50 protein-coding genes and 8 pseudogenes (1 of these 58 running past the window's edge) are annotated in these 57,671 nt (G+C 59.1%); 26 read left to right on the top strand and 32 right to left on the bottom strand.

Features of this window, described 5'->3' with window-relative positions:
* Positions 1–186: the start of a prolyl oligopeptidase family serine peptidase gene (locus tag XI08_RS07810; RefSeq protein WP_271573998.1), read on the bottom strand. The gene continues 1,938 nt to the left of window position 1, outside the view; only the first 186 of its 2,124 coding nucleotides appear in the window; it begins with the start codon at positions 184–186; its stop codon lies beyond the left edge, outside the window.
* Between the two features lie 136 nt (positions 187–322).
* Positions 323–745 carry a hypothetical protein gene (locus XI08_RS07805; RefSeq protein WP_271573997.1) on the bottom strand — a complete coding sequence of 141 codons (423 nt, stop codon included), beginning with the start codon at positions 743–745 and terminating at the stop codon, positions 323–325.
* 879 nt (positions 746–1,624) lie between these two features.
* Here XI08_RS07805 and XI08_RS07800 point away from each other — a divergent pair.
* The 5 genes and pseudogenes from XI08_RS07800 (at position 1,625) to XI08_RS07780 (ending at position 6,377) form a co-directional block, all read left to right on the top strand.
* Positions 1,625–1,936, top strand: coding sequence for a hypothetical protein (locus tag XI08_RS07800; protein ID WP_271573996.1), 312 nt, complete (start codon positions 1,625–1,627; stop codon positions 1,934–1,936).
* 143 nt (positions 1,937–2,079) lie between these two features.
* Positions 2,080–2,505 (top strand): avidin/streptavidin family protein, encoded by a 426-nt coding sequence (locus XI08_RS07795; protein WP_333927147.1) that lies wholly within the window; start codon positions 2,080–2,082, stop codon positions 2,503–2,505.
* 581 nt (positions 2,506–3,086) lie between these two features.
* Positions 3,087–3,638, top strand: a complete 552-nt coding sequence (locus XI08_RS07790; protein ID WP_271573995.1) for a hypothetical protein — start codon at positions 3,087–3,089, stop codon at positions 3,636–3,638.
* Between the two features lie 1,361 nt (positions 3,639–4,999).
* Positions 5,000–5,197, top strand: a complete 198-nt coding sequence (locus XI08_RS07785) for a hypothetical protein (protein ID WP_271553179.1) — start codon at positions 5,000–5,002, stop codon at positions 5,195–5,197.
* A 554-nt stretch (positions 5,198–5,751) separates the two neighbouring features.
* Positions 5,752–6,377: pseudogene (locus XI08_RS07780) on the top strand (NUDIX hydrolase).
* Positions 6,378–6,537: 160 nt separating this feature from the next.
* On the opposite strand, the gene XI08_RS07775 reads toward XI08_RS07780, so the two are convergent.
* Positions 6,538–7,899: an alpha,alpha-trehalose-phosphate synthase (UDP-forming) gene (locus tag XI08_RS07775; RefSeq protein WP_271573994.1), complete on the bottom strand. Its 1,362-nt coding sequence runs from the start codon at positions 7,897–7,899 to the stop codon at positions 6,538–6,540.
* 531 nt (positions 7,900–8,430) lie between these two features.
* Here XI08_RS07775 and XI08_RS07770 point away from each other — a divergent pair.
* Both XI08_RS07770 and XI08_RS07765 read left to right on the top strand, forming a co-directional pair.
* Complete coding sequence (locus tag XI08_RS07770; RefSeq protein ID WP_271573993.1) at positions 8,431–8,907, top strand: Lrp/AsnC family transcriptional regulator; 477 nt, start codon at positions 8,431–8,433, stop codon at positions 8,905–8,907.
* Positions 8,908–9,292: 385 nt separating this feature from the next.
* Positions 9,293–10,129, top strand: coding sequence for a Crp/Fnr family transcriptional regulator (locus tag XI08_RS07765; protein WP_271573992.1), 837 nt, complete (start codon positions 9,293–9,295; stop codon positions 10,127–10,129).
* 1,160 nt (positions 10,130–11,289) lie between these two features.
* On the opposite strand, the gene XI08_RS07760 is transcribed toward XI08_RS07765, so the two are convergent.
* The 3 genes from XI08_RS07760 to XI08_RS07750 form a co-directional block, all read right to left on the bottom strand.
* Complete coding sequence (locus XI08_RS07760; protein ID WP_271573991.1) at positions 11,290–12,276, bottom strand: ThiF family adenylyltransferase; 987 nt, start codon at positions 12,274–12,276, stop codon at positions 11,290–11,292.
* Complete coding sequence (locus XI08_RS07755) at positions 12,273–12,566, bottom strand: E2/UBC family protein (RefSeq protein WP_271573990.1); 294 nt, start codon at positions 12,564–12,566, stop codon at positions 12,273–12,275. Before XI08_RS07755 ends, XI08_RS07760 begins: the two co-directional genes overlap by 4 nt.
* Positions 12,567–12,653: 87 nt before the next feature.
* The gene (locus XI08_RS07750) at positions 12,654–12,962 is read right to left on the bottom strand and encodes a hypothetical protein (protein WP_271573989.1); all 309 of its coding nucleotides are present in this window, start codon (positions 12,960–12,962) and stop codon (positions 12,654–12,656) included.
* Positions 12,963–13,036: 74 nt separating this feature from the next.
* Between XI08_RS07750 and XI08_RS07745 the strand changes: the two genes are divergently transcribed.
* Both XI08_RS07745 and XI08_RS07740 read left to right on the top strand, forming a co-directional pair.
* Positions 13,037–13,258, top strand: coding sequence for a hypothetical protein (locus tag XI08_RS07745; protein WP_271573988.1), 222 nt, complete (start codon positions 13,037–13,039; stop codon positions 13,256–13,258).
* Between the two features lie 2,008 nt (positions 13,259–15,266).
* Positions 15,267–15,497 carry a hypothetical protein gene (locus XI08_RS07740; RefSeq protein ID WP_271573987.1) on the top strand — a complete coding sequence of 77 codons (231 nt, stop codon included), beginning with the start codon at positions 15,267–15,269 and terminating at the stop codon, positions 15,495–15,497.
* Between the two features lie 708 nt (positions 15,498–16,205).
* On the opposite strand, the pseudogene XI08_RS07735 reads toward XI08_RS07740, so the two are convergent.
* Positions 16,206–16,400, bottom strand: a pseudogene (locus XI08_RS07735) (response regulator transcription factor); the annotation flags it as partial.
* Between the two features lie 657 nt (positions 16,401–17,057).
* Between XI08_RS07735 and XI08_RS07730 the strand changes: the two are divergent.
* Positions 17,058–17,291 (top strand): annotated as a pseudogene (locus tag XI08_RS07730) (isocitrate lyase/phosphoenolpyruvate mutase family protein); the annotation flags it as partial.
* Here XI08_RS07730 and XI08_RS07725 read toward each other — a convergent pair.
* On the bottom strand, positions 17,175–17,537 hold the full coding sequence (locus XI08_RS07725) for a hypothetical protein (RefSeq protein WP_271574005.1): 363 nt from the start codon (positions 17,535–17,537) through the stop codon (positions 17,175–17,177). The pseudogene XI08_RS07730 and the gene XI08_RS07725 sit on opposite strands and share 117 nt — an antisense overlap.
* 28 nt (positions 17,538–17,565) lie before the next feature.
* Positions 17,566–17,874, bottom strand: a complete 309-nt coding sequence (locus XI08_RS07720) for a YhjD/YihY/BrkB family envelope integrity protein (protein WP_271573986.1) — start codon at positions 17,872–17,874, stop codon at positions 17,566–17,568.
* A 1,066-nt stretch (positions 17,875–18,940) separates the two neighbouring features.
* Between XI08_RS07720 and XI08_RS07710 the strand changes: the two are divergent.
* The 3 genes and pseudogenes from XI08_RS07710 to XI08_RS07700 form a co-directional block, all read left to right on the top strand.
* Positions 18,941–19,141 (top strand): annotated as a pseudogene (locus tag XI08_RS07710) (isocitrate lyase/phosphoenolpyruvate mutase family protein); the annotation flags it as partial.
* 2 nt (positions 19,142–19,143) lie between these two features.
* On the top strand, positions 19,144–19,479 hold the full coding sequence (locus tag XI08_RS07705; protein ID WP_271573985.1) for a CDP-alcohol phosphatidyltransferase family protein: 336 nt from the start codon (positions 19,144–19,146) through the stop codon (positions 19,477–19,479).
* Positions 19,480–19,979: 500 nt separating this feature from the next.
* Positions 19,980–21,089, top strand: a complete 1,110-nt coding sequence (locus XI08_RS07700; protein ID WP_271573984.1) for a pyridoxal phosphate-dependent aminotransferase — start codon at positions 19,980–19,982, stop codon at positions 21,087–21,089.
* 658 nt (positions 21,090–21,747) lie between these two features.
* Here XI08_RS07700 and XI08_RS07695 read toward each other — a convergent pair.
* Both XI08_RS07695 and XI08_RS07690 read right to left on the bottom strand, forming a co-directional pair.
* Positions 21,748–22,181: pseudogene (locus XI08_RS07695) on the bottom strand (PIN domain-containing protein).
* Positions 22,178–22,474, bottom strand: a complete 297-nt coding sequence (locus XI08_RS07690; RefSeq protein WP_271573983.1) for a hypothetical protein — start codon at positions 22,472–22,474, stop codon at positions 22,178–22,180. The pseudogene XI08_RS07695 and the gene XI08_RS07690 overlap by 4 nt, the downstream one beginning before the upstream one ends.
* A gap of 87 nt (positions 22,475–22,561) precedes the next feature.
* On the opposite strand from XI08_RS07690, the pseudogene XI08_RS07685 reads away from it, so the two are divergent.
* From XI08_RS07685 to XI08_RS07675, 3 genes and pseudogenes are all read left to right on the top strand, one after another.
* A pseudogene (locus XI08_RS07685) lies at positions 22,562–23,387 on the top strand (tyrosine-type recombinase/integrase); the annotation flags it as partial.
* 72 nt (positions 23,388–23,459) lie between these two features.
* Positions 23,460–23,708: pseudogene (locus XI08_RS07680) on the top strand (type II toxin-antitoxin system Phd/YefM family antitoxin); the annotation flags it as partial.
* A 5-nt stretch (positions 23,709–23,713) separates the two neighbouring features.
* Complete coding sequence (locus XI08_RS07675) at positions 23,714–24,121, top strand: type II toxin-antitoxin system VapC family toxin (RefSeq protein WP_271573982.1); 408 nt, start codon at positions 23,714–23,716, stop codon at positions 24,119–24,121.
* A gap of 184 nt (positions 24,122–24,305) precedes the next feature.
* On the opposite strand, the gene XI08_RS07670 is transcribed toward XI08_RS07675, so the two are convergent.
* Entirely contained in the window at positions 24,306–24,623 is a 318-nt protein-coding gene (locus tag XI08_RS07670; protein ID WP_271573981.1) for a hypothetical protein, read from the bottom strand.
* A 319-nt stretch (positions 24,624–24,942) separates the two neighbouring features.
* Here XI08_RS07670 and XI08_RS07665 point away from each other — a divergent pair, with 319 nt between their 5' ends.
* The 4 genes from XI08_RS07665 (at position 24,943) to XI08_RS07650 (ending at position 27,887) form a co-directional block, all read left to right on the top strand.
* Positions 24,943–26,277 (top strand): type II toxin-antitoxin system HipA family toxin, encoded by a 1,335-nt coding sequence (locus XI08_RS07665; protein ID WP_271573980.1) that lies wholly within the window; start codon positions 24,943–24,945, stop codon positions 26,275–26,277.
* Between the two features lie 5 nt (positions 26,278–26,282).
* Positions 26,283–26,588, top strand: a complete 306-nt coding sequence (locus XI08_RS07660; protein WP_271573979.1) for a helix-turn-helix domain-containing protein — start codon at positions 26,283–26,285, stop codon at positions 26,586–26,588.
* Positions 26,589–27,259: 671 nt separating this feature from the next.
* The gene (locus tag XI08_RS07655; RefSeq protein ID WP_271573978.1) at positions 27,260–27,448 is read left to right on the top strand and encodes a type II toxin-antitoxin system HicA family toxin; all 189 of its coding nucleotides are present in this window, start codon (positions 27,260–27,262) and stop codon (positions 27,446–27,448) included.
* Between the two features lie 46 nt (positions 27,449–27,494).
* On the top strand, positions 27,495–27,887 hold the full coding sequence (locus XI08_RS07650) for a type II toxin-antitoxin system HicB family antitoxin (protein WP_271573977.1): 393 nt from the start codon (positions 27,495–27,497) through the stop codon (positions 27,885–27,887).
* Positions 27,888–28,305: 418 nt separating this feature from the next.
* On the opposite strand, the gene XI08_RS07645 is transcribed toward XI08_RS07650, so the two are convergent.
* From XI08_RS07645 to XI08_RS07615, 7 genes are all read right to left on the bottom strand, one after another.
* Entirely contained in the window at positions 28,306–29,472 is a 1,167-nt protein-coding gene (locus XI08_RS07645) for a Wadjet anti-phage system protein JetD domain-containing protein (protein ID WP_271573976.1), read from the bottom strand.
* The gene (locus XI08_RS07640; RefSeq protein WP_271573975.1) at positions 29,469–33,092 is read right to left on the bottom strand and encodes an SbcC/MukB-like Walker B domain-containing protein; all 3,624 of its coding nucleotides are present in this window, start codon (positions 33,090–33,092) and stop codon (positions 29,469–29,471) included. Before XI08_RS07640 ends, XI08_RS07645 begins: the two co-directional genes overlap by 4 nt.
* Complete coding sequence (locus XI08_RS07635) at positions 33,089–33,856, bottom strand: DUF4194 domain-containing protein (RefSeq protein ID WP_271573974.1); 768 nt, start codon at positions 33,854–33,856, stop codon at positions 33,089–33,091. Before XI08_RS07635 ends, XI08_RS07640 begins: the two co-directional genes overlap by 4 nt.
* Positions 33,795–35,228 carry a Wadjet anti-phage system protein JetA family protein gene (locus XI08_RS07630; protein WP_271573973.1) on the bottom strand — a complete coding sequence of 478 codons (1,434 nt, stop codon included), beginning with the start codon at positions 35,226–35,228 and terminating at the stop codon, positions 33,795–33,797. Before XI08_RS07630 ends, XI08_RS07635 begins: the two co-directional genes overlap by 62 nt.
* Before the next feature lie 589 nt (positions 35,229–35,817).
* Positions 35,818–37,317, bottom strand: coding sequence for an alkaline phosphatase family protein (locus XI08_RS07625; RefSeq protein ID WP_271573972.1), 1,500 nt, complete (start codon positions 37,315–37,317; stop codon positions 35,818–35,820).
* Between the two features lie 1,004 nt (positions 37,318–38,321).
* Positions 38,322–39,734 (bottom strand): MATE family efflux transporter, encoded by a 1,413-nt coding sequence (locus XI08_RS07620; protein WP_271573971.1) that lies wholly within the window; start codon positions 39,732–39,734, stop codon positions 38,322–38,324.
* A 45-nt stretch (positions 39,735–39,779) separates the two neighbouring features.
* Positions 39,780–40,178 (bottom strand): hypothetical protein, encoded by a 399-nt coding sequence (locus tag XI08_RS07615; RefSeq protein WP_271573970.1) that lies wholly within the window; start codon positions 40,176–40,178, stop codon positions 39,780–39,782.
* Between the two features lie 1,193 nt (positions 40,179–41,371).
* On the opposite strand from XI08_RS07615, the gene XI08_RS07610 reads away from it, so the two are divergent.
* Positions 41,372–41,578: a cold-shock protein gene (locus XI08_RS07610; protein WP_271573969.1), complete on the top strand. Its 207-nt coding sequence runs from the start codon at positions 41,372–41,374 to the stop codon at positions 41,576–41,578.
* Positions 41,579–41,763: 185 nt separating this feature from the next.
* Here XI08_RS07610 and XI08_RS07605 read toward each other — a convergent pair whose 3' ends face one another.
* The 9 genes from XI08_RS07605 to XI08_RS07565 form a co-directional block, all read right to left on the bottom strand.
* On the bottom strand, positions 41,764–42,864 hold the full coding sequence (locus XI08_RS07605) for a DUF4236 domain-containing protein (protein WP_271573968.1): 1,101 nt from the start codon (positions 42,862–42,864) through the stop codon (positions 41,764–41,766).
* 124 nt (positions 42,865–42,988) lie between these two features.
* Positions 42,989–43,150, bottom strand: a complete 162-nt coding sequence (locus tag XI08_RS07600; RefSeq protein ID WP_271573967.1) for a hypothetical protein — start codon at positions 43,148–43,150, stop codon at positions 42,989–42,991.
* A gap of 317 nt (positions 43,151–43,467) precedes the next feature.
* Positions 43,468–44,304: an ABC transporter permease gene (locus XI08_RS07595; protein WP_271574004.1), complete on the bottom strand. Its 837-nt coding sequence runs from the start codon at positions 44,302–44,304 to the stop codon at positions 43,468–43,470.
* A gap of 42 nt (positions 44,305–44,346) precedes the next feature.
* The gene (locus XI08_RS07590) at positions 44,347–45,279 is read right to left on the bottom strand and encodes an ABC transporter permease (protein WP_271573966.1); all 933 of its coding nucleotides are present in this window, start codon (positions 45,277–45,279) and stop codon (positions 44,347–44,349) included.
* A complete protein-coding gene (locus tag XI08_RS07585; protein WP_271573965.1) occupies positions 45,264–46,277 on the bottom strand; it encodes an ABC transporter ATP-binding protein in 1,014 nt (337 codons plus the stop codon). The genes XI08_RS07590 and XI08_RS07585 overlap by 16 nt, the downstream gene beginning before the upstream one ends.
* A complete protein-coding gene (locus XI08_RS07580; RefSeq protein WP_271574003.1) occupies positions 46,274–47,284 on the bottom strand; it encodes an ABC transporter ATP-binding protein in 1,011 nt (336 codons plus the stop codon). The genes XI08_RS07585 and XI08_RS07580 overlap by 4 nt, the downstream gene beginning before the upstream one ends.
* The gene (locus XI08_RS07575) at positions 47,284–47,784 is read right to left on the bottom strand and encodes a hypothetical protein (protein WP_271573964.1); all 501 of its coding nucleotides are present in this window, start codon (positions 47,782–47,784) and stop codon (positions 47,284–47,286) included. The genes XI08_RS07580 and XI08_RS07575 overlap by 1 nt, the downstream gene beginning before the upstream one ends.
* Positions 47,785–47,861: 77 nt before the next feature.
* A complete protein-coding gene (locus tag XI08_RS07570) occupies positions 47,862–49,460 on the bottom strand; it encodes an ABC transporter substrate-binding protein (RefSeq protein WP_271573963.1) in 1,599 nt (532 codons plus the stop codon).
* Between the two features lie 128 nt (positions 49,461–49,588).
* Positions 49,589–49,831, bottom strand: coding sequence for a hypothetical protein (locus tag XI08_RS07565; protein WP_271573962.1), 243 nt, complete (start codon positions 49,829–49,831; stop codon positions 49,589–49,591).
* 23 nt (positions 49,832–49,854) lie between these two features.
* Between XI08_RS07565 and XI08_RS07560 the strand changes: the two genes are divergently transcribed.
* From XI08_RS07560 to XI08_RS07550, 3 genes are all read left to right on the top strand, one after another.
* Positions 49,855–51,054 carry a pyridoxal phosphate-dependent aminotransferase gene (locus XI08_RS07560; protein ID WP_271573961.1) on the top strand — a complete coding sequence of 400 codons (1,200 nt, stop codon included), beginning with the start codon at positions 49,855–49,857 and terminating at the stop codon, positions 51,052–51,054.
* An 11-nt stretch (positions 51,055–51,065) separates the two neighbouring features.
* A complete protein-coding gene (locus XI08_RS07555) occupies positions 51,066–51,938 on the top strand; it encodes an isocitrate lyase/phosphoenolpyruvate mutase family protein (protein ID WP_271573960.1) in 873 nt (290 codons plus the stop codon).
* 376 nt (positions 51,939–52,314) lie between these two features.
* Positions 52,315–53,223 carry a LysR family transcriptional regulator gene (locus XI08_RS07550; RefSeq protein ID WP_271573959.1) on the top strand — a complete coding sequence of 303 codons (909 nt, stop codon included), beginning with the start codon at positions 52,315–52,317 and terminating at the stop codon, positions 53,221–53,223.
* Between the two features lie 235 nt (positions 53,224–53,458).
* Here the strand turns inward: XI08_RS07550 and XI08_RS07545 are convergent, their stop codons facing one another.
* The 3 genes from XI08_RS07545 to XI08_RS07540 all read right to left on the bottom strand — a co-directional run bounded on the left by XI08_RS07545 (position 53,459) and on the right by XI08_RS07540 (position 54,696).
* Entirely contained in the window at positions 53,459–54,004 is a 546-nt protein-coding gene (locus XI08_RS07545; protein WP_333927146.1) for a DUF2285 domain-containing protein, read from the bottom strand.
* 46 nt (positions 54,005–54,050) lie between these two features.
* Positions 54,051–54,245: a transcriptional regulator domain-containing protein gene (locus XI08_RS46175; RefSeq protein ID WP_442869775.1), complete on the bottom strand. Its 195-nt coding sequence runs from the start codon at positions 54,243–54,245 to the stop codon at positions 54,051–54,053.
* 172 nt (positions 54,246–54,417) lie between these two features.
* Positions 54,418–54,696, bottom strand: a complete 279-nt coding sequence (locus tag XI08_RS07540; protein ID WP_271573958.1) for a DNA -binding domain-containing protein — start codon at positions 54,694–54,696, stop codon at positions 54,418–54,420.
* Between the two features lie 456 nt (positions 54,697–55,152).
* On the opposite strand from XI08_RS07540, the gene XI08_RS07535 reads away from it, so the two are divergent.
* Entirely contained in the window at positions 55,153–55,434 is a 282-nt protein-coding gene (locus tag XI08_RS07535) for a helix-turn-helix domain-containing protein (protein ID WP_271573957.1), read from the top strand.
* Positions 55,435–55,601: 167 nt separating this feature from the next.
* The gene (locus XI08_RS07530) at positions 55,602–56,519 is read left to right on the top strand and encodes an IS110 family transposase (protein WP_442869774.1); all 918 of its coding nucleotides are present in this window, start codon (positions 55,602–55,604) and stop codon (positions 56,517–56,519) included.
* Positions 56,520–56,650: 131 nt separating this feature from the next.
* On the opposite strand, the pseudogene XI08_RS07525 reads toward XI08_RS07530, so the two are convergent.
* A pseudogene (locus tag XI08_RS07525) lies at positions 56,651–57,238 on the bottom strand (DDE-type integrase/transposase/recombinase); the annotation flags it as partial.
* Positions 57,239–57,671: the final 433 nt, after the last annotated feature.

The raw sequence follows: 57,671 nt of genomic DNA, 5'->3' as shown, positions 1-57,671 counted from the left end.
CTGCAGCACCCCGAGCGTCTTCCCGTTCTCGGCGCGAGCCCAAGCCAATGCGCCTTGTCCTTCGATGTCCTCGAGCCAGAGGAATGGATCATTCGTCGATGCCAAGGTCGTTCGCTCCTGTGAAAGCGCCGCCGTGGCGCTGGCAATCGAAGGCAACACTGCGGAGGAGAGTGGTGATGTGTTCATGGACTTTCTCCCGATGGATCCGCGGGCCACGCTCGCACGCCTGGCGCGTCAAGCAGAAGCGGCGGAAGGCATGCAACGTATGACATAGCCCAGCTTGCGCCATGTTGTGGACCACTCACTGCAAACAGCGTGCCGGCTAAAGAGCCGCAAGTTTCAGCAGCTCCGGCTGCAGCACCATGTCCGCTTTCCGACACTGGTTGCCAAGCAGACACCGACAGCGTGGGGAAGGACCAAAAGCTCGCTGGTGTCGACGCCACTTGCAGAAGCTTTTGAGATGCGGTTCTGCAACGCGAAAGGCCGGTGGTGCGAAGCTCGAAAAATTACGCACCGACTTCATCGCCACTAGACGGTACGGTGAAGTTGTGCCGTATCTGGCACCTCCCGAACCGCCTTTTGCCCACTTGAACGCCGTGCCGCCCATATCAAGCATGCACTCATCGTGCATCATGCCGTCGGCTGACGGATATAGTCTTGGCAAGTCCTTATCGACCATGGGGCGGCTTGCATCCAGACTCTTCTCGGTGATGAGTTCCATCGTCCAGGCCAGCGTGATGTCCAATCGGGCCCGGCGGGCGCCGCAACGTTGGCGCCGGCCGCAGTTAATTCCGGCATGACAAGAGCTCGGATCAATGCTGCGCATCCCGTTTGATAACAATCTGACTGAAATGGACCCGCGGAGCGAGACCGCTTGAACGGGTTTATTAGTTGGAAACTGACCGCTCCTGATCCCTTTCTATCACGCTGCCAGAGTCTCTGTCTGCTGCAGTTGCTGTGGGCATGTGGTCAACGCGTCAGCGTTGTCCACCATGTCCACAGCCCTCGCGGCCTGCATCCGTTCGCGCCAAACCGCCATCGGCGTGCGATAGCCGTGCGCCTGATGAAGGCGACGATCGTTGTAGAAGGCGATCCAGCTCGCGACCCTGCCTTGGCCTCGCGGCCGTCGGCATAGCCCTTGAGATGTCCTCATGCTTGAGCGACCGCCACAGCCGCTCGATGAAGACGTTGCAGCTGCACCCGGGGCCGGGAGCGACATTGAATGATCTCTTACCTATCCTTCTCGCCCGAGCCGATGGGGCCGCTGGAGGGACTGCATTGTGCGAGATTGTCGACCCGATCCCGGTAGGACGATTTCTCATGACGAAAAAAACAACAGCATCGGCTCTCAATGTTGTTGATTCTCGCCGCAATAGCGGTTTTCCGGAAGTGCGCGGCGCATGCGCAAGGGCGCCGCGCAAGGTAAACAATTGTGCTTGCTCCGGACCGTAGCGATATAGGTCTTATCACCGGAAGAGCACGATCCTTGTGCGCTCAAAAATTGAATGGAAAGTAAGACCATGACCACCTACCGCATTGATTGCGTCTAACCGGATGAGCGGCATGAGCACATCATGGAGGTCGGCGGCCCCAAGCCCGAAGGAGGAAAGATGGCGGGGACAAGGTGGAAAACGTTGTCCGCGATATCGAGAACGAGCAGCACCGGTTCTACACGCAAAATGGCAATTCGACCGCTTGGGTTGCCGTGCGAAAAAGCTCGTCCGGACGCAAATTCATTCAGACCACGCAGATGGTCTCTGGAATGACAACTTGCTCGCCCTCGACGCGTGCTCGACCTACTTCAACAGCATACGCCCGCGAGCGGTTTCTCATCGAGAAGCGCGTGGCAAAGCAATTCTCCAGCGCCGATCGCAAAGATAGTTGCGCAGATGCCAGCAAGATAACCGAGCAGCGGTCTCGGCGCGCGGTCAGCTAGGAATTGATGCGCGGGTAACGGCATCGGGGCAAGAGAGGGTGCGAGGCGCCGCAATCCAACGCGACTTGGCGGATAGGCGCCGGATTCCGTTGACGAATGCGAGATAAGAGCCGCGAACGTCACCTCAAGTTGTACACAATTACATGATCTTTAAGCGACTCTTTTGGGGCTTCGATATGAAGAGACTTCTGGGACTTTTGCTGCTCGTCCAATCCCTGTTGTTTTCCGCTGAGGCCATGGCCCAAGGGCTTCCTGCTCCCTCATACTGGAAAAATGAACGAGGTTCGGAACTGTATATTTGGTCCGCCAATAGCGGGACAATACAAGGGATTTTCACAAACCATGCTCAAGGATTTGCGTGCCAGGGCATCCCGTATCCTGCATCGGGATCCCTTAGCCCGACCGGCTTGTATTTTGTTGTTACTTTTTCCCAGTGCAATTCCTTTACCCGCTGGGTTGGAAAAATTAAGGGGTCTCAGATCCCAACGTCTTGGACGCTGCTCTATGTTGATAAGAAAGGTAAGCTTAGCAGGCTAAAGGGCGCGGATATATTCACGCGTATATGGTAGTTTTCGATCTTCTCGCAATGCAGCTACTTAGATTTCAAAATCGCTCTCGCGAGGTTTGCATCCCAAATGGCGCGACTTGCTGAGCCGCGCCGGCGCCCGGATTTCGGCCTATTCTCCGGCCTCCTAGAAGAGCTGGAGCGGCAGGCCGACCAGCGCCTTTACCGATCCAGTTCCCGAGCAATAGCTTTCGGCGATTCCGTGGCGACGGTTGCAGACACTTGGCTAATGCTTCGGTTCGAAGCGCGCTACTCTGCGCTGGCTATCTCAGAGCTCTACAGGGTCGTCTTCGGGGAGATCCTCAGCGCGTGCCTTGGCGTCGTCCTCGGTGGCGCAAATTAGACCTATCGTCAGAAGATTTCGCCCTCGGAGGACAACCGCTCGAAATGTTTTCATCCGTCGGACATACCACCTCTTTCCCGCCTTCATCTTTTCTGTTCAGAGCCTGTTGCTTTGCAGCGACAAACGAGGCGCGATCGGGTTGCGGAGACACCACCATCGATGCAGCACAGCAAAGACGGAGCGGTGCGTCAGGCACGGATCTCACGAGACCATGCAAGCTGCATTGAGAGCCGTGGTAGTACGTGAACAAGAATACGACATCGCGCACCCGCTATCTCCTAGGCTTTCTCGAGATCATTTTCATGTCACCTATTCAGGCGATCAAAGATTGGTATGTGTCCCTGGACAAAGAACTTCAATCGGACATCGCGTACATGTTCGTATCTCTGACCCTCGGTGATCGCCAGGTTGCTCCCGCTGCCGCTGTTCGAAGGCTGCTGCAATGGTTTGACGTGCGTAGTGCAGGCACGGAACACGAGGATGCTTTAGCTGCCGTCACGTTTCGGGCCTCATTCGAATACCTGTTTGCCGACCGCTTCACGAGCGCCGGCTGGATTTTTCCGGAGCAGATGTTCAAGGACGTGATCCGCGAGGCTGCTGAAGGTAAAGAGGCAAGCAAGATTGCAACGAGCGCATTCCGGCTACTGCGGGACCTTCCGGACCGGAAAACGAAATGGAAAGAGGCAGGTAACAAGTGGAATGCCCTAATCAACTCGACACTCAACGATGATGCGCTGAGGCAGTGGACACAAGATCAGTTCCTGGCGAGCGACTTCGGGCTGACGCAAGACTGAAAAAGCTCCTGCCCCATCACCTCCCGCCATCCTCGCGACGCTGCGCGTGCCAGCTCTGTCCGCGCCTTGCGCGAGGCGTCGGCATGACGCTGCTTGCAGTCGATAACTGCAAGGTGCGGTTGACGCAATTGAGGTGGCTTGTTGACATGACCAACGGAGCCGCAATCACTGAAGACAAGACGGCCAATCATTGAAACTCGCCTGAACGGAAGCACGTAGAGTAATCCGTCCGATGGCTCGGGGGCTCGAGAGACCAGAACAGGCAGTGCCGCCGAGCCAGCCGTCCCATGCAGAAACCAACAACTAACGTCCGCCATCGCAGACCGTGGCTATGATCATGCGGACTCGTGCTATGCCTCGGAGTTTCGCTGGCATGGCCCTGAAGACGGCTAAAGCCACTATGGCGGTCATTATGGAAATGGATACGATCACGCCATGCGCTCTGCTCTTGCGCCGCTGTAAACGTTCGGAGCGGGCAAATGCCCTACTTTGAGTGCGTCTGTCCCAACCGAGAACAGTTCCTAGTCACACCTCCTGCTGAATTTACGTCGGTCCCGAGACAAGCGGCATGCGCGCGTAACTATCACGGGTCGGGGCGCATACTGCTCGTCGGCGCAACTTCCTGCCACCTGACCACCTGTTCGCAAGTGGACCTTCGCTCACCATAAAGCCGATTGAACAGAAAGACGGCAGGAGACAGCTGCTTTGCGCCGATAATCGCCGTGACTGTAATGCTAAAGTTGGGCCTGCTAATTACACAGGACCAACATGGTCAGAAGCATTCGCAATACTGTCATGGTAGGAACTTTCCTCGCAGTCACAGCCGGCAGCGCTAGCTGGGATTTCCTGAATACTTATTTCGCCTGCATCCTCGCGCTCGCCGCGTCATTCGGTGCTGGCCTTTGGTTCGAGCGCGCCTTTATCAAACGCGCTCATCGCGAGATGACGCGCCTTCACGGCGCGGATTGGCGCGTCGGAGACCGCTAATCTAGCTGGCTCGCGTTTACAAAAGGATCCGCCAACCGCTAAGGCAAACGAATGATAGTCGATCACATCAGCGCGAGCCTAGCCAGGCTCGAGGGGTCCATCCAGAAGTGTTCGATTTGCCCGGTCTGCTGCGGGCCGTCCGCTTGTGATCTTGGCCATCACAGGGACGTGGCGCCCTTCTTTGGGAGGAGTGCGAAAGCTTCGGGATGGTGATCGCCACCAGGCCTGCAGCTCACAGCAGGAGGTGACGAACATCTCGAACGGCGCAATTTAGGGCGAACGATACCACGGAAGACCAACAAAGCCTGGCTGCGAGACATTCCTGGCTTGGAACAGGCGCCAGAATCTCACCTCGAAACGCACGAAATCCGCCTATGGACTTCTTCTATAAGCTAAAAAACGGATCGCCTCTTCATAAGATTCGGGACAACGGTACCGAGTGCTTCAGCATCATGCCGATAGCAGAAGGGGTCGATGCAATCCGCCGATTCCAACGCGTTGCTCACGATGCGATCGCCTACGCCAACGACGAGTACAAGGCAATCCCACACGAAACACACGGTTCGGCGTGAGGATGTTTGATGTCGTGGTAATCCAGAAAGTTTCGCCTTAAGAGCGCTGCCCCCGGTTGGCAAAGCTGGTTCCACAGATAGCTATTTGACTGAAGTATGCTCAGGAACCGATCCCGACCATGGAGCAAAGAAGACGACAAACGCCTTCTCAAGCTCGCTTCGAATCGTGAAACCGCAAAGCGGATTTCCATTCTACTCGAGAGAAGCGAAAATGCCGTCGCCCGACGGCTCAGTATATTGCGAGAGCGGTACGCAAAGTCGAAGGCGATGAGCACGCCGCGGAGTCCTACGCTGAGCAGCGATTGCGGACTAGGTCCGCGTCACTTAGCGCAACGCAAGACAAGACCGTGATTGCGTGTGAAAGGTCCGTCGATGCACCGATGAAGCGAGAGTCGCAGCCGCTGCTCAGGCTTACCATTCAAATTCGCTGCACTATTCCTGACGGTCATGCGAGAAATCGTTTGTTTTCAGCGCGCTCACGACGCGGTTCGCCGTCTCTCGGCAAGAACAAAAGATATCGAATTTGCGCTCTTGATTGGAAAGCGCAGTGCAATATGAAATCGTTCGACGATGTTACCAGACGGAATATCGCGGCGGCGTGCGCGAGCTTCAGGCGCCTGCCGCAGAGTGCAGGACCGGACCGACTCACGCGTACAGCGGTGGCAATCGTGCTGACCGCCTCTGGCGAGGGCCACGACATCGCCTTTCTCCTCACATTGCGCGCGTCAAGATTGCGCTCGCATCGCGGCCAGTGAGCTCTGCCCGGCGGACGCTGCGACGAAGGCGAGACGCCGGTCGAGGCGGCACGGCGAGAACTTGAGGAGGAGCTCGGGTTGGGGCTTGCGGGTGATGCAGTGCTCGGCATGCTCGACGATTATCCGACACGCTCCGGCTATCTGATCACGCCCGTTGTCGTATGGGTTGCTGATAGCGCCGCTATGGCGCCGAACCCGCATGAGGTCGCCTCCGTCTTCCACATTGCGCTTCATACAATCGAACGTGAGGACGCCTTCGACTTCGTCACCATTCCCGAAAGCGAGCGGCGCGTGATCCCCTTTCATCATCGGGGGAGCCTGATCTACGCCCGACAGCGGCCCTAATCTGTCAGTTCCGCGAGATTCTGGCTGGGCGCGCCACCCGCGTTAGCGATTTGGAACAACCGATCTTCGCCTGGGAGTAAACGGCACTTTGCGCTGACACTTGGCATGGCGGATCTCCGATCGTGCCGCGCACAGTGTCCGCCCTAGAGCTTGCCGCAACCGAGCCGTTGAGAATGTGGCGAATGCCCGGGGCGATGAGGGCGCTGCTCGCAGCGTCGCGCAAGAGTTGACTGATCTCACCTACTCCGTTGCGCCGGCGTTCATCGTGTGTGCAGCAACATATTCTTTCGCTACCAGATTCATGCCGTCGCGCAACGGTGTCACGACGCCGACATGCGCAGCGCGGTAGAGAGGTGCGAGCGCAGCCTGGCTGAACGAATCGTTCTTGTAGTGGATCGGGCTCCACTCGTCTGTGCCAAGCTCGGTATTGACCTGGTTGATAGCGGTCTGCACGTCGTCTCTATATTTTTGGTACTCTTCGACGTCGGCGCGTGAGGACGGGGCGATCTGCAACAGCGAGATGCTCTGCGGCTGCTTCGTTAAAAGCTGATTGAACGCTTCGACCCGTTTATCGATCCCTTTCGTGTAGTCGAGCCGGTCTACGCCGATGGCAAACTTGGCGCCTTGGAAGTTTTGCAATAGTGACGAGACTTTTTCTTGCTCTGCGGGAGAGAGGTCTTGCGCAAGATACTCTGCGAACTGCTCGGGATCGATGCCGATTGGGAACTTTTGAAGTCGCGTCTGGCCACGTTCTGTGGTCACAATGCCATCCTTGCCCTCCAGCGCGAAATGGGTTCGCGGGCAGGCCAGGAAATTGTTCAGATCCCGGTTCGTCTGAAAGCCGAGGAGATCGTACTTCAGCATCGATTTCATCAGTTCGCGATGGTTGGGTACGCACTCTATCATGTCGGGTGTGGGCCACGGCGTATGGAGGAAAAAGCCGGTTGGCCGCTCAATGCCCAGGTCATGCAGATCGGCCCCAAGCGGGAGCAGATGATAATCATGCACCCAGAATGCGTCCCGATCTCGTACGTCGAAAGCCGCGCGCGCGATGAAGTCGTTGATCCCTCGATAGCTGCCATAATCCTCGTCCGAGCCCGACATCCGGTCCGGCAGGGAGTGCAATGCTGGCCACAGCGTTGAATTCGAATAACCCCGATAGTAGCCAGGATGGTCCGCGGCCGGCAGATCGAGCCTGGCGACGTGGCCTGCACCAGTCGGCACCAGTGGCAGGGGCCGATCGATCCCGTCGCCGCGGGTCTCCGAAGAGCCTATCCAAACCGCGCCGGAACGTTCCACCACCGGCTCGAGGGCCGCGGCGAGGCCGCCGGTCTGGGGTTTATTGGGGTCGAAGGGTGCAACGCGGTTCGAAATGACGACAAGCTTCAAATCGGGTTGCTGGTTGACGGCATCAAGACGATCCTCCACCTCGTCCGATACACTAGGATCGGAAGGACGTGCACTAGCTTGTTGCTCTTGCGGTCCCTCGTCCAGGTGCTGGTCAAAGGCCGCATGGCCTATGGTTTCATCTTGCTGGGTCGCGCCTGATGTACTGCTGGAATCCAACGTTGCGGTGTCGAGCGTGTCATGGATTCGAACCATCACGTAACTCCGTTTGACGATGTTTGCGTTTGATGCAGTCGCAGATCAGCCCCGAGATGTCTCCACCACGCCAGGATGGCAGGTCTAACTTTCGAGAAGCGGACCGGTCGAGCAAAATGGTCGGATTGCTGCATCCATCCAGGACTTCGAGGCGGTCGTGGCGGATGAGGCGACGAGATGTCGGATTAAGGCAAGACCACGTTTGGCTTCATCGACTTGATGAGTGCACGCAGAGCGTTGTCGTCTTAGGCGGCGACGCACAAAAGGCTCGGTTGCGTTTCGGCTCCGCTTTGGTTCACATCTTTGTCGAAAACGAAGGTCCGGATCTCATCCGATAGGCCGGCTTTGCGCCTTCGGCTCCCTGCCGCGCCGCAGAATGCCGACGGCAAGGCCCCTCATCCCTATTTTGATCAAAACCCATCCAAGTTGGGCCTTTGTCACGGAAGATTTCCTCGTATTTTTCACCCTCGATGGTTTCCTGCGCGGAGTTGTCATCTGGCGGCGAAATTCGTCTCAGGCTGGAGGTGGGCTATGCAGTACGACCGGATAGATGCCCGCATTCTTGAGATCGTGCAAAAGAATAACCGTCTGACTTCAGATGTGATTGGCGAGATGGCCGGGCTTTCTCCTACCGCATGCCAACGACGGCTAAAGAGGCTCCGCTCGGAGGGCATCATCCAGGCCGACGTGTCGGTTGTATCGCCGAGGGCGGTCGGACGACCTATTCAAGTGCTTGCACTGGTGACCTTGGAGCGGGAAAGCGCCGATATCATCGATAGGTTTAAAAAAGCCATCAAATCATCAATCGACGTCGTCAACGGCTTTTACGTCACGGGCGATGCCGACTTCGTCCTGTACGTTACCGCGCGGTCTATGGAGGAGTACGAGGAGTTCACGCGGCGCTTCTTCTACGAAACTCGCGACATCAAAGGCTTCAAGAGCATGGTCATATTGGATCGCGTAAAGGTTGGATTTGCTGTTCCGGTTGAGCTTCCCCCAGACGATTGATTGCACCGATGCGGGCGATCGTCTCGCGCCCGCAATCGAGGTGTTGACCTGACCGTTCCACTCTCCGGTGGCTTCTTGGGATCGCAATCAGCATAGCAAGAAAAGACGCATATAGAGCCCGGTCATACGGCAATGTCGTGGACGCCATCATCGTATCGCTAGCGACAAGGTGCAAAAGCAAGAATGGGGCGCGTTGAGTCAGCCGGCGCGAGCGCCTCCATTCGCTTGGTCGAAATTCGTCGAAGACAGGCCCATCAGCGCGGGATTTGGGCGCCACTGAGTTACTCGTTGCATCAATCAAGATGAAGAGGGTGCTATAGTCGCAATCACGTTCTCGTTACGGTCAGGCGCAGGCTAGCAAAAGCCTCCTGCCAGGGGAGGGACCATGACCGACCGCGTGCCCGCCGTCCTCGAAGTGTTTGACTGCTCTCAAGATAGTGCTCTCAAGCAGCTGCCCGGCACACGACCGGAACATCAGCGTTCTTTTCCGGTGCGTCCCGCGAAGCGGCCCATTGTGAAGAACGTAATCTTGGCGCGTCTTCCTATCCAACAGCTTGTGGCAATAGGGGAGTGCCTCGAGCCGGTCGCCTTGAAAGAACGGATGATTCTGCAAGAGCCAAAAAGGCCGGCCGAGCACGTCTATTTTGTAGAGAGCGGCCTCGTCTCGCTCAGAGTTGTTGCCGCGGGCAGTATGCTCGAAACGGCAGTCATAGGCTATCGGGGCGTGGTCGGCACTTCCTTCTTGTGGGGAGGACATCTTTCAATCCATCAATCTGTCGTCGTCTTCCCTGGAAGCGCCCACAGAATTCGCGTCGAAGATCTTCGTCGGATCATGAAGGTGCATCCCGAGATCAGAGACCATCTGTTTGAGTACGTGCAAGCGCTGACATTTCAGTGCGTCCAGACAGGATTGTGCGGGGTTCGGCACCATCGTGAACAGCGCCTCGCGAGCTGGATTTGCCTTGCTAGTGAAGCTGTTGACGCCCGCGTGCTGCCAGTCACCCACGATTACCTTTCCTCGGTGCTGGGACTGCGCCGCGCAGGGGTAACGGAAACGTTGATTCGCTTCGAAGAGCAAGGACTGATTCGCAAGATGCGCGGGGTCTTGCAGATCGACAACCCCAAATCGCTCGAAGAAAAGGCATGCTGTTGCTACAAGCTCGTCTCAGCTGCCTATGCCTCCTCATCAGTCCGCACTCTGGGCGAAGAACAGGCGAGCTAGCAACTCCCGAGTGGCGTTCTGCATCCTCTCGGTTCTTGTTACGCGAAGTTGAGGCAATTCTCCCCGGGAAAGGCCACACCGTCACGAACTAATCGTTCCCGTTGCGCCGTGCAGCTGGCGGTGGGTAACCGATCGTCGGCGATACCTGGGCTGGTCAGCTTGCGGTTGTCGCAACGCTGACGCGTCGTCGTTCAGCCGCGCGATGCGGTTCGGCGATTAGCGGGCACGCTGGACAACCGGTCTCGCGTTGTGCTCAGCAGGATCGCTGGATGGGCGCAACGAAGCCGGAAAGCTACCGGGCGCGACATCCACACTTCGTCAACTCGGTATGCTGGAAAGCCTGGAACCGCCGCCGGAATTAACCAACCACTTGTCCTCCGCGGACTTAGAGGCTGTCGGCGTGCGCGGCCGGAACATTTTCTCAGATTCTCATCGAGGTGCTGGGTTATCGGGATCGAAGGTGCTGCTATCATCGTCCGGGTGATGATGAAGCAAATGGGGCAGCTGGCGCCATGTTGACTCGAAGCGATAAGCCGAGCACTTTGAGCAGTCTAAGTATCAATTGGCTGGTCTCTTCAAGACCGCAATATTTGCCATGAAACGCACGCCGACGTTGGGGACAAATGCAAGCTCCTGCTGCCTTCGCCCCAACGAGTTCGGCCGCTGCCGAGCACCCGAGGGCTGTCGTATCTTGAATATTGATCATCACATTTTCCACGGCGCACCGCCCCAGCGCGTTGGTCAATTGGGTGCGCGGCGCTGGATGATGTCCCTTTCGAAAACCGCTGGCAGCCAAGGGCAAGGCCCGGCGAGCAATCTCAGGCTCGGAGTTCTGATTCTAGCCTACGCCAGAGCGAACCAATCCCTCTGTGTACCAGATCCACAAATAGCCAATTTGCGTCGCACGAGCATCTGTCCTGCCCTTGAGACTTCCCATGCAATCTCGTCGATTTCAGCAGCGATCTCCTCGGCGCTACGCAGTTCGCGCCTTCGCAGCGACTTCAGAACGCGCCGCCCGAGCGCGACGAGGTCGAAGTTCGGCTCGACGTTACCTTCTTCAAAGCGGTCACACCACAGGAGCTGGCCGCGCCAGGGGACTCATCATCTCGCGTGGGATCTGATTTCCGTCTAGAGCGCCCGTACATGTCAGACATGGCAACTCAGGAGCCAACATTTGCACGCGCCCGGTGATGTGGGTGACTGCGCCCTCCCGGACGGTAATGCTCGTGCCCAATGTCGATTGTGGGCACCAGGTATTGGTAGGCGATGTGGCAGACCACTGCCCTGCTCGCATGGGAATCAGTGCAGAGGAAGACGAAGTCGAGGCCGACAAGCTCCGCCGCGATGTTCGCATCGACTACATCGGCTCTCAGTCCCCGCACCCGCGAGGCCGAGGAACACGCGTGTATCTCCCTTTCCGCGACGGCGATCTTGCTCGTGCCCACGTCACTGGGACCGGCTCCGGCCAAGCGGTTGAGGTTCGTGGTTTCGACCACGTCAGGATCGATCAGCACGAAATCGCGAACGCCGAGACGAGTAAGCTGTTGGAGCATCACTGACCCTGTACCACCGACCCCGACGACACCCACCTTCAGTGACGAGATTGCCCGCTGACCATCGGCACCGAAGGCGCGCACCTGCCGATCGTATCGGACATCGCCGCCTTCGGCGGATTTGTCGGACGACAGGAGGACCAGTCGCTGGCCTACCTGCCAGACTGGCACCTCCTGGGCCGTGCCGATCCGCCGGGCTCGGCAGCCCACCTGACTGAATACGAGCGCCAGGTGTTCGCCTTTAGGCGCCCGGCGACGCAGATAGCCGGCCAATGCGACCTCGCCCGCATCGTCGACTGCGGAAAATCGTGGATGGCTCTGTCGAACGGATGGGTATGCACCAGCACGACGCTTCGTCCCAGCGCGCGGGCACGTGGCGACTTCGACGATGAATGCAGGTCGAAGCGTTGCCGACACCTCATCGCGATGCTCGTAAGCCGAGGCGGCCACGGTCTCTACGTCGTCCACCAACCATGTATCGGTGTGCGGATCGTGCACCGAATAGGCCACCCCGCAGCTCTCGAGTGGCGCTGAGGCCAGCAGGTCGGCCGAAGCCCTGCGATAAGCAGGCCAGGAGAAACGCAGTCCGCTCATTGCAGTCGCCTCAGGCGATCGGCGATGGTGTTCATCCAGCTTGAGAGCGTGTCGCGGTTGGGATTCCATGCTTGGACATGCCAGGAGAACCAGAGTCCAGGCTCCGCGGTCTCCGGGATAATGTTGTTGTTGCCGGCATTGCACGGCATGCGTCCACCCTCGAGCATCAGATCGTTGTCCGCCCAGAAGCACTCGGGTGCGGCAAAGGGGTAGCCGGTCGGAACCAGAAAACGGATCGAAGTCGCAGCCCTGCTCCAGCCGGACGGCAGCGAGATCGAACCGATCGTCACCAGGATTGCGCCGCTCGGCAGTCCTTGCGTACGCACATCCGGCCAGCGCCGGCGCAGATCCTCGATCTGGATTTCAGCGGCCGCCCATCAGCCGAAGTTCGCCTTCGGGGCCGACGAGAAGCGAAGTGGGCCCTTGTCCTTGTCTAACGAGACCCGTTCGTCATCTCCGATAATCCGATCGGGATCGTTTCCGTGCCCTTCGAGAACGAGATCATGAGAGGCGTCCCAGTCGGCAACGCGCGCCTTAATATGCAGCCCTGTCAGTGCCGGCTGGTCGGTCTCGTACTTCTTGCCGCCGACAAAGAAGAAGTACGTCTCGTGGTGTCCGTTCTGCTCGTCACCCATCTGTTCGCCTCTATTGTCGTCGCACCCCGGCGCGGCTTCCCAGCCGAACATGTGCGAGCTCCTGCAAATCACACGATGCGGGCCCCCGGCCCGCGTGCCAGGGCGTTGTTATACGAACAAGGTCGGTGATTTCCTTCGAAATGCGACTGATCCATGCCGAACGGCGCAAGAGAGAGGCTGAAGGGCTCAGGATCCGCGCTCTTTCGGCGTCGGCCGGCGTCAGTTCTCATGGCGGGCGCGAATCGAACGCGCGATGGGTTTCCCGACAATCCAAGGTCACGCCGCCCAAGTGGCTTGCACCTGAAGCCGAAGAAACCGGGCTGACCTCCAAAAAGCGCCGCGGCTAGAACGTTCGCTTTCCCCATGTTGCATGCACTTGTCCACTTGTCCGGGTCCCCGAGCTCATTCGAAAGCACCCGGCGCATCCGCGTCGGGAGAGGCGGCCTTCGGCTGCAGCCCAAACTCGTGAAGCGATAGCCGCGTCCAAGCGTCCAATGGTCTGCGGCAGACATAGGACTGACTTTTGGAGCCTCCAGAAAGGCGACTTTTCAACTACCGCAGAGATCGGGGGTGTGGCGCGCACACATGGCAAGAGCGTTTGGCTTTCTTCCGATTGGACATGGGCCGCTCGGGACCGGATCAGCGGATTAAGGGCGTGATTGTTCTCCATGCGCAAAAAGCGGACGGCCAGCTCCTGCTCTGGACCGACACTCCGCACGACCATCTTATTGGGTTTCGGGCCGGACCACCCGTCGTCTGCAGCCAGGGCCGGCCGTTTCGATCGTCAGAGACCGTGAACGGGTCGCCCGGCTGTACCGCCGGCCACCGAAATAGGCGTGTAAGCTTCTTTCCGCTGAGGGGGCGGTCAGATTTGCCGACGGGTGTCATCACGACAACGAAGAGCGCATTCATGAGCAGCCAAATCGACAGCAAGCACAGGGCGGTGTGCATGGCAGTCTCCGAATTCGTTCATGGTAGCGGAGAGCTTCTGCCGAGTTGGACGACTCCTTGCGAACCACACAAACCGCGCGTCTACCATCGGTTCCTCGACTGATGGGCCGGCTACGACTCATTTGGGCGGATTGTCCCTGCATGCTTCCTCCGCCGAAGGGCATCGGCATGGCCGACAAGAACGGACCCGCGAAACAGCCCGCAGCTCTCTCGTCCAGGGCTTACAAGACGCGCCCTTCTAAAGACCGACTCACAGGATCGAACGTCCTTGCGACCGGCGGCCCCTGCGAAACAGAGCCACACCAGACCTCCAACCCAATTCTTTGCTGAGGATGATTGAGCGCGCATTCTATAATTTGCAGAACAGTCATCTAAACAAGAGTTTTGCAGTCATCAAGCTCCGCGCAAGAGAGCCGACGCGTAACCGGCCTGCGGCCGAAGGGAATAAGGCGTCAGCTCTGCATCGGTCTAGGTCTCGTAAACGTCCAGCGGGAGCGTCCGTGTGCGCCGAACACTAAACGCAGCGTCAGAGAAGTGTCTCAACGAACCCACTTCCCACGATGATGCGGGAGACTGCAGGATCCCTGCCATGGCCGCAGATTCAACGCGTACACCAGCTGAATTGCGCAGAAGTCCGGCTTCACACAACGCTTCATTGCGATGCGACATTTACCTCCGATCGCCCGCGGTAACAAGCCGTGCGGAAAGTCACTGAACACTGTGCGAGGGAGCGCAGCGTGACACGATCATCGTTCGGCCGCCGCCCCGTTTGCGCCGACGAGGCTGCGGACGGTGGCACCCCGTGAAGGACGAGAGCGACGGCAGTCGATCAGGAACGAGCGTACCGTCACGCCACCTGCAGCAGCCCTCGTGATCCGAAGGCCATACACTTGCCCGATCGCGTGTCCTCGAGGCGGCCACTCTCTATCTCGCGACCGCGTTGCCGTATGTATCAACTATGCGCCGAAGGTGAACATCTTCACTTCCGAAATAAATGAAGACCTGCAAACAGCCGGAATGGTGAGGACGTATTAAAGCCTTTTGAGCATCGACCGCATCGTCCAATCAAGAGTGACACCCCGCAAGCAAACACGCAGCACTTTTTACCGTTGGCGCGCTCGGACAGCGCATCCTCGCGGAACCCCTCTTCTCTTCTCAGAACTGATAGGAGAACTCCGTTCCTGTTTGAGCTATTCCTTCCAGGTTGATGATACTTGCCACCCAGCAGCGAAGCCCACAGCCGATTGGCGGCCAATAGCCGGGCTTTGAAGTCGCAGATGCTGGTTTCGGATGCTGCAATGTGAGTAGCACGACAAGTCGACAACCGCTTTACGATCGCGAGCCGGAGCACCTCCGCTATGGTTTGTTCCACATGAGTGTGAGCTGTCATCTCACCTAAGGGGCATGGTGATTCAGGTCCTCGATTCCCATTCAAGTGACTGCTCTCCGCCGATTGTTTTTGTCGGCAGAAATCGGGCCGGTAACTGGGTTGCCCGCGAAAAACGGGGCTCGTTTGGCGGGCTTTTTATCAACCGCGCTGAAGCTCTGAAATACGCTCTCCTCAAGAACGGACGCCATCCAGAGAGCGTCATCGAAGTGACGCGTGAGATCGAGCTCGATATTCCGATCCCGTGAACAGCAGAACATTACGGATGTGACCGTTCTTCTGCACCTGTGCTGCCCTTCGAAGCCGAGGCACTCGCCATCGCAGGAGTAACCGCCGCCAGCCGATGTTCTTGAGCGTACGCATTTCAAGCATTCAATCAGTCAGACCAGCGGCTTTCCGTCGCAGATTCTGTCGGACGACAATCATCGGCCAATCATTGCGTCCGCTCGACGAGGCGTTACATCGTTATACACCTGAATATGAGCCGTCCTGACTCGTGCCGTTCGACGACATAAGATGAGAGCTCCAAGGACGCGCCATCGACTGCTCCATCTGGAACAGTTTCACTACATAAGCACAGCGCCAAAGAACTCGTCGGTTTCAACTGCATCGGCCTATCTTGAGGTGGAACGCGTTCGCGGGCTTAACGCCATCTCATCCGCAGCGATACGTTCCATTGATGTCACCTACCAGTTCTCGACACTGGGATCCGACGGCCGTCGAGCTTTCAAGAGTGTTATGCGCCGATGATCTCACCTCGCCTAGTGGTCCGCAGCGCCCCACAGTGACGATCGGCGATCGAAATAAAGCACGCCCTGTTCATAGCAACAGCGCCTGCATTATGGCTATACAGCTGCGGGCGCGTAATTCGATTCGCATTTCGCCGGAGCAACCCACGGCCGGCCCTCACATTTCGCTAGATCTGCGTCAGTGGCAACGTAACCGCGGCCGTTACTTTAAATAAGACGCAGACGCCGCGCCTTGACGACGCACTGGGTACGGCTGGTCGTTTCCAGCTTTCGCATCGCATTCTTGACATGAAAGTTGACGGTGTTCTCGCTCACTTCCAAGATGACTCCGATGGCCCAGGATGACTTCCCCTCCTCGACCCATCGCAAACACTGTCTTTCCCGTTCCGACAGCATAACCTCTTGCACATCCGCCATGAATTTCTCCTGGAGCCGAGAGGACCAGAACGAGATCAGCAAATGCCATACCACTCAGTGGCACCCGCAAACTCTCGCGGCAGGACAAGTTCTTGGGCGATTGCCGGTCCATTCTCGGGAGACTGCCATCAACTGCAGCCCTATCGGCGGGATTGCGACATATGTCGTAACGCAACAGCAGCATTTACGACAATCGTAGCAGTCGATATTTGCGTCAACATCTGTGTGAGCTGGATATCACCCTTTGACCAGGCGCTCCTCCCGCCAGGGGTGAATGCTCTGTGAAGGGCCGCAGCACCCGGCTTGTGAGCCCAGATCCTTCAATTGCACCAAAGCTTTCCTTTCCAGCGTGTCGGCTCGACGCATCCACCCATAACGACAGCCTACCGTTCGGCGCCAATCCTATGGCGATATGCAAGCTTTTACGTCCCGATAAACCTACCAACGCTGGTCATTGATCGGCATCACGACAAAAAGATATGAACAGTGAAGTTTGCGCCAATCGACGCTCGGCCTCAGGATTTCTGTATGCAGTATCAACCACAATCCGTTCGGCCTAACGCAGGTCATCAATGCACTCGGCCGTCGTCTGTCGAAATACTTCGCGCCCAGGTCTGCTCGAATGGCGAGCTCTCGTTTCTGATGGAGGCGCATGATGGCCTGTCCGCCACAATCGCCCAGCGCTCGGGATTCAAGGGGCTCTGGGCGTCTGGGTTGTCAATTGCTAGCTCGCTCGGCTATCGCGATGCCAACGAAGCTTCATGGACCCAGCTCGTCGCGAGCGTCGAACGCATAGTGGACTCGACCGAGCTGCCTGTGCTCGTTGATGGCGACGGGGGCTTCGGCAATTTCAACAATGCGCGCCTCCTGGCACGCAATGCGATGTCCGTTGCCAAGAAGCCGCGGAAACCCGCTGATTTCCCGGTGACCGCCGAAGGCCAAAAAAAAACAGGACGGCAAGGCGATCGCAAGCACGGAGGATGCAGATCTCGCTGCCGACGTGGCCGAACGCCTTAACGACGACGAAGCTTGGCGCGAAGAACGCCATCTTATCGAAGCGCTCCGGTCTGCCGCGGTATTCATGGCTGCCGCGAAGCGCCGCGCGCGGGCGATCTGCTCCAACAAAAACTCCTTACTCCTGGGCATGGCGTCATCTTGGTTCGATGCCCTGTCCCACAGACCAATGCGCAACGCGCGAGTCTGTTACAGAAGCGGAAATTGAAGGTCTCCAATACGTCAAATCTTCAGGCCCGCTCGCTGTTGGGTTTTTCATTTCGAGCCCGGCGATCGGTGGGCGCGCGATGGCCTTGGTGAGCTCGGCGCCGAAGAGGAAGATCTGCGCCGAATAGTAGGTCCAGAACATCAATGCGATCAGCGCGCCGGCCGCCCCATAGGGTGAACTGGGCGCTGCGCGCCTGAGATAAATCCCGATCAGCGATTTTCCGACGGCGAACAGCACGGCCGTACCCTGGAGGATTTGTTGGAGAACCCCGCACTCCCGGGTGGCAAGTATGAAGTGGGCATCCTGTAAGGCGGCGTTCTCAGGCTTCCTGGACAACGATGCCTTGAGCCGCGGCGCGGCCATCGCGTTCTACGCCGCGACCTCACTAGCACCCGTGCTTTGGGGCGCGCGCTACCGACAACCGGACGGCGGCCCGGAGGCTGGCCAAGAGTATCGTTGCGGATGTGGGTGTCGGACTGCGGCGGGGTGTGGGGTCCCCGACCAGCGAAGGCGGCGGGTCGCGGGGGCCTTATAGATGTTGTCCCGGCAACCTTTCGAGCAACATAGGTGTGTAACATTCCACACGCCGTCTTGAATTTACCAAGATATATCAGAATGCTGTAATTCTGCCTATGCAATCCTTTCTTAGGCATCGCGCCCTTGTTGGGTCAAAGCTGACAAGATTTGTGAGGGCTCAAACATCGCCACTTCCTCATGTCGAGCACCACCAGCCAGAAAGGGCCGCCGCGTTGACCGAGGCCATCTTCGGGCAAAGTTTGAGTCGGATCGGCGTTTAGACCTCGATGGAGAAGAGACGGCGCGGCCTTCTCGGTATACAATTCGTTCTCCGCCGCGTGCAATTGAGACGAGGCACGCGAGCTCATGAGGTAAGCGGTTGGAGATGCCGCGGCTCCTCGAGTTGCGAGGGTATGGTGGCGCGTGTGGCAGGCACGGTAATCGAGATTGCCATTGGCGAGGTCGTCATGCGCGCCGGCATGGGATGCCAGCGAGGCGCACTTGCAGCGGGTGATTCGGTCGATCCGTTCGGCATGATCCCCTCAGGTCTGAAGGTATTCCTGACCAGCCATCCAATTTCCGCAAGAGGATCGATGGCCTTGTTGCGCTTGCGGCACGGTCAACTACCAACCCTTGCAATTGATCTCGATGACAGAAACATGTCACCTTCGACTGATGAATGTCGGCCAATCAAACACGCCGGCAAGGACTCGGCATGCAAGATCAATCAGGACAAACTGTTGCCGCCGGTGGTTCTGTTTTACGCATGGCTTGCACACTCACCGAGATGCTGCGCGCACAAGTCTACTGCAGCAGCGAACTCTCGTTCCTCATGGAAGCGCATGACGGCCTCTTCGCAGCAATCGCTGAACGCGCTGGTTTCAAGGGGCTCTGTGCATCGGGTCTATCGATAGCCTGCTCTCTGGGTCACCGCAACGCCAACGAAGCATCGCGGAGCCAATTTGTCGGCGTCGTCGAGCGGAGAGTCCAATGTTAAAATACCTTTGGGATCCAGCGAACGCCATAACAATCACAGGTCTTCTTTTTTCGTCTACCAGCCTATTTCTTGCTCTCTCCGAGCGCCTCGAGCTATCTGTGGCAGTAGCGCTTTGGGCTGTTCTATCGGACCACCTCGATGGGTATGTGGCAGGTCGTACCAAGGGTCGCGATCCAGATGTTGCAAGGATGGGAGCGAGCCTCGACGGGTTTGCGGATATTGTCTATGGAGCCGTTCTGCCTGCGGTAATTGTGGTACAAGTCAGCCAAGGCTCACCTCTCCCTTGCGACCGCAACCGCGCTACTGGTGGCTGGTGCAATAAGGCTTAGCTACTTTGCGAACTTTGGCAGGTCGTGCGATGAATGCTTCTTGGGCGTTCCCTTGTCTTACGACGTGCCGCTCCTGGCGCTCTTATTTCTTCTTAAGCCTCTCATTCCTGCTGAAGCATTTTCTGACGTCGTGAACATTGGCTTCTTGCTGCTCGCTATGGCGCATGTCGCGCCTGTTCGTGTGCCACCACTAAGCGCAACAATGTATACGGCAATAGGCATCTTCGCCGTCGCATCATCGGTGGCTTTAGCCAGTCGGTCCTTTTGATTGGAGATGGAAGTATGATCTAGCGCGTGAGCTGCTGCGTGTTGCAGGCTTCCCTACCATGCAGGTCACATGATGAGTCTCGCCAACTGCAGTGTGCGCGCACCAGTCTTATTGCCGGGACAAATTTTCGCGAATCGGCGTTCCTCGATGCTTATCGCCGTGAACTAATCGAGAGAACGCGATCGTTCTGGAATTTTCGTTGGCCTTGAAACGTTTCAGCTAGTCTCACTTCATGAACAGCACAGCACAAATCAACGTACCGCTTAGGTCGGACGACGTCTTTGACCTCATCAACCGATTCCCCGGCGGCTATTGGAGATATGACGTCAAGGACTTCGTCCTTCTGGTGAATCCTTATTTTCCGCCGCAAGCGTTCCTTGACGAACTTAAGGACGCTCTACCGCGGCTTATCACCTGCTATCCCTCTCCTAATGTGCAGATGGTTCAGCTTCTTGCGGATGCGGTGAAGATTCCGGCGAATAATCTTGTCATTTGCAATGGCGTGGCTGAACTGATCCCCATCCTGCTTGGTCGACTGGGCATGAGGATTGCGGTCCCGGTCCCAACCTTCAATCCCTATGAAACCACCGCCTTGCCCGGGCGGTTGTCACGCTTTATTCTGCCAGCGCCAGATTTTGAACTCGATGTGCACTGCTATGCAGAATTTGCGCGTACAAATGGTGTCGACGGCGCGGTCGTGATATCGCCGAATAATCCAACGTCGCGGATGGTTCCCTATGCGGATTTGCTATATCTCGCTTCCGCGCTTCGAGCTCAACAGCAACTCCTATTGATCGATGAGTCATTCATCGAATTTAGTGAAGTCGGACGAAGTGCGAGCCTGGAAAATCACTTGCTCGAATTTCCCAATGTGATCGTTCTCAAAAGCCTGGGAAAGATTTACGGGACATGCGGTTTGCGGATCGGGTATGCGGCATCGGCAAATGCAAAGACGATGAACGAAATTAGAGCCGCCCTCCCCACGTGGAATGTCAATACGTTTGCTGAGTTTTTTCTAAGCAAGCTTCCTCACCTTGCGCACGCGGCAGAGCAGAGTTGGATGAGGGTGGGCAGCGACAGGAACAAACTATACGCAGAACTGCGCAGCATCGACGGAATGAGAGTTCTGAAGCCCGACGCAAATTTCGTGTTCTGCGAACTCCCGCCCCATTGGCCGGATGGGGACGTGATCGCCTCAAAACTTTTAAAAGATGGACGGATATTGATCAGGCACAATGGCGGCAAGACGCTTCAGAATGGCAAACGATTCTTGCGCATCGCAAGCCGCACTGAAGACGACAATAAGTTTTTGGTGGAAGCACTGAAAGACGTCGCTGATTAACGCCCCCGGTACCGAGCCTTCGAGTTCGCCTGCGCAGCTCCCCAAGACCTCCTTCAGCACTGAGCGAAAGGCACAGCCGCGGCTCCGCCGGAGCGGGGCATCGTCGCCTCCGCCGCTTCCACTGCTCCACCGAGAGATCGAGCTCGCCGTCTCGATCGACGTAAATCATTAAATTAGTTCAGCGAGACTCCTCGGCTCTCCGTCCCGCACTCCTGGCCGTGGCATCGAAAGGCGCCCCCTGGCGGAGAGGGAAATCGTTACGCCCCCGAAGCAAGGACTGCGAGCTCCGTGTTAGGCGGCACGCCGAGATCTTAGGGCAGACTGACGAAGTAGCGGCGTGGTACCTTTGCAAGACGCCGCTCGATTCCGAGTGCGCGCGTGACCGGGTCGTAGGACTCATCAACGAGCTTTCGATCCAAATCAAACAGTCCGAAGCGTTTGCAGGACATTCGGAAACGAACCTTGAGCCGCAGCTCTGGACGAAGTAGCGTTTGCTTTTGGGGCCGCCGTGCGCCCCTATTTGGGATCGTCTTTTACCTTCAGCTCGAGACAGAGAAATCGGCGAAGCCAGCGTCGGAAAAATCAAACACGTAGCCAGGAGCTCAGACAAAGTCGACGAGGTCGTCAGTGAGCTGCAGGTTGATGGACCGAAAGCCGCTCACGACGTGCGTCCGCGCATCGGATTGATGATCTTAACTCCGGTGAAATCTCTCTCGTTATTCGTTACAACGGTACAGTCGTTGGCTCCCGCAACGGCTGCGATGATCATGTCGAGCCCGCGGCGCGGCTGTCCGGCGATTTTGCCCTCCGCCATAAGGCGCGCCCAGATAAGCCCGGCCTTCTCGTCGAATGACAGAATGCGGTCCGCGAACAAGGCCTGAGGTCCCTCCGGACCGGAGAACCATGCATCGAGAGCGTCCTGCTCTTCCCGCGGGGCTTTTCAAGGATGCCGCGCCGGATTTCCGCGACCGTTAGTGATGTGATGAATAGATCCTCGTCTCGTTGCGCTGCCATCCAGGCCAGCAGTGACTCTGACGGCTGCGGCTTGACGACGTTACTGATGATGTTTGTGTCGAGAAGATATCGCGTCACAGATCGACCTTGCGCCCTTTTTCGCGCGGGCGCGTCAGGTCGAGATCGGCGTCGACGAGTGGCGAGCGTCGCAATGCGTTCAAGATGCCACCGGGCTTGGAGGGCGAGACGGCCTGTTGAACCATGCGCCGGAGATTACCAGCTTCCGGCCCTTCATCAGTCAGCTTGCGCGCAAGCGCTCTGATGAGGTCGCGATCGGTCTCGAGGGCTTGGAGTTCGAACCGCACAATGCCGCGCTTCGTCAGCCGGGATCGGTAATTTTCGATCGCCCTTTTCTGTGCGCTCTTGCTCACTGATCGCCTCCTTTTTATATCTGGTTATATATCCGAATATTCGGTTCAAGGCTGCCGTTCGTCGGTGACGGCGAGAGTGGTGCCGGCGAGATCCTGCCGCCGTCGGCACAAACCGTTGGCCTCTACATGACCGCCTGCGCTTTGGGCGCGGCGACGACCGATCGCAAGGCCAATTCGTTTCGACGATCGAGCGCCGGCTCTCGGCCCTGATCTGGAATTTTGCCCAGCGCGGAACGCCGCCCGACCGCGCGCATGGGCATATCGCGACCGTGCTTGCCGGCATCCGCAACACCCACGCCGCCTCGCCCAGCAGAAAGAAGCCGTCCAGCCCGAGGATGTCATCGCCCTGCTCGAAGCTCGATCCCGGCACGCTCCGCGGTCTGCGCGATCGCGCGATGCTGCTCATCGGCTTTGCCGGTGGCTTACAGCGCGGACATCGTCGGTCTCGACGTCGACCGCAGCGATACCGAGGACGGCGAAGGCTGGGTCGAGATCCTAGACAAGGGCCTGATCGTCGCCCTGCGGACCTGGCTGAAGGTGGCGCGGATCGGCCACGGTCAGCTGTTCCGCCGGATGCGCGGTCGAGGCAAGGACGTCCAGCCCAATCGCCTGACCAACCAGCAGGTCGCGCGGCTGGTCAGACGCGCGGCCCTTGCCGACCGGCGTGCGCGCCGATCTGCCGGAGGGCGAGCGCGAGACGAAGTTTGCCGGACATTCGCTGCGCGCTGGCCTCGCCTCCTTGGCCGAGGTGGACGAGCGCTACGTCCAGAAGGAGCTCGGCCATGCCAGCGCGGAAATGACTCGCCGCTACCAGCGGCGGCGCGAGCGCTTCCGCGTCAACCTCACCCCAAGGCCGCGGCCTCTGACGCTGAAATACCCCTCCCTCATCTGGACGCGGCTTGAGATCACCTGAAAAGCGCAGAAAACCACCGCTCCCCCCCGGATTTGACCATTGTATAGCTAGACTAGCTAGGAGGTCTCGAAGATGGAATGGCCACTACAAGACGCAAAGAATCAGTTCTCCAAGGTGGTGCAGAAGGCAAGGACGGAAGGCCCACAGATCGTCACACTGCGGGGCGAGCGCGCTGCCGTTGTATTGTCGGCCGCCGACCACGACGCGCTGCGTGCCGGTCGACCGACCTTGGTCGACGACTTGCTAGCCGGTCCAACTTCGGACGACGAACTCGCCGAGGCAGTCGCGAAGCGTGCCAATACGCCAAGCCGCGACGCGGCGCTCCGATGTATCTCGTCGACACCAATGCCGTCTCGGAGGCGCGGCGGGGTTCTCCGCAGGCGACAGCGTGGCTGCGCTTGGTCGACCCGGCCACGATCCATCTCAGCACACTTACCCTCGGCGAGATCATGCGTGGCATTGCGCTCAAACAGAAATCCGACTCGAAGGCAGCTGGTCATCTCGCCGAATGGCTTCGCAAGCTACGCCACGATCACGCCGATCGTATCCTTCCAGTGACTGACCAGATCTCGGTGGAATGGGGACGGATCGCGGCCATCCGGCCGCGCGGTGACGTCGCTGGGCTGATCGCAGCAACCGCGATCGTCCACGACCTCATCCTCGTGACCCGCAACGTCGCAGACTTCGAGGACACAGGTGCCTCGGTCGTCAATCCCTGGGACGCGAGGACCTGAAGGAGAAGCCTAGGCTCGTCCAGGGCCCGGACGTCTTGCCGCCCCACTTACGAATTCAAGCTCGGTCGACGCGCCAATTCAGGCGAAGCGCGCATGCTCATCACCTCGCCCATCGCCAATCTGAGCTCGTCTGGGCGTCATTCAGTCCGACATGGCCGGTATAGGCCGCGAGGGCCGCCGAATTTCAGCGCGACCAACACGGTTTCGCTGCCCAACTCCCGCGAGACGTGCTTGGCCGCATGCGTTTCCAGCACGGAAACAGCCGACTGAATGAAGGTTCGCCGAGCTCATCGATCAGATCGTCGAACGCGGCAGAGAACGGCTCGGCCGCGGCACTGGCGGGGTGTTTTCGGACGGCCAGGGTCACCTTGCCGACCACCTCGTCCACCAAGCTAACGATCTCACCGGCGCGCGCTTCCTGGGCGCGATGCTCCGCCCGCGTTCGCGCAGCGATTCGGGTGTTAATCGTGAGACCTGAGCGATCATCGCCAAAGATCGTCATGATCCGCACCGTTTGCCCCATAGCATAGTCAAAGATTAAGAAGAGGAGACCGGGGAAATCCCCCCATTTCCGAACTCACATCACATCGCGCACAAAACGCAAACCATCACCTCCATATGGTGACGGCCGGTGGGCGGGTCGAATTCATCAACCTTCTGCAATGAGAAGTGGTCCCGTCCAAGCCTGCGTCAAACAGCAGGAACTCATTTACCCCCGTTAAATGGGTTGATAATGGCCAACTCGATGGGAGTTCCAACCCACTATAAGGGTTGAATAATGGAGAACTAGGAGATATAAACCCATCGAAATGGGTGCATCAATGAACCTGACGATCCAATCCTTCTTCGATGGCGAGTGGCACGACGCTGCGGTGGTGGAGATCGAAAGGCCCGAGCTAGGGCACAAGGGATCCTCGAAGACGAGCTATGAGCTCGAATATTTCGTGGAGCACGCCGCCATCGCTTTGGCGGAAGGAAAGTCCGTACGTGATCTGAGAGCGTATTCGATCGCGGCCCCCGTCGATCTCGATCACCGATACGCCAATACTTGGCCAGCATTCATTCTAGATTTCGTTCCGCAAGGGCGGCAAGCGAGACGTATCGCGGAGTTTATACAACTGGATCCAAACGCAGCCGCGACCGAAATCGAACTGCTCAAGCGGTCAGCCGGCTCCCCCGTCGGCAATCTCCGCGTCAAGGAAGCGCACCTTTTGGAGACCGAGCGGGTCGCTAAGATGGCGCGTCTCGGCATATCCATGGATGAGATCCTGAGCCGCGATGCGACCTTCCTCGAAGTTGCGAATCACTTCTCGATGCTGGCGTCCGGATCGTCGGGTCTTCAAGGAGACTGGCCGAAGGTCGCGCTTACCCAGTCGAAAGACGGGCTCTGGTATCCTGCCCCGATGGTGGAGGACCAGGACGCGTGCGCGCATGTCATCGCCAAGCTCCTACGGAGCACTGAACCTACGGACAAGCGCATCCTCGAGGCCGAAGCTGGCTATCTCAAGGTCGCCAAGGATTTCGGTCTGATCGTCGAAGGCGAAAACACCTATGGCGACGGAGTGCTGGTCATTCCCCGCTTCGACCGCCTGGTGACTGACCAAGGACTGGTGCGTTATGGCCAGGAAAGTCTCATATCGGCGCTCGGCGTTGCCGAGTTCGGCGCGCGGGGTCGACACGAGACCTATATCAAACTCATTCAAGACGTTTCGGCAGATCCCTTCGAGGACACGGTAGAATATATACTGCGGGACATCCTCAATCTTGCGATGGGAAACCCGGACAATCACGGCCGGAACACCGCCTTCAGGAAGTTTCCGGACGGACGCATCCGGTTGTCTCCGCTATTTGACTTCTGCCCCATGAAGATCGACGCCGCTGCAATCCCCAGATCCACAACTTGGGAATGCATGAGGATAAAGAACCGGGACACGCGCCCGGATTGGCGCGAGGTCTGCGAGGCCGTGGCCGCTCCGAGCGTTCCTGCCGAACGCTTGATGGAGCGTTTGGCGGCGAAAGAGAACCTACTTCGCGCCCTCCCCGATCTTGCGACACAGCACAAGGTGCCGGACACGGTCGTGAAAAACGCAATCGTCAAGAACATGGAAATGGCGGATAGCGTCGCAAAGTTGCGCAGCCTTCCTGTTAAAGGGTGATCGATATGCCTCGATGGCGTAAACCCACCAAAGAGGAAATCCGGAATCGTCGCGCGGCGATTTCGGCGAAAGCGCGAGCGGGCGAGTTGCGACTTCCCGACGCGGTGGCCGAGATGCGGTATGCTCTGGGACTATCGCAACCCGAGTTCGCGAAGCTCTTCAAACTTACAACGCGTCAGATCGCCGAAATCGAGCGCGGTGTGGCGAATCCGACCTCCCAGACGCTTCAAAAAATCGGGCGCGCGTTCGGATTCCAGATCGGGTTCGTGCCGATCACGCCCATCGCCTCCGTGAAGAATATGGAGGCGTAAACAATCTCGGCCCTGAGGGGGCCGAACTTCCGCTCGCGCAGAGGTCGGCAGCCTCCTGCAGGCCCATCATCGGCAGCAGCATCGCAGCCGCAGTGCCCATCATCATCATGGCGGTGTCGGCCCAATGAATGCGGCGATCATCGGTCCATCATCGGCGCTACCGGTCGATCCGGAGTGGACGTGAGACGACGGGTGGAATAACTTCACCGCGTGGTTCAGCCTCGAGGGTGCGTGGCCACAGGTCCAGGTACACCCGTGCTATCGCGCGCTTCGCACAATCAGCTCTACGCCGATTGATCTCCACCTCTCTCGAATGACCGAGCTGCGTTGGATCATTCGCGAGCTCTTCGTACTAGCCGTATTGCCATCCCAACTCTACGGCGATCTTTTCGACAAAGCCGGATCAAAGTCGGGCAACAGAATGCTCCGCGCCCTTTCGCGAAACGGCTGGTCCATTTCTTTTATCTGAAAGTTTGATATTCGCCCCGATCTTTTTGTAACTAAATCAATTAGTTAGCTGTAGCCACTCGCTTGAGTTGCCGACGGCTTTGCAACGCTTAGCGGTCCATGCGTGAATCGCTAGGCCGGATTGAGTCGCTGAACGGAACGTTTGGGATCAGTGTGTATTTATGTGTTGACTATCTGCCGTTCGCGTGTGTATAAATACACACATGAAATCGGCGGATATCATCAACGCCCTTAAGGCCCATGGTTGGGAACAGGTCGCCCAGAAGGGAAGCCACGTTCAGTTCAAACATCCAACTAAGACGGGCCGCGTCACGGTCCCGCACCCTAAGAGGGATGTCCCGATCGGAACGCTCAAGAGCATCGAGAAGCAAGCCGATTTGAAGTTGAAATGACAGCGCATAGAGAGGGCCATCGGCCCACCCAAGGAGGGGAGCTTTCATGCGACACTACATTGCCCTGATCCATAAGGACGCGGACAGCGATTACGGCGTTTCTTTTCCTGATCTTCCCGGCGTGATCACCGCTGGTACGGATCTGGACGATGCGCGCGCTATGGCCGCTGAAGCCTTGACCCTTCATCTGCAGGGACTGGCAGAGGACGGCGAAGCCGTACCTGAACCCTCCTCTCTCGAGGAGATCATGGCGAACGCCGAGAACAGAGACGGCGTTGCCGTGCTCATTCCAGCACCAGCGGAAGAGGTAAAGAATGTGCGCGTCAACGTCACCCTTCCCGCCGACGTTTTGAGCGAGATCGACGACTATGCCGAACAGCACGGCTTCACTCGATCCGGTTTTCTTGCGCAAGCCGCGAAGAAAGCGATCGCTGCCTGACTAGAGCTGCACCCGATCAAGCTGCATCCGTCTCCGAGCGCCGCCAGCTGTTGCGGCTGAAGTCGCACGCCAATAAGCGTCCCCCGTAGGGAGTGTGTTTCGGGTGGATGCCGATAGGGGGTCCCACTCGAACGCCGATTGACAAGGGAGTGGGCCTCGCTTTAGGCTTATAGGAAGCAGAGGACCTGTAACATGGTCGAGACGTTAGACACCTGACCTTTCCTGAAGGGGAGGATCCGGTTCGTCTTCGCCGACGGACCGGGCTTCGCGGGACACGATCCCGCGCGACACTGAGGTGAGCGAGGCAATCTTCTGGATACAGTCCATGCAATATCTATCCTATCGGAGCATAGGAGAACTGGGTCCTCGTGACCCGGCCCGCCGGTTCGGCTAATTGCGCTCGTCGCTGTCTTGACTGTTATTCTTGGTCGATGAACCGACCGTATTTTTCAAGCGCAGGTATTAAAACATCGTCGGCGTAGCGACAGCCCGTCGAGAGGACCGCCTTTTGGCCGACCTTCCTAGCCTCCTCCGGGGCATGGCCTTCGCCGGCATCGAGCCGGACCAGCATGGGCGCGTATCCCGGCTCCCATGCTTTCACTGACGGAAAGGTTGTGCGCAGGCTCGAGAGGATGGCCATGCCCGCATGATCCAGATCGCCCCAGAAGGCCGTGCTGATGTCGCGGTCGCCGTAAAAGGCCGCCTCGAAGTCCTCTACCTGACTTGCACTCGAGACGGTGTCCAGACCGTAGAAAGCCCTCGAGCCCGACGAATTCCTCATTCGCCCTGCCGCGCCCATGAAGCCGCCGGAATAGATCAATGCAGCCCCTCCATAGGGAGTGAGTCTTCCGTGCAGGAATGCATCGCCTGCGTCGCGGATGGCCCGCTCGAAGGAGGTCTTGTTTTCGACGAAGAGAATCCAGGAAAAGGTTCCAACAAAATAGACGTTTAGATGGATCGGCTGGGCTGGATAGGGGCACTCTGCCAATCCCAGTAAGGCCGCGATGAGCTCGGCCCTGTTGTCGAGCACCTTGGAGAGGCCCCAGAAGGTTCGGCTAGATACCTCTCGAAGGTGGACGTTTTCCTGGGCATCGTAGTGGGTGCGGACGGAGACCAGACGTTCGAAGACCTCTGTCGCGGAGCGACCCGCGATTGAAACGGGAAGCTCGCCGATGGCCGCCTTGATATCGTCATCGAGATCGCTGGCCCGAACCAGCAACCGCCATTCCTCCGAATATTTCTGGCCAGGCCGCGGCCGCCCGTAGAAGGTGCGAAGACGGTCCTCGTTGCCTTCGGCGGCCGATAGCTCGAATACGGGCTCGCGGTCCTCGCGGGAGCCGTGGCGAGCCGCCCGACGATAGACCACCGTTCCGATGCCGGCTTCGGAAAGGACGTCGAGAGCATGCCAAGCGATGTCGCGGTCGGCGATGGTTTCGGCCTCGAATATCTCCGGGGCCGTGATCTGGTCGATTGGGATTCTTATGGCGTTCTTACGCTGTTCCGGCCGCGACCGATCCAGCCGATCGAGCGCGATACCCAGCAGGCGCCTCGCGAGTGCATCGCCAAGAGCTGTTTCAGGGGTCATTCCGCCGCTTCTCCTACCTCTTTCTCGACGGGATTCGCTAATTCGAATTTCGCGGTCACATCCCGGATGGTGTTGCGGCGATGCTCCTCGTAAATCTCGGCGATCCGCTCTCGCTCGAGATCGACTTCGTCAATCCAGGTCTGCGATCCCGCGGTCGGCGCCTTCGAGAAGCTGATGCGCCGATTGAAGACGTCCATCAACGCTGCCATGGACTTGGTCGGGGCAGCGCAGATGAGCTGAAAGCCCATTTCCTTGGTCAAAAACGCAATAACGCGTCTGGTCCTGGCTTCGTCCATGTTCTTGAAGACCTCATCCAAAAACAATGTACGAAAATGCGAGATCTTTTGTTTTGAGAACAGCCTGAAGCTCGCAGCGAAGACGGCAGCGCGAATAATGTAGAACGGTGTTTCCGCCTCTCCGCCGGATCCAGTTCCCCAAGTCGATAGATTGCGCGGATCTCCGCCTTTCGAGGACTTTTCGAAGTCGTATTTCTTGTAGTGCCGATAGTCGGCGATCCGGTTGAGCTCCCGCATCGAATGCTCGACGTCGTTCGACAAGAGGAGCGTCCGAAGCTCCTCCATCGTCTCCTTTTCCTGGGGCGCGAACTCGGCCGCGGAAAACAGATCGGCCGGACCTGCCTCGGTGCGCTCGCGCACCGCGCGGAAAAGATCGAGATATCGGCTGTACTCTTCCCGCAGCGATTGCGTCATCAGTATCTTGTCGCCGGAGAAGCTGATGTCCTCGAGGCTCTTGTTGATCACTTCGATCGTACGGTCAGGCCCGGTGACCCTCTGGAGGATACGCAGACAGAAGTTCGATGTGAACGATCTGGTGAACTGGTGCTCCGCAAGCACAAGCTTTTCCCGTTGCTCGACCAGGCCGGTGTCGCGCTGGCGCCTTATCTGATCCGCGACCTGGTCGAATTGAGACTGAAGCCATTCCGTCATGTGTTCGGGCGAAGGCGACGGCGAGGGGTATTGCAGCGTGTGGACGATGATCTTCTGATATTCGAGTGCATCCCGGTTGTATTCCCGGAGCACGTTTTCGGCTGCGTTCTTGGAGTCCTGCGCCCACGATCGCCGCTCGTTATTGCGATCATGAAACGACTTGACAGGTCTGCCCGACTCCATTTCCTGACGGTAGAGCGTCTCGTACGGCAATTGTTTCATCGGCGGAACGCAGGAAAGCGCCGTCCGCCAATTCCTTTCCGAGCGTTCGGCGTCGGGCGTCAGTTTGACGATCAGAACTTCCTCGGTGGTGACTTGCCCGTCGGCGGCCCGAATATCGCGATTGAGTCCGCCGACCTTGGGAAGCAGTTCATCCTTGCGTCTGGTGAAATCGGTAACCTTCGATTTGGTCGACGCGGCCTGCTGCTCGAGCTCGGCGATGCTGGAGACGTCGAGGCCCTGAAATTCTTGGGTCGCAGTGCGCAGTTCCTTGCCTGCGGATTGAAACGATCCGACGTCCAAGTCATGCAATTCGGCGTGCTTCGCGCGCCCCATCAGGTTGATCGCATTTCGGACGCTTAGTTCGCTCGCTTCCTTCCTTCCGATCTCCACGACGATCTGGTCGATGGCATGAGCCAGCGCAGCCGCCTGACGTCGGCGGACTTCGAGGCCGAACACCAGCCGCTCGTCGGGCTCCGATCTGTTTCGGTAATTGTACCCCGCCACGGAAACCCCGTCTTGCAGCAATCCGCTGCGGACGTTCTTAAGCGCTTCTTCGGTCGCAACGCAGACGGCCCGTCCGTATCTTGCGGTCAGATAACCGAGAGCCACTTCGTCGTCGCTTCTCAACTTGCCGACAAGCGAGTCCGTCACGGCGACGCCGGCCTCCCTGAGGGCTCGGCCGATCTGAGCGACCGACGGGCGGGCCCCCCCGGCATCGCGATAGGAACTTAGCAACGCGATGACCCGCGTCTCGTACTCCGGCTCGTAGAGTATGGCGAATCTGTCGCCGCCTATGAATCCTTCCACCGCGTTCTGCCAGGATGGATCCCTCATCTCGACCACATCGCAGAGAATGCGTGGTTTCGCCTCGGGCAGGATCCGCTCGAGGTGGGCAGCGAATTCGGATACTCCCGGAGGATAGTTCGTCCGTCCGGAAGCCAGTGCCTTTTGCCTGGCTTCGCTATCCCGGCGCTTCGTTCTCAGCAGATCCAAATCCTGCCGCAGTCTGTCTTGAGCAAGGAGAAACGACTCGCTGATGGAATCGATCTCGCTGATCCACCCCGATCCGACTGCGGCATCGATCGCGGCGACCGCTTCCTGGAGGCGCCCGGCGGCCCCACCCTCGAGACCGTCCCTCACCGCGCTCAAGTGCCCTTCGATCTCCGGCAGGCTGATCCGGTCGATCTTCTCTCCTACGGCGCGGAGCCGAATCGAAGCGTCGCGCAGATCTTCGATTTCCGAGCAGGCGGACAACGCTTGCCGGACGACGTTCCGTGCGGCGTTCAGCGTAAGAGTGGCGTTTCGCATTCTCTGCTCGAAACTTCGGATCGCGTCCTGGCTGCGCGCTATCCGATCCTGGATTTCCCGTCGGATGCGATCGACGTCGCTTTCACGAATGCGGGTCCTCAGCCGCTCCCATGCTTCATTTTGGAGCGCCGCCTGCGTTTCGCACTCGAGGATCTCCTTGTTCATCTCGTCGAGAGCCAGGGTCGCTTTCTCCCTGGACGCGAGAGCCTGATCGCGCCGGTCCACGGCGTCTTGAAGCAACTTGGCGGCTTCCAGCGCGGCGAACATCCACTCTTCGATGAAGTGCTTTGCTCCCTCATTGAGCGATCCGTTGGCCTCCTCAAGAAGCCGGACGTTGTTCTCCATCCGCACGGCCTGTTGCCGAAGGTTGGAAACGTCGGTGATCGTGGTCTTCAGCGTCTCGATCATCCGAGCATTGTCATCGGGCTCCAGGATGTCTTCGCGGATCAGGGCATCGATATCGTCGGGTTGGCGGTAGGCGATCGAGTTGACGAAGGCGCGCATGCAGCCCTCCGCCTCCCGGCGGTCGACCGGGGATGATTGTCCCCTGAGAGTCGCGTATAAGCGGCAGACGTACTCGGTCTTCGTGCTGTAGTCCCGTACGGAATCCCTGCCGAACTTCTTGCGAAGTGCGACGACGAGTTCGTTGACAGGAATGACTTCTTCGGTGCCGTCGACGATCCTTATCAGATCAGCCGAGCCCACCTTGGCGCCGAATACGACGATCCTCACATCTTCCAGCGATTTGAACACAGGTTGGTTCGCGAGCCGTTCCAGCCTCGCTTCCGTACCGACGATGGCAGTGAACGGTTGCCCTGCTCCTTCGTCTCTATCGTCCGGCTCGAAATAAAGGCCGGCATACCCGTGGGCACCGTGCTGGCGGTGCGGCTCCGCGCTGTCGTCTGCGCCAAGGACGTAGGAAGCTACCGTGCGCTTCGTTTTCTTGCTCGAGGAGGTTTCGCTCTGAGCCGAGTTGTATTTGGCGAAGCGCAGCTCGTTTCCGGTCATCACGCCAATTACGGCATCGATGAACGAGGACTTTCCGGCGCCCGTTTCGCCGCCGAGCAGCACGACATCGGCAAGCTGCACGTCGCCGATCGGTAGCTGGCCCCAGTTTACGGTCGTCACCTGGTTCATGATCATCCGGCGGCATCCATTTCCACATCTTGTGCGTCGGTCGGGGATTCGGTCGCGTCCTCGGAGCCATCGCGCGTTTTCTGGATCGAAGCGACCGCGGCCGCCACCGCGCTGTCGTAGACGAGCGAAGCGATCTCCGGCCGGATGCTGATGACGGCGTCTTCGTCCTTGAGCTCGTCGATGTTGAATTCGGCGACGCCATGCTTCTTCAGCTTCATGAAGATCGCCCTTCGATGAGAGTCCGCGGCGGGCAGGTCGACCTTGAAGTTGACCTGCATGGCGGCGACGAACTCGGTCACCCTGACCGCCACCCGGCCACCGGGACCCATCCTGCGTTCCACGATGAGTTCGTCGTAGAGCAGCTTCAAGGTCAGAAGCGCGGCCGTGAAGTCCTTGTGGACGGCTCCTTTCAGCTCTCGCCGGATTTCCATTTCCTCGCCGACGTCCGGCAACCCGATGTCGCGCGCGCCGAACGGCTGGAGACGAAAGTGCGAAGTGCTGGGATCGTGGAATAACGAGGCGCCATACACGAACGTAAGCACGTCCTGGATCTCGTCCTGGCATCTTTGAGCGACCATATAGAGCGCCCGATGACGCACGCCGTCTTCGCGGGAAAGGAAGCCGCGGCTGATGAGAAGCGCATTGACCGCTTGGAATTCCTCCAGCCTGACGTTCTTAGCCTTCAACCGGTCCTGTATCGTTTTCATGTCAGGCCCTTTGCGAGATCTTGTGGTCGACCGCGAGAAATACCCCATTCGAACGGCGCTCATCGCCGGGTGAGACGGTCAGGCCGGTTTCGACGCCGAGGCTTCGGACGACCTCGACGGCCGATATCGCCGCGAGCAGCCGGCGGGCATCCCCGACAGGCATTTGGGTCACGGAGGTCGATCCACCGCCGGACAGCACCGCGGCGTTGACGCTGCTGACGACTTCCTTGGCCGGTATCGCGAAGGCCGCGGTCATGGCGTTGCGGATGTCCGCCGCCAGCATTTCCTCTCGCGACGGCTTCTTGCGGACGATCTTGGTCGGGGTCCGGATGCGATCGGCGCGTTCTGCGATCTTGAGGTCTGCCGGGTCGATCAGATCCGCACGGAGCGGAAGGAGATGGACGAGCATCTCTCGACAGAGGTCGTCGCGTTCGTCGTCGCTTGCAGCGGCGAACATGCCGGCGAACCTGATCAGCGGATCGTCGTTGCCGGCGGCGCTCAGCTTGATCAGTCTGCCGATGAGGATCGCGTAGTTGGTCGAGAACTCTCCGACGACCCGGTGCAGCTCTTCATGCTTGATGTCGCGGGTCGATTCCACGACCCTGCGGATCCGCGCCAACATCCACGTGTGCAGGCGCTCGCCATTGGCCTCTTCCTCCAGCGCGGGATGCTCATCGACGATCTTCCGATCCGCAGCTTCCAGCGTCGTGGGATTCATCCCCGCGATGCTTTCGGCCAAGTCCACGATATCCGAGGCGTGATTGTAGATGTTGTCGCTGTCGAAGTAGCGCGAGGCCCGCTTGTCGAAATCGTTCACGCCAAGCATGTATCCCGCGAGCGCATCCTTCGAGGTGGAAAAGGAGTGGCCCATGATGCGCCGCTGATGCTCGGTGAAGAGGTCCGAAACCTGACAGACGTCGTCGAATATGGTCGACGCGTACTCGTATGCGTCGACCAGATATTCATGATTACCTTCTTCGAGGAAGGCCTTCAGCGCTCCCTTGCAAGCGCGCACGCTGCGCTGGCGCGCTACCGATGTCTTCCGCCGGGTGTCGGCGAACATCTTGGCGATCCGCTTGCCTTCCGGTGTGAAGCGCCACAACACCTTCAGGAAAGAAGAGTCGTTGTATTCCTCGAGCATGCCGAAACGCTTCAGGCGCCTGCGCACCTTGTCGGCATACTCGCGGTCGTCGCCCGCGCCGTCCAATTCTTCGTCGCCATCTTCGCCGGAAAAGATCAGAGATCGGTTCTTATCTAACGAATCGACGATGATTTCCGTCAGAGTTGGGCGGTCGAGCACGATGTCGTAATCGGCATTCACCCCGAGCGTGCGTTCGTAGATTTCCGTCACCACCTCGAAGAATACGGCGCGATGTCTGCCGGTGAACGGCCTGAATATGTCCACCCGTGCCTTGGAGAGAAAATGTTCCTGCATGAAATACCCTTACCAACACAATATGCACAACACGTACGAGCAACCCTATTCACCCGTCTCGATCGAGACTAGACCGAATCGAGTGAGACATGGCGTTGCCAGTGCGCTGCAAAAGCCTCGTTCGGTTGAGAGGGCAACCATCAGGCTGCCGGGAGATCCATAGAAAGGCTGCACGCTCTGGCTGAAATGGAACAAATATGGAACGATAGGTCAAACCGAAATCGTCGACATGAGCCGAAGGTCTATAGGGGCTGGAGCTCATTTCGTTGTCCGCGCGGCGTATTTGCGTGCTGGACGATCCCGTAGTTTCTCTATGAGCGTCAAAAACTCAAACGCCTGCTCCGATTGGATTTCCATCACTCTGCTCCTCGAATCGATGGTGCGCCTAGGTCCCGTGCTCGATCATATCGGCCGCCACGGTGATGTGGCTGCTGCATTGGCTGAATGCCGTCGTTAGAAAGCAGGTCGAGCTGCTCTTGACGGAACCGGAGGTCACAGATGCCTGACGATCCGCTCGACGAATTCCACCATCGATCACAAATAGAAGATACGCACGGCAGACCGCCCACAGATCGACGCTTAATTTATGTCAGGGTTGTTGGGACGACCCCACGACGTCAGCAGAATCGAGATAGACTGTCTCACCAACCTGCGCACGATGAAGGTGCTGCCGGTATGCACCGCTGCTGGTTTCGTAGACCTCCTCAATCGTTCGAGGCACATCCTCTCCACCCTGAATAAAGACCTCAGCGAGGGCACGACCGGTCATCGTTGCCGGCCGCGAGAGGCCCAGAAGACCGAGCACTGTCGGCGAAAAATCGCAAATACCCGAGGGGACTTGTGAGGCGAAGCCGCCTTTGATCAGCGGTCCCGCCAAAATGCCGACCGACGACATCTCCTTGGCATGCAACCCGCCGTGCACTCCGAAGCCGACCGGCCCATCCGCACTCCAAGTGCGGCCGATAAGGCCAAATGGATCGAGTCCGTCATCCGATCGGAACGAGAACAGGATGTCCGCCGATCGGGCATGGTCGGCGAACACCAAATGGCGGGCAAAGCTGCCCGGTGCAACGCCATCGACCGCGCCACCCGCGGTGAACACCGGACCACACCAGGGCCTTTCGATCATCGCCCCGACTGCGCGGCGGATAACGGTGTCAGAGGGCTCGACGAGGTAAATTGCTCCGACCTGCCCTGGTATGACGATGGCATCGATCCCGGCCGCAGGTGCCGGGCCGCAGCGCAGTCCCGCAGCCTCGAGCGTCTCGAATAGATCGGCCCGCGCATGCACCGTCACGTGGCCATGATCGGAGGCGGCGATCAGATGCACGCCTTGGGACACGCCCTCAGCCTCCCACCAATCAAGCACGCGGCCAAACTGCCGATCGACAAAGCTGATTGCGTCCAGTGTCTTTGGCGCGCCAGTCCCACAATCGTGCGAGGAAATATCGGGCTCGCCGAAGGAGAGGATTGCGACGTCGGGCCGAATTTGAGGCCAGATTACGTCGAGGAACGCTGAAGTCAGAAAGGCTTGTGAGGCAAGATCTGGAGTGCCCGGCGGCGTCGGCGCAGGCGTCGGCCCGAGCAAGGTCTCGACCCGTTCGAGCATCTCGGCCGAGGTCGTAATGCAAGGGAAGTGGCCGGAGAGCGTCGCTTGGCCGAACTTTCGAGCCTTATGGTTCAGCAGGCGGGTTGCCCCCGCCGAGTTGGAAGCGAGGACTGATAATGTCCTGCCGTTCGCCGCGAGGATTTCGCCAAGTGACGGCACACCGAGTAGATGGCCGCCGCTCGCTGCATCAAGGTCCTCGATCAGGCGCGCGTCACTCGTGTCAACGGAGCGCGGTGTCGGGGACAGACGGTCGAGATACTGATTCCCAACGATGCCGTGGCGATCCGGCGTCGCGCCCGTGACGAGGCTCGTGAGCGCTATTCGTGTTTCGCTTGGATAGACGGTGTGCTGCCGGGCCAGCACCGCACCGCCGCGCTGAAGCCTGACCAGATTCGGCGTCAACGATGGTTTGACGAGATCGGGTCGAAGCCCATCGAATAGCACGATGAGAACCCGATTCCGGTTCGGTCGGTCGAACATGATCGTAAAGCTTTCGTCTAGCTGGGAGGTAGCGGATCGGGAGCGGCCAAGACTCGGCTGACGCGGCCCGGCGCCATCGACTTGGAACCGACGCTGATTGCTAGCGCGAGCGCAATGCGGGCATGGAGCTCCCAGCCATGGTGACCAAGGCCCGGCCACCGCGTCGGCCGGTCCCGAGCCGGGAATAACGGCGTGCGAGCGCCAGCAGCTCTCCTCAGCCGTAGACTGGGCTGGGTTGGATTGGCAGGAGGCTGCAGCGTCAGCGGTTTGGTCTGAGCATGAGCGCCCGGCGCACGCCTCCGGGCGCAGCGCGAAGCCACGGAATTCATCGCAAGCCCCGAGGACAGCCCAACCCCGGCGAGGACGTTAGGTCGGACATCCACAAGCCGTGCATAGATTGCCTCGCAAGCAAGAATGGCAAATGCCGCGTCCAAGCGAACCTGCTCGGCGCTGTAGCCGATCCTGATCTGGTCGACGTCGCGATTGAGCCAGGAATCGTCGCTGATGCGATTCGTTTCGCGTGGCGGCTTGATTCCAGCGATTGCGCTACATCTCGTGTGCTTGCGCAGGAATCCCGCAGCTGTGGTGCTCGCAGACACCGGTCGGCGTGTCGAAAATTGATATGCCCTGACTAAGGGTGATCGCATCGACGCCCGTGCGCGCCGCTGGGCCGCACGATTTGCCAGCTTTGCTCTCGAAGGGAGGGACCCGTTGAGCCATTCTGCCAGGAGTGACAAGTTGGAAAGCCTGCAAATCGCCAGGAACGCCTTGAGGATTCCTACTCGCACCCAAACGAGCTAACCACTTTGGATATCGTTTTTTGAAATGAAATGATCGAAAATTACGATGCTAGTCGAGTTACTTTTCTTGTTACGTTATCCTTGCCGTCGCGCCATGACACGCAACGTTGATCTTTCAGCCCGTCTTGCGTTCGACCAGGTCGCGACCGCACGGGGAAGGGTGCTGGCGTGTCGTCGCCGCTTGGCATCAGTGATGCGCGCGCATCAGAAAGGGCGGCTTGCCAAGTGGCGGAAGCGCAGGACGAGGAGCGCCGCATAGGTTATCACTCCGGTCGACAAGCCAATCCATATACCAACGACGCCCAAGCCGATCTCCAGGGCGAGCCAATAACTGAGGGAAAAGCCGATCAGCCACCACGCAATGGCCGAAAACAGAAGGGGCACCCGCGTGTCCCTCAGTCCGCGCAAGCCGCCTGCAGCAATGCACTGGACGGCGTCAATGATAAAGAGGGTTGCGGCGACCACGACGAGCTTTGCAGCGAGGCTGATCGTTGCCTCGGAATCGCGGGCCGATCTGCCCAGAAACAGTTCCACGATCTCAAAACGCGCGGCGATCAGCGTAAGCGTTAGCGTTGCAGCTATGACAATACCGAGCAACATCGCCGCCAGATTTGCCCGCTTGACACCCGCACGGTCGTTGCGGCCGGCGGCATGGCCAACGCGTACGGCCGCGGCCGTGCCGACGCCGAGATAAATCATAAACAGGATCGCGGCAATCTGAACAACAATTTGATGAGCGGCCAGTGCACTGGTGCTGATCGAGCCCGCAAGGAGCGACGTGGCCCAAAATAGCCCCGACTCGATCAATGAAGCGATGGAGATCGGCGTCCCGATTGCGATGAGCTGCCGCATTGTCCGCCAATCGAAACGCCAGAGATGCGCGAGCGCATGGTAGTCACGGAACGGCCGGCGCAGTGCAGCGAACCACAAGCCGGCCAAAAACATGCTGCAGTTCACCAGCGTGGTCGCAAGCCCTGCCCCGAACAGCTCCAGCCGGGGCAGCCCAAGCTTCCCATACGCCAGAATGTAAACCAACAAGGCATTGAGAGGGATGGCTAATAGCGTAATCCAGAAGGCTGGCTGTGGCCGATTGACCGCCCCCATGAAACTGCGGATAGCCAAAAACGCCAGTGCCGGAGCCGCGCCGAAGGCTAATCCGAAGAGGTATTGCCGAGCGAGCTGCGCCACATCTGGGGCCTGGCCCAACGCAAGCAGTATTTGCTCTGCTCGCAGCGCTACGGCAATGATCGGGAATGACAGGATCAGGGCCGCCCATAGGCCCATGCGGAGCGAGTGCCGTACCGCGCCTAGATTATTTTTCCCAAACGCCCGCGCCGCCAAAGGGGCGATGGCACTTAGTAGTCCCACGCCGAAGGTGACGCTAATGAGATAGAACCGGCCAGCTAGCGCTGCCGCGGCGAGCGCCTCAGCGCTGATGCGCCCGATGAAGGCAAGATCAGTCGTCATCATCGCGATCTGCGCAACCTGCGTCAGCACCATTGGCCACGCGAGTTTCGCGGTTTCGCCGAGCTCGATAGCGAAACGACCGATAGCCGCCCGCCTCGTCCCTTCTGGTCGCGAGATGAATGCCGACTTTGTCTTGACTAGCTTGTCCAAATAATCATGCCGCCGTTTGCGTCGGCGAACGAAATACAGCTCCTTTCACGGGAGCATTACGTTCTGACGTGAATTCGCGATCAGCCCGCGATGCTGGACAGCCTCGAGCGACCGCACGTCTAGACGCAAAAACGAAGCACGGCTTGGACGCTGGGTTTCGAGCAGCGCGGCCCCGATTTTCGCATGCGATAAGCGCCGCCAAGGAGAGGTTGCAAATGCCGGCGCAGACTTGGCCAATCGCCGCAATCGCGTAATGGTGACGGCGCGCATCGGGATCGAGCGAGGTCGATCACGGAAGCGATTCATGCGCAAGCCACTACGTTGATGCCAGAGATCGGAGGGCCCGAACTCGGGCCCGATCCATGCCATGAACTGAAGACCCATCATCCCGTAAGCGATCCCTGCACTTCTGAGCATTCGATGAAAGATCTCTTCAAAGCCCATGCCAACTGCGACAGCTTAAATAATGCTTGCTCTCACCAAGCGGACCTGTCGCGGGATCGACAGCACGTCGCAAATAAGACGACCGGCATCGCACGCCCAGCCCCAGAGGGCGGCGATGCGACCACACGGCGGCTCTCGATTTCATCGGTTAGGAAGACCTAGCGGGATTGACTCGTCACGAGCTCTGTTGCTCGACTGGATCACAGATATCGATATGCAATCGATGGCCTGCGTGGCTTCGATCCCGGTCTTGACACCTTGGAAAATGAAGCGCTCTCCGCATGAGGGCACAAGTCAGGACGCCATAGACGTCGATGGTGACTTCCCCTTCATTGGCCTTGCACAGGCTGGTCCAGTTCGTTCACGGCGGAGACATTCCGCTGGGCGGCTACAGCCCATTTTCCATCTGTTTGGGTGACGGCCTGCGCCAGCTTGGGCGTCGACCGCTCGCGAACCTAACAAGAACACAGAGTCGTGTCCCGATTGGCCGATTTGTGGGCGGCGAGTAGCTCGGCCCAGACAAGCAGCACGATCCGAGCCGCGCGGGCGCGTGAAAGTGGCGAGTCCGAAGTTTGCATATGAATGTGGTACTCTGCTCCCTTGTTAGCCTTACCCAGCAAGGTTTCCTTTTGAAAAGCGATGATGTGCGCTACCCGGCCTTGGGTAGCGCCGGTATTGTTGTGCTTTCATTGAATCTTTGCGTGTGCATGTGAGCTTTCAGCTGTCCATACTGAAGATACTTGCGGGGCAACGGGGCGGCCGAGCCAGTCTTGAACTCATCAAACAGCACTTGGCCATCTTTTACACCAGCGGGCCCGAGTGGCCGGCGCGCATGAAGCGCATCGCGAGCCGCGGGCCGAACCTCGATATCTTCGGACAAAAGCTCATCGACCGGGAGGTGGGATACTGGACCATCACTGAGGAGGGACGGAATTTCCTTGAGGCCCTTGAGAAGCTCGATCGATGTGTGGCGCAAGGCCAACCCGAGGCACAGGCCGAGGAGCCAGCTGGCGATGAGCGACCGCCAGTGCCGGCTGCGCCGCCACGACCAATCGCCCGCAGGAACCGTCGTCGGCGTAAACGATTGTGGACGCGTGAGGGGCGCTCAGCGTGAGATGTACCTATCGCGCGGAAGTCCTTATGGTCAGGCAGCTCTCGATTAGATCGCGGACGTTCAGTTTGGAGATAATGCAATGGCAATGGGGACTGTGAAGTGGTTCAACGCGACCAAGGGATACGGCTTCATCCAGCCGGAAGACGGAGGAGCTGACGTCTTCGTTCACATCAGCGCGGTCGAGAAGGCCGGCTACACCAATCTCGCGGAAGGCGTTCGGGTCAGCTATGAGCTGATGGCAGATCGTTCGGGCAAGATGAGCGCCGAAAATCTGCGCATCAGCTGATCGACTTGCCCTGAGGAACCTGCCGGGTTCTTTGGCGTTCTGAATTCGCTTCCGGCTTGCGCGAGAAGCATCGTCACGGCCTCAGCACATCCCCGGTGCCGCTGAGGCCGTTTCCTGTCCGACGGACGATCAGCGGTGTCGTCCGCATCGGAGCGCCGTGCAAGGCGCATATCGGGATCGCGTTCTCAAGCAGACATTGCAGCGAGGGACGCGACAAATTTCTCGGCTGCTTCAACGCGCGAGCACTGGATCCGTTCGTTCACTCCGTTGGACGAGCGAAGATCGATCTCACCATATAGGCAGATCGGTAGCTCCCGGTTGTTGTTGAAGCGCCGGTCCGGGCCGCCCTTACGATTCACGTAGCGCCAGGTCTGGTCTACGACAGTCGCGTCGGCGGGCGGCGTCTCTTCCTCGATAAAGCGAGCGCTTCGAAACATGAATTCAACGTCTTCGTAACCGAACCCGGCAACAGTCTTGCCAGCCGTAACCAGGATCGCGTCAGGCGTCAGATAGAACGTCTCTTTTCCGAGTGGCAGCTTCAAGAAATCCACGTTGCTTTTGACCAGCGGTGGCTTGTCCCTGCCTAACGAAATCTGGTGTCTTTGAATCAGCTTCGAGGCGCCCGCGTTGCGTTTCCAGGCCGTTTCTTGTCGCTCAAGCGGAACATTCCATATGCGACCGCAACTCGCCAAGTCTTGGAATGTGCGGGTCAGGGCCTCAAACCGCGCTGACTGCTCCGCTGACAGCTCGTATTCGAGGGACACGGTGCTCGTTTCGCGGCCATGGATGGCCAGAGATCCGAGGACAAGAACTACCCCAGCAGTCAGGACAAAGGCTGCAACGGGAGGAACGGCCGAAGCTGAACCCGCCAGCATGAGGGCGCCGAACGCGAAGAGCGCCGACAATAGCGCGATGAGTAGCTTGTATCGGCGCCAACGGGATCGGCCGGCTGCCAAGGTCTGTGCAATCTCGATGGTCGACTTGGCGACCAGTTCATCGATCGAAGCACTGTCGATGACAGTGCCTTCGTCCGAACCGATTGGTTCACGGGTTTGGGAATTGGGCGCTTCCGGCAGAGGGGGCGGCGATGCGCCAACCGATGCGAAGGGCTGATAGGACGTCCCCGAAACGCCCGAGCTTGGCAGGTCGATGGTCGTTCTCGTGCCGTGCGGCCCGATGGTGTAATGCAGTCCGCGCGGGCCAAGCAAGACGCTCGCTCCGTTGCCGCTTAGATTTAAGCGGACGCCCGGGATAATCTTAAAACTACGGCGAAATCGGAAACCCATCTGGAAATCGGTCGCAAGTTGTGACTTTGTTTCTTATCGCGCATAGATCGAACGCCTTCAAGAGCGGCGAGACAGGAGACTACAGATCATTTGAAAGCCGCCTGGACCGGGAAGCGCAAGCCGCTCAGTCCGCAACATAAGGGATCTCCGACCGCTTGATCGTCAAGCGCATACGATGTGTGGCCAGTAGGGCTTCCACCGCGATTGTTTGCTGTCGCCCCAAGGCGGGCCCGATGATGATTTCTTCGATGCCGCAATTATTTGGATGCAGAGCGGCATTGTTCATGACGACTTGGTCGAACTGACAAGCCCGGTATGGAACAAGGCCGGCTGGTGAGACACGCGTCCTCAGGCCGGCAGGCCAGGAAACTCCGACCCCAACCAGGCGCCGCTCGCGGAACGCCAGCACACGGTTGGCGTCGCGAAGAGCTCACCTGCCCAGCAGGTCCATCAAGCCCAGCCGCTCGGGCCTCCCGGCGGATCCTGCCTCCGTGCAACGAAGTGCCCTTCACTATTCGATGACGCCGCCGCGGGATCGCTGCAGCTTGTCGAGAGGCAGGAGGTCGCAGGGTTGACGGAGCTACAGCAGGGGTTCTGAAGGTCTCATGATAGTGTCTTGTCGATGCGGTCGCGCAGCCAATCGCCGACGAGCGAAATCGACAAAGTCGTGAGCGAGATCACCAGTGAAGGGAGCACAAGGATCCAGGGGGCACGGGTGAGATAGTCACGACCGTAGCCGACCATATTGCCAAGCGACGTAAGCGGCGGCTGCACTCCAAGTCCAAGAAAGCTAAGACCGCTCTCGAGCAGAATGATGTCCGGAAACGCGAGCGTCATGGTGACGATCAAGCTTGACGCGATGTTCGGCATGATGTGGCGCAGGTAGACGCGCCATGGCCTTGCGCCAAGCTGGCGTACGGTAATCACATAGGCTTGCTCGTTGGAACTCATCGCAAGCGCGCGGGTGATGCGGGCGTAGCGTTCCCATCCGTGCAGACCAATGAGTCCCACGAAGAGGAGAAGAGAGTTGCCGAAGAAAGCAAGCACTGCGAGTGCCAAGACGAGAAACGGCATGCTTGCCTGGAAATCAACACAACCGAGGATGACGTGCTCTACCCAGCCGCGGAAGTGAGCGGCCAAAACGCCAAGCGTGATGCCAAGGACGGCGCCGATCAACGTCGCCCCGAAGGCAATAAGGAGGCTGATGCGGATCGATATGACCAGGCGCGCCAGTACGTCACGGCCAAGCTCATCCGAGCCGAAGGGATGCGCGATCGTTCCGCCGAGGCCAAGAGGTGCAGCGAGGCGATGATGAAGGTCGAGGGCTGCATAGTCATAAGGGGCGAGGCGATCAGCGAAAATTGCGACAAGAAGCATGAAGATCAGCCATGCAACCGCTATTCCGATCGCGCGGTCGCGCCACCACCACAGCCTGCGCATCTTCGAAGACGGCAGAACTTTTTCTGCGGAAATGCTCGACAATTATCGCCTCCCAGAGCGCAAGTCGCGCAAGCGCGGATCGAGCATGCCATAGAGCAGATCGATCGTGACATTGGTGGTGATCATGGCGGCGGCCACGACGAGCAGGATGCACTGGACGACAGCCAAATCACGACTCGCGACTGAGACGACGAGAAGGCTGCCAATGCCTGGCCACGAGAAAACGCTTTCAACGAGCACCGTTCCCGCGATGAGATTGCCAACCATGAAGCCGACGATGGTCAGCACCGCTATCGCGGCGTTGGGCAGGGCGTGGCCGGTCACGACGCTGAGCCAAGGCACGCCCTTGGCGCTGGCGGCACGAATAAAGGGCTGTCCAAGTACCTCGAGCATGGCGCTGCGGCTGAAGCGGGCCAAAACAGCTGCGCCGCCCAGACCGAGCGTGATGACAGGCAGCATCAAATGCTGCCAACCGCCGGCGCCGCCCGAGGGGAACCAGGGAAGCTCGACTGCGAAAACCAGTATCAACACGAGGCCAAGCACGAAGGATGGCACGGTGAAGCCCACGACGGCTACCATCATCACCAATCGATCCGCGATGCTATCCCGTTTGAGGGCCGCGTAGATGCCAGCCGGAATGCCGATCGACAGATTGAGGATCAATGCCGGCGCAGTCAGCATCAGCGTGACAGGAATGCGCTCGGCGACGACGGTGATCGCGGCACGCCCGTCACGCATGGATTGGCCGAGATCTCCATGAACGACCGCAAGGAGGTATCTGGCGTATTGCACCCAGAGCGGCGCATCGAGCCCCCAGGCCTTTCGGAAGGCCTCGACCGCTTCCGCAGGGGTTTCCGGCGACAACAACGCGCGGGCCGGATCGCCAGAGGCGCGCAGCACCACGAATGCGAATGTGACCACAACTCCGATGGTCAGCAACGCGCGTGCCACGCGGACCGCTATGAATCGAGCCATCGTGCCTCCTTGTCGAGTTCGGCACCATGATCGCCGATCAGATGGCATGCGACGCGGCGCCCGTCAGGGGTGGATCTGAGCTCTGGGGCAAACCGCGCGCAAAGTGGAAGAGCTACCGGACAGCGAGGATGAAATGCGCAGCCGCCCGGCCGGGCGGCAGGATCGGGCGGGTCTCCTTGAAGGATCGTGCGAGACCGATGTCTTCCCGGCCTGGGCACCGCGGAAACGAGTGCCCGCGAGTAAGGATGCAAAGGATCTAGAAGAACCGCCTCAGAGGCGCCTTCCTCGACGATGGCGCCAAGATACATCACAGCAATCCGGTCGCTGATCAGCCGGACTACTCGCAAATCATGGCTGATGAAGATCATCGCCATGTGCCGCCGCTCCTGCAGATCCCGCAGAAGATTGATCACTTGCGCCTGGATCGAGACGTCGAGCGCCGATACTGGCTCGTCGCAGACAATGAGATCTGGATCGGTCGCAAGCGCTCGGGCCAGGACAGCGCGCTGGCGTTGGCCGCCTGAAAGCTCGTGCGGATAGCGCCTGAGGTGATCGGTCCTGAGCCCCACATCCGCGAGAAGCGCATTGACCCGCCCCTCTCGTTCCAACTTGCTGCCAAGCCGATGAATTTCGAGCGGCTCGGCCATTTGCGCGCCGATCGTCAGGCGGGGATCGAGCGCAGCTAGCGGATCCTGAAACACCATTTGGATTCGCATCCTGAGCCGGCGCCATCGAATATCGCCCATAGCAGGCAAAGCTTCTCCGCCGAAGGTCACCGTGCCGGCATCCGGTCGGTCCAGGCCGATCAGGAGCCGGCCCGTAGTGGACTTACCGCAGCCGGATTCGCCAACCAGTCCCAGCGTTTCCCCGAGAGCCAGCCGCAGAGAGAGCCCATTGACTGCGTGGACCATCGCTGGACGCTGGAAGAGGCCCTGTCGCAAGCGATAACGGCGGACAAGCCCATCGGCTTGGAGGATCGGCGGAGCAGTCCCGGTCATGCAGCCACGACCTTGCCCGCGGGCGGTTCGGTGGTGACATGCAAGCAGGCAGCCCTGTGTCTGATGTCGCCATCCAGCGAGGCGAGCTCAATCGCCCATTCACTGCAGCGTCCGATCCGCCGATCGCAACGAGGGGCGAAAGGACAGCCTGGCGGAAAATCGGCTGCGTTTGGCACGACACCCGGAATGGCGAAGAGGCGTTGCCGCGGCGCATCCAGACTTGGAAGAGCCGCAAGAAGACCTCTCGTATATGGATGAGCAGGTCGGGCAAACAGACGGTAGGCGGGCAATTCTTCGACAATGTGGCCCCCGTAAAGGACCAGGACGCGTTCACAGATCTCGCTGACGACGCCGAGATCATGCGAGATCAGGACCAGCGCCATGCCTGTCTCGCGCTGGATCTGCCGCAGAAGCTCAAGGATCTGCGCTTGAATAGTGACATCCAAGGCGGTGGTAGGTTCATCAGCGATCAAGATGTCGGGCTGGCCGGCAAGAGCCATGGCGATCATGACGCGCTGGTTCTGCCCGCCGGATAATTCGTGCGGATAGGCGCCAAGCCGGCGCGCTGCATCGGGGATGCCGACCTGGTCGAGCAGACGTCGCGCTTCGGCAAGCGCCGTGCGGCGGTCCATGCTGCGATGGAGCCGCAGGGCTTCAGAGATCTGATCGCCCACCGTGTGAACAGGATTAAGCGCGCTCGCCGGGTCCTGGAAGATCATGGCGATCTGCCCGCCGCGCACCTTGTCGAGGCGAGAGGCTGGCGCATGGAGCAGCTCCTCTCCGGCCAGGCGTACGCTGCCCGTTATTTTTGCGCGCCGCGTCAACAGTCCGAGCGCAGCAAGCCATGTCACGGATTTGCCGCAACCGCTTTCGCCGACCATGCCCAGCGATTCGCCACGCCTGAGCGTGAGATCGATGCCGCGCAGCGTCGGCACACCGTCGAACGCGACACGCAAACCTGCGATCTGAAGAAACGACTCCGTGCGAGGTCCCTGCCCTTCCCGCATCATAGGGGCCGCATCAGCTCGGTTTGAACGCCGCCCTTGCCACGGCAGGGGCGAAACGATGCCACAGCGGCATCCTCGGGTGGTAACTCCGCCGACATTCGGCGATCGGCCGCACACATGCCTACCCCGCGGGCCCATTGCGCGACAGGTCTGCGCGCGCGCCTGGACCTGCCGGCATCGACAACGTCGGCAAAGGAGCATGAATGCTCCCCAAAGGAGATCGTACCATGCGCCTCGGAACGACCGATATTCGTGCAGCTTGCAAACATCGGCCGGACACCTCCGGCAGCCTTGACCTTGCGTCCAATCTCGAGGCGCTCCGTCACTGGCCGGCGCGCTATCAGATCGTCGGCGCAGATCGGAGCCACGCCACGATAAATGTGGCGCGGCGTCCGCGCCTCCCCGATGGCGCCATTGTTCGCTCGAATCGTCTTCGAGATTTTGAACAGGATCGCAAGATCGCCGGCGGCGAAATTGTCGTCAGACCAGGTCATCGCCAAGACACTCTGCCCGAGGGCTCGCCCCAAGGGCGGATTGCTATCGCACGATGGTCGATTCAAGGTGTGCGTCATCGCGATCAGGTCCGGATCAGAGCTCTGTTGGACGGGCCGAAATTGAGGTCGAGCGTTAGCCCCGGCAGCCACGGCACGTCGCGGCGCTTGCCATAGAACTGTCCCGATACGTGCAGGATCACGCAGGGTGGATCGATCTCGCTAATGATCTCGAGCATGCGAGCTATGATCGGCCGGCGCTGTTCGGCCTGGACAGTGTCCTGAAGCTTGGCGCCGAGCGAGAAATATTCCTCGTTCCTCCAGATGCCAATCGACCTCGGCAGGGTGCCGCTCGGACCGTATTCACGCCAGGGATGGCCGAGATGATCCAGAAAGAGTGCCGTATTAGACGTATCAAAGATGGCGCGCACCGGCTGGCGCTGAATTTGCGCGAAGTTTTCCATCATCTGGATCTTGACGTTCAGGCCAACCGCACGCCACATCTCGATCATGGTCTGCGCGCCAGAGACCTGATTGGGGTAGTAATTGTTGAGCAGGCGATAGGTGATCTGCTCTCCCTTGTAGCCCGCTTCGGCCAGCAGCTCCTTGGCTTTGTCGGGATCATAGGCAAGCGAGGGGAACTCGGGGATGTAGCCTTCGCCGTAGCTTGGCAACTGGTAACCGTTCGGAATCGGGAGCCGGTCCTCCCACAAGCTCTGCACGATCAGCTTGCGGTCGAGCGCAAGGCTGATCGCACGGCGAACACGCGTATCCTTCAATATGGGATCGGTCTGATCGAAGACGAGCGAGCGGATATTCTGCACGGCACCACCCACGACCTCGAGATCAGCACGCTTCTGGACGCCCGCAAACTGGTCCGGCGGAATGTCAGTGGCGATGTCGAGCTCGCTGGCGAGCAGGCCGTTCACGCGCGCGGAAAGTTCGGGAATGATGCGGTATTCGATGCCATCGAACGGCGGCCGCCCGCCCCAATACGCATCGTGGGCGGTCAACGAGACACGAATATCGAGCTTGTGATCGACGAGCTTGTAGGGACCGCTTCCGACAGGGGCTGTGGTCCAGCGCTCCCAGGAGCCTGCCGCCATGAAGGCGCGCTGGCTGACGATCTCCGATCCCCAAGCAGCCAGACGCTGCTCGAGGAGCGCGTCACCGCCCTTTGCATGCACAACGACGGTGTAAGGATCGACAATTTCGACCTTCTCGAGCCGATCAAGCGACTGAAGCGCCTCGGACATTCCGCTGCGTCCGGGTCCCAGCAGGTGGTCAGGACCAAGGCTAAAGGCAACATCTTCGGCCGTCAAAGGCGTTCCGTCATGGAAAGCCACTCCCTTGCGCAAGAACAGCCGCAGCGACTGCGCATTGATCCGCTCCCAACGCTCGGCCAAGCCGGGCCGTAGCGCCATGTCATGGGCGTGGTCGAACGTGATCAGCGTATCGAAAAGCTGCGGCATGATCCGGCGAATGGCAGTATCGGTCGCGATGACCGGGTCGAAGGATCGAGGAAATCCGGACATGCCGACCCGAAGGCGCCGACGAGTCAATGTCTTGGGCTCGCCCTCCGCAGCGCCGGCGCCTGTGCTGGCGAACACGCTTGCGGCAACGGCGCCTGCGATGGCTTGCCGTCTCGTCAGATCAATACGGGTCATCACCGCCTCCGGTTCCACTTCCATTGATACGAATGCCACGACCGTGAATTCTTAGATCGGCACAGACCTTGGCGGACCACCGAAATTGGGCGCTTGTGTCATTCAGGCATATTCGCGATTGTGCGCACCCTTAAAAACCTGAACTGCTACGGCGGAATGACGTTCATCGAATAAGTCGATGTAAGCTTGCGAACATGCGATGGTTCGGCGATCCTGGCGCAGGCTGATGAAGAGGGAGAGCCGAGACGCAAAGCACTGCGCGAGCGTCCAACAGAGCCGCACGAAGAAGCGATACAGTTATCGTAATCTTCGATGATTTTATCCAAAGCCGCGATCACCCGGTTGGTTTGGTCGTTCGCGTTCGGATAGATCCCCACGAAACCGGTCATTCGAACTCATAGGATATTGTGTCTTGTCTCTCGTTTCAGAACGGCTCAAGGTCGTCCGTCCCTCTCAAACCAAGGTCATGACGGCCCGCGCCGCCGAGCTGCGCGATCAGGGCGCCGATGTGATTACGCTCAGCCAGGGCGAGCCGGATTTCGACACGCCGCCCGCCATCTGTGAAGCTGGCATCCGGGCCATCCGCGACGGGCAGACGAAATACACTGCGGTTGCCGGAATCAAGCCACTGCGGGCAGCGATTCGCGGGAGCCTCCGTCGCGATCATGGGCTCGACTACGGTATAGACCAGATCACAGTGGGTTGCGGCGCCAAGCAGGTCGTGTTCAACGCACTATTCGCCAGTCTCGATCCGGGCGACGAGGTTGTGATCCCGACGCCATGCTGGGTCTCCTATCCCGACATGGTGGCCCTGGCCGGCGGCAAGCCGGTGCTCGTCGCCTGCGATGAACTCCATGGCTTCAAGCTGCGCTCAGAGGCGTTGAAGAAGGCGATCACGCCACGCACCAAATGGTTGATGCTGAATTCGCCATGCAATCCGACCGGTGCGGTCTACAGCCGAAGTGATTTGCTCGCGCTCGCCGCGGTGTTGCGCGAGCATGCCCATGTGCACGTGCTATCCGACGACATCTATGAAAAGCTCGCCTATGACGCCGACTTCGCAACGATGGCTGCAGTCGCGCCGGACCTCTACGAGCGCACCTTAACAGTCAACGGCGTGTCCAAGGCAGACGCAATGACGGGCTGGCGCGTCGGTTACGGTGCAGGACCTCTGGCGCTGATCAAAGCCATGAACCTCATCCAAGGCCAGACCTCCTCGCACACCAGCTCGATTTCTCAATATGCCGCGCTCGAGGCACTGTCAGGGAGCCGGGACCATATCAAAGAGTTCGCGCGCGCATTTTTGGAGCGCCGCGACCTTGTTGTCGCCAAGCTGAATCAGACCAAGGGGCTTGCTTGCCGTGTGCCGGACGGCGCATTTTATGTTTTCCCCTCCTGCGCGGGTGTCATCGGCAAGCGCACGCCGGACGGCAAGGTGATCGAAAGCGACACCGATTTCGCCATGTATTTGCTCGACGCTTTCGCCGTGGCTGTCGTGCCCGGCAGCGGCTTCATGGCCTCGCCCTATATCCGGATTTCCTATGCTTCCTCGCTTGAGGAGCTCACCCGGGCTTGCGACCGTATCATCGCAGCCTGCGCGACCCTGTCCTGAAAGATCTTCTGATGTCCCCTGCCAAAAGCCTGCGCGCCCGCATGGCCGAGACTGGCCTGGTCCACATCATGGCCGCCCACAGCCCGTTTTCAGCGATTCTCGCGGAGGAAGCCGGATTTGACGGACTGTGGGCGTCCGGCTTCGAGCTGTCTGCGCTTTATGGGCTGCCGGACATGAGCCTGATTTCGATGACACAGCATCTCGACATGCTGCGGGCGATCGCCGGACGCACGAGGCTGCCGATCGTCGCCGATATCGATACCGGCTATGGCAACGCTATCAATGTCATCCACGCTATCACGGAATATGAGCGGGCCGGCGCCAGCGCCGTTGTCATCGAGGACAAGACTTTTCCAAAGGTGACGAGCCTTGTTGCCGATGGCCGTCAGGACCTGTTGCGCATTGAAGAATTCCAGGGAAAGATCGAGGCTGCCATCACGGCCAGATCGGATCCGGATTTCCTCGTCATCGCCCGCACCGAAGCCTTGATCGCCAGCCTCGGTGAAGCGGAGGCCCTGCGTCGGGCGCACGCTTATGCGGAGGCTGGCGCGGACATGATCCTGATCCATTCGAAAAGGGCGAATCCTTCCGAAATCGAAAGCTTTTCGCGCGCCTGGACCGGATCGGTGCCGCTGGTGATCGTACCAAACGCCTACCCTGACCTCGACGCCAAGCGGGTCAAAACGCTGGGCAATGTTTGCATGATGATCTATGGCAATTACGGCATCCGTGCTGCTGCAACCGCCATGCAGGAGACCTTCCGCCGGATCATCGCTGACGGCGGCGTCCAGAACGTCTACAAGGATATTCTGCCGGTGGATGAGATTTTCAGAATCCAGAATATGCACGAGGTTAAGGCGGCTGAAGCTCGCTTCCTTCGCTGAACGCTGCGATTGATACCTACTGTCGGGATTTTTGAGACGGCACTCAGCAACGAGCCCTGCCCGGGCGCAATCCCGGACGGTGTTGAGAGGTAGCGGGCTTGTTATCTAGACGGCCCTCGATGTCAACTGCGACATCAGCGATCGGCCCCCCTTTGCCGACACCTGGAGATCCCCCTCTTAAAAAAGCCGTCGACAGCAATCGAATTTCGCGAGCTAGACCCACGAAACCGTACCGAGAAGGCAGCTTTTGTGCGCGAGATATCGTTTATTCGCGGTAATCCGGCAATACACATCGAATAATGTGATGGAGCATTCATTTCTGGCAAGGACCCGCCGTGACAATCAGCGGGCAGTCCAGAAGCTACCGGAGCAGAAGATGGCTACCGAACACGATGACGTGCCTCTCAATGCTATCCGGGCGTTTGTGACTATTGCGCGCGAGGGAAGCGTAACGCGTGCTGCGACCACATTGGGAACGACACAGAGCTCGGTCAGCCGCTATTTGGCTGTACTACAAGACTACTTTGGCACGGATCTTGTGCAACGGCGAGGCCGGCGGAGCGAATTGACAGAATTCGGAAGGCTCTTCGCGAACGCAGTTGCCGAACCGCTTGATACAGTGTGTTTCACCGCGAAGAGAATGCGGCGTAGGAATCGAACGGACGCTAATCGGATCGTGGTCCGCACGTCTCTTTCCACCTTCGCATACTCCTTTCTGATTCCGAATCTCCAAGCGTTCTCTGCTGAGATGGGCGGCGTAGTCGTCGACGTGATCAGTTCATTGTCTCCGCCGAGATCCTCCGACAATTTTGACATCTTGCTTACTCGCGATCTTTGTGTCGTTGAACCGGCCGACGATTGGGCGATCCACAACGAGACGCTCGTATGCGTAGGCTCTCCAAATCACGTCATGGGAAAAACGCTCTCAACTGCCCGTTCAATGCCAATTCTGAACATCACGTCGCGACCCGACATACTGCCCACATGGCTCAGGGCCATGAACCTGACCGCAAAGGACATCAAGTCGGGGGCGCGGTACGATCATAATTACCTTGCTTTCCCGGCCGTCATAACCGGAAAATGCCTGCTGGTGGCGCCTGAAATCATTGTCAGCGATCTCGTGCGTACAGGGGCGCTCCATGTGATACCAGGATCGCGCACTTCAAGCGGCATGCAGTATCGGGCCTATGCGGTGGACCGAAGTGACAATCCCGAAGTCGCTCGTGCCTTTTGCCGATGGGTCGCCCGGCTCTGTAAAAAGGCCGCAATTCCGGAAGCCGCCTGACACCGTATTCGGTGATAAACAGAAGTTCGATCGATGCTTCGGATAATGCGAGCGCGTCCATTTGCACATGCAGACCGTTCCGGATCGACGGCGAGGCTCTTTTTTTTTGGCGAGCACCGCGGCCAAATCGCAGTCAAGAACACGAACCTGCGCCCCGCCAGAACCCTTTCCGCCTTCAAACCGGCGGACTACAATCGTCTTGTGAGATATCCGGGCCGCACCATCAACCAAAAGCTCAGGACCCCTCGCCCCTGTCTTTGCGGTTACGACGGAGCAATGCGCGATAGCCGCCTCGCATGAGACGCAGCCCCGTCCGGACCAGGCGAATGGTCCGGCTGCGCAGGTCGTGCGTTTTCCAGCCGCGATCGGGAATACGATGCTTGCCAAACAGGCCTTGCGCGATTTCGCGATAGCTGTTTCCTTCCAGAGACCCATCGACTGCACGCAAGGCGAGGATGAGCCGACGACGGGTCAAGATCGGCAGCGCCAGAGGGGGTGGTCCGAGGGGCCGCCGTTCGAGCGCCAGCCAAAATCGATGTGCTGCCCGCAAGCGAGCCTCGAAATTGCGGTCGAGCGGCAGGTCGACGGCAACCGATGAGCCGCTCGGTGGAAGTGCTGGTAGCCACAGGCGATGCTTCGCTCCTCCGAGGGCGACGATGGCGTGCCATCCATCGGGCGCATGGCGAAGCTCGCTGCCCGCTAGTTTGCTGAAATCCAGGTCGTACCGTTTGGACGCCGCCGAGCGAACAGCGGCGCGCACAGGCAGCACGGTCGGCAGCACTTCAGGCGCCCAGAAAATGGCTTGTTGATCGAACGTCTTTTGCGGATCAGCTGCGAAAAGACAGCCCCCACTGCCGTCGGAATTGGTGCGCCATTGCGCTGGATCGTTTGCTGGCGGCCAGGGCCATATAGTCCCGTTGGTACTCGCAATTACGGCGCAGCCATTCCCAGGCTATGTCCTCAGCTTCTGTTTTCTTGGCGTCAGGATAGGCTTTCTTTGATTTCCAGTCAGCACCTGGCATCGTACCACTTTCCCCGTATGTTCTTAACGCACATGCAAGGAATTGCAGCCCGACAACTGTGACGATTTGTGGTTGTATAAATGCAGATATTCGCTATCAATGCAGTTACGAGATGGGACGATCTAATTTTGCGATCGGACATCAACAGAAGTGACGTCCGTTTCAAACGCATTCATTCCTCACTCTTCGGCCAACCGCGCTGCAGGAGATGCCGAAAGCCCTGACGCGCCGCCCATTTGGCGCGAGCCAGATGACTCTCGAAAGTACGGCGGGCGCGATCCGGATCCAGGGTGGGATCAATACCAAGCACAATGCGCACGACCTCGCGCCAATCAGCGTTATCGGCCTCGGCATCCAGGAGACGCATATAGGTGACGGCATGTTGCTCGTCGTACGGCGTGAGCTGGGGCGCGTTAGGCGCGGAATCTGCGACCTTGGGATCGGGCGGCACGGCCTGAAAATCCTACCAGATTGAGAAGCATCGACTTAAGCGAGGGTAGCCGTATTCAGAGCCTCTTCGTAGAGAACCGATTGTCGCGGTCTGCGCAAAATTCCATGCCGAAGTCAATTAATGGCTGGCAGCGGTTATTCCGGTCGTTCTCTTCGATTTCGCTCGCTCCGCCCACCGCCAGAATACATTTGATCGCAGTCCGTTACGCTCAGGGCGCGATCAGCAGAACTGCCGTCCTGCGTGCGGCGCCGTCGGCCCGAATCGAGAGGTCGACATCGGATGCTGCTCGTCATAACTCGTCAGCATTGGCTCACCCGTCGCGACATCGCGATCCAATACCAGCTCTTCATTTAGGTTACGCGCGGACTCTGCTCATCTGCATTCTGGGCGAAACCTAGCGCAATAGTATGGTTATAGCCAGTGGTTTGATGGCCGTCGGAATGGCTGCGTTAGCGCATGAAAGCTCGTGCGCTTGTTGCCTGGAATGTGCGCCGGATCCGCGTCGATCGCGGTATTTCTCAAGAGCGATTGGCGTACGATGCGCGGATTGACCGCTCCTATATGGGCGGTATCGAGCAGCAATCGGAGAACCCGACAATCGATATTCTCGACCGTATCGCGGCAACGCTTGACGTTCATGTGTCTGAATTTTTCACCCAGCCACCCAAAGGTGCGGTGCCGCCAAAGACCGTGCGTAAGGGTCGCAAGCCGGCGCGTTCACGTCGCAAAACGAAATAGCACTCCTCCCTGGAGAGCTGTTTCTGACAGGCGGAGTCGTGGCGACAGTTCTGCTTGAGTTGATGGCGTAAGTTGCCCGAAGCAGAGAACTTTCACGCAGAATAATTCTTCGGAGCTTGCGGCTTACAACATTATTAGCGATTTGATCGTGGTCGGCCTACCCCGTTGTGGTTCCGCTGCTCGAATTCGCAGGGACTCAGGCCAACTCCCTCGAGTCCCAATTATCGGACGGGCATTTTTGCAAGAAGCGTTTAAAACGCGGGTCGGCGGAGCGAGCATTCATCGGGAAGTTGTACGCCACCGGATTTCTTCCGGAGGTCTGGGTACCCGATCAGCGCACTATGGCCCTGCGACGGCAAGTTGCGCACCGTACGCAGCTCGTGCGTCAGCGGGTACGCTTGAAGAACCTCATTCAGTCGATCCTTCACGCCCACCTCATTCCGCCCTGTCCACACCTCAACCTCGTAGGGATCAGCGGTCGCAGGTGGATCGCCGCCCAGATTGTACCTGCCGACGAGCGTGCCGCAATCGAGCGGCACCTGGCGCAGATCGACCTGATCCAGGGTTCGTTGAAGGAGGTCGAGGCGGATATCGCGCGTGAAGCGATGTCCGATCCGATCATTCGGCGGCTGATGACGCTCCCGGGTGTGGACATGACGGTGGCTTCGGGCGTGGCCGCGGCCGTCGGCGACATTCGGCGCTTTGCCGATCCGACCAGGCTGGTGAGCTACCTGGGGCTAAACCCGAGCGTAAGGCAGACTGGCGAGGGCTCCGCCTACCATGGCAGGATCACCAAGCAGGGCCGCGGCCAAGCTCGCGGAATGCTCGTCGAAGCAGCATGGGCTGTAGCCCGTTCGCCGGGACCGCTGCGTGCATTCTTCCAGCGCGTGGCTTCACGACGCGGCAAGCACATCGCGGCAGTCGCGACGGCGCGGAAGCTGGCGATGATCATCTGGCATATGCTGACCAAGAGCACTGACTACATCTGGACCAGGCCGGCCCTGCTGGCGCGCAAGTTCCGGAGCATCGAACTGCGCGCTGGATTACCCACCAGCCATGCCAAGCGTGGATCGGCCTATGATTAAAACATCCCCGCGAAGAGGGCTGAGGAACGAGCACGCGTGGAATCCGCCGAGAAGGAGTACACGAGGTTCACGTCCCGGTGGCGGGCAAAGCCACGATCCCGACACAGCAAGGCTTCCGCGACATAGGGCTTGTCTACAACATCCGTGTCGGTTGGCTTGCCCGGCCCTGAGAAGTCCAGCGTAACACCGCGCTGATAGGCTCACAGATCGAGCTCGCGCGACACGAACTCGCTGCCTTGATCGAGACGGATCGTTGCCGGGAATCCCACTTCCTTGCAGGCCCTTTCCAACACCTCCACGACATCGGTGCCGCGGAAGGTGAGCCGTGGCGCCAGCGCCTGCGAGAAGCGGGAGAAGGTATCGATGATCGTAAGGACGCGCAGCTTGTGCCCGCTCGCCAACTGATCATGGACGAAGTCCATCGCCCAGGTCTCGTTCGATCGCGTCGCCGGCCTGCGATCATCGCGCAGCTTGGCCTTGACCCGGCGCTTCGGCGTTTTGTTGCGTAGTTGCAGGCCCAATTCGCGATAGATCCGCCGCGTCTTGATCTGGCCATGGCGCCAGCCTTCACGACGCAGCAGCACGTGAACACGACGATAACCGTAGCGGATACGAACATGGCAGATCTCCTTGATCTTCTGTTCGAGGGCAGCCTGGCCGGTGCGACGGGACTTGTAGTGGTAGGTTGACCGGTCGAACTCGAGAGCTTCGCAGGCCTTCGTCGCCTGGCTGATCCCGGCTTTGCGGCAGATCTTCGCCAGGTCCGCGACCAAACCTGTCGCCGTCAACGTGCGCGGCGGCAGCTTTCAACGGTCCCATGATCGAGGCGGAAACGCCACGGCTGCATCCGGGGTAACAGGATTATCGACGGTTCGGGATTTGGGGGGGCGTGCGTTGCGTATTGAATTGTTTGCCGCAGAGTTGCGCTGGCGTTCATCGATCGAGACCGCTCGACACTCAAGCCTCCGCTCCAGATCCGCCAATCCTGCCTTACATTCGGCGACAACCGATTGGGCGCGAAGCAGCTTGACCTTGAGCTCGTCCTGTTGCCTGAGTATGTTCTCAATATCCCAATCGTTCTGCATTAGCTCATTGACCATCTGCAAGCCCCGATGCAAGGCCGACACCTAGCTTCAAGAGCGCAGGCTCTGC

The sequence above is a fragment of the Bradyrhizobium sp. CCBAU 11361 genome (assembly GCF_028128935.1).
In the GTDB taxonomy this organism is placed as follows: domain Bacteria; phylum Pseudomonadota; class Alphaproteobacteria; order Rhizobiales; family Xanthobacteraceae; genus Bradyrhizobium; species Bradyrhizobium niftali.
The sequence above is the reverse complement of the archived record's forward strand: the minus strand, read 5'-3'. Positions and strand labels throughout refer to the sequence as shown.

What these genes read in the sequence shown, in the direction of transcription:
- XI08_RS07770 (WP_271573993.1), top strand. Translation starts at nt 8,431, where the DNA reads ATGCAGTACGACCGGATAGATGCCCGCATTCTTGAGATCGTGCAAAAG.
- XI08_RS07645 (WP_271573976.1), bottom strand. Translation starts at nt 29,472, where the DNA reads ATGACCCCTGAAACAGCTCTTGGCGATGCACTCGCGAGGCGCCTGCTG.
- XI08_RS07585 (WP_271573965.1), bottom strand. Translation starts at nt 46,277, where the DNA reads ATGACCGGGACTGCTCCGCCGATCCTCCAAGCCGATGGGCTTGTCCGC.
- XI08_RS07550 (WP_271573959.1), top strand. Translation starts at nt 52,315, where the DNA reads ATGGCTACCGAACACGATGACGTGCCTCTCAATGCTATCCGGGCGTTT.
- XI08_RS07580 (WP_271574003.1), bottom strand. Translation starts at nt 47,284, where the DNA reads ATGCGGGAAGGGCAGGGACCTCGCACGGAGTCGTTTCTTCAGATCGCA.
- XI08_RS07670 (WP_271573981.1), bottom strand. Translation starts at nt 24,623, where the DNA reads ATGACGATCTTTGGCGATGATCGCTCAGGTCTCACGATTAACACCCGA.
- XI08_RS07615 (WP_271573970.1), bottom strand. Translation starts at nt 40,178, where the DNA reads ATGGGCTTTGAAGAGATCTTTCATCGAATGCTCAGAAGTGCAGGGATC.
- XI08_RS07535 (WP_271573957.1), top strand. Translation starts at nt 55,153, where the DNA reads ATGAAAGCTCGTGCGCTTGTTGCCTGGAATGTGCGCCGGATCCGCGTC.
- XI08_RS07660 (WP_271573979.1), top strand. Translation starts at nt 26,283, where the DNA reads ATGCCTCGATGGCGTAAACCCACCAAAGAGGAAATCCGGAATCGTCGC.
- XI08_RS07700 (WP_271573984.1), top strand. Translation starts at nt 19,980, where the DNA reads ATGAACAGCACAGCACAAATCAACGTACCGCTTAGGTCGGACGACGTC.
- XI08_RS07760 (WP_271573991.1), bottom strand. Translation starts at nt 12,276, where the DNA reads ATGAGCGGACTGCGTTTCTCCTGGCCTGCTTATCGCAGGGCTTCGGCC.
- XI08_RS46175 (WP_442869775.1), bottom strand. Translation starts at nt 54,245, where the DNA reads ATGCCAGGTGCTGACTGGAAATCAAAGAAAGCCTATCCTGACGCCAAG.
- XI08_RS07750 (WP_271573989.1), bottom strand. Translation starts at nt 12,962, where the DNA reads ATGTTCGGCTGGGAAGCCGCGCCGGGGTGCGACGACAATAGAGGCGAA.
- XI08_RS07640 (WP_271573975.1), bottom strand. Translation starts at nt 33,092, where the DNA reads ATGATCATGAACCAGGTGACGACCGTAAACTGGGGCCAGCTACCGATC.
- XI08_RS07650 (WP_271573977.1), top strand. Translation starts at nt 27,495, where the DNA reads ATGCGACACTACATTGCCCTGATCCATAAGGACGCGGACAGCGATTAC.
- XI08_RS07595 (WP_271574004.1), bottom strand. Translation starts at nt 44,304, where the DNA reads ATGCGCAGGCTGTGGTGGTGGCGCGACCGCGCGATCGGAATAGCGGTT.
- XI08_RS07785 (WP_271553179.1), top strand. Translation starts at nt 5,000, where the DNA reads ATGGACTTCTTCTATAAGCTAAAAAACGGATCGCCTCTTCATAAGATT.
- XI08_RS07675 (WP_271573982.1), top strand. Translation starts at nt 23,714, where the DNA reads ATGTATCTCGTCGACACCAATGCCGTCTCGGAGGCGCGGCGGGGTTCT.
- XI08_RS07605 (WP_271573968.1), bottom strand. Translation starts at nt 42,864, where the DNA reads ATGGGTTTCCGATTTCGCCGTAGTTTTAAGATTATCCCGGGCGTCCGC.
- XI08_RS07665 (WP_271573980.1), top strand. Translation starts at nt 24,943, where the DNA reads ATGAACCTGACGATCCAATCCTTCTTCGATGGCGAGTGGCACGACGCT.
- XI08_RS07635 (WP_271573974.1), bottom strand. Translation starts at nt 33,856, where the DNA reads ATGAGCGCCGTTCGAATGGGGTATTTCTCGCGGTCGACCACAAGATCT.
- XI08_RS07600 (WP_271573967.1), bottom strand. Translation starts at nt 43,150, where the DNA reads ATGAACAATGCCGCTCTGCATCCAAATAATTGCGGCATCGAAGAAATC.
- XI08_RS07565 (WP_271573962.1), bottom strand. Translation starts at nt 49,831, where the DNA reads ATGACCGGTTTCGTGGGGATCTATCCGAACGCGAACGACCAAACCAAC.
- XI08_RS07705 (WP_271573985.1), top strand. Translation starts at nt 19,144, where the DNA reads ATGTTAAAATACCTTTGGGATCCAGCGAACGCCATAACAATCACAGGT.
- XI08_RS07795 (WP_333927147.1), top strand. Translation starts at nt 2,080, where the DNA reads ATGATCTTTAAGCGACTCTTTTGGGGCTTCGATATGAAGAGACTTCTG.
- XI08_RS07630 (WP_271573973.1), bottom strand. Translation starts at nt 35,228, where the DNA reads ATGCAGGAACATTTTCTCTCCAAGGCACGGGTGGACATATTCAGGCCG.
- XI08_RS07740 (WP_271573987.1), top strand. Translation starts at nt 15,267, where the DNA reads ATGGTGATTCAGGTCCTCGATTCCCATTCAAGTGACTGCTCTCCGCCG.
- XI08_RS07625 (WP_271573972.1), bottom strand. Translation starts at nt 37,317, where the DNA reads ATGTTCGACCGACCGAACCGGAATCGGGTTCTCATCGTGCTATTCGAT.
- XI08_RS07765 (WP_271573992.1), top strand. Translation starts at nt 9,293, where the DNA reads ATGACCGACCGCGTGCCCGCCGTCCTCGAAGTGTTTGACTGCTCTCAA.
- XI08_RS07775 (WP_271573994.1), bottom strand. Translation starts at nt 7,899, where the DNA reads ATGGTTCGAATCCATGACACGCTCGACACCGCAACGTTGGATTCCAGC.
- XI08_RS07610 (WP_271573969.1), top strand. Translation starts at nt 41,372, where the DNA reads ATGGCAATGGGGACTGTGAAGTGGTTCAACGCGACCAAGGGATACGGC.
- XI08_RS07590 (WP_271573966.1), bottom strand. Translation starts at nt 45,279, where the DNA reads ATGGCTCGATTCATAGCGGTCCGCGTGGCACGCGCGTTGCTGACCATC.
- XI08_RS07655 (WP_271573978.1), top strand. Translation starts at nt 27,260, where the DNA reads ATGAAATCGGCGGATATCATCAACGCCCTTAAGGCCCATGGTTGGGAA.
- XI08_RS07555 (WP_271573960.1), top strand. Translation starts at nt 51,066, where the DNA reads ATGTCCCCTGCCAAAAGCCTGCGCGCCCGCATGGCCGAGACTGGCCTG.